Below are 55,552 nucleotides of genomic sequence, written 5' to 3'. Positions count from 1 at the left end.
TGCTGGATTTTGAGCGCATCCAGCAGTAGGGAGGCCAGCCAGTGCAGACGATCAACGGCCCGATCGCTGTTAAGCGCAGGCAGTAAACTTAGCCAGTCCTGACTGTTCAGTGAGACATCCAGGGCCCGGCAGAGCGTTTCTCGCTCTGACCAGACGTCAGGCTGCAGTAGTGCCAGCGCCGCCGCGGGCGCGCCGCTGCTCAGGCGCAAGGCGGACAGCGCGCTTTCAGGTGACGTTGTCACCTCTCGTTCAAGCCAGCTCAGCGCCCACGATTCCTGAGGTACTGCAAGGTGATGAAGACGACAACGGCTGCGCAACGTCGCCAGTAATCGTCCCGGGTCACGACATGAGAGGAAAAACCACGTTTTAACCGGCGGCTCTTCCAGGGTTTTAAGCAGGGCGTTAGCCGCCGCCTCGGTAAGCAGCGTGGCGTCTTTAAGCCAGACCACTTTAGCGCCGCCCAGTCGCGCGTGTTCATACAATTTTTCACTGACTTCACGCACGGCATCGATACCGAGCGCGCTTTTACCCTTCTCAGGCTCAAGGGTGTAGTAGTCAGGATGCGTCCCCGCCTGCATGAGCTGGCAGCCACGGCATTTACCACAGCTCTTGTGCCCTTCCGGCTGCTGACACATCAGAAAACGGGTGATGGCATAAATCAGCGCATCATCACCCATCCCTGGCAATGCCTGAATCAGTAACGCATGATGCCCCCGACCTGCCTGATAGCTGCCGATCAGCTGTTCAAAGTGTGGGCGCAACCATGGATACCATTTCATGCCTGCTGCTCCTGCACCCACTGCGTAATGGTGTGCTGAATGTCGCGCGTGACGTCGTCCAGGGACTGCGTCGCATCGATGGTACAAATTGAGCTGTCCTGTGCGGCCAGCTCAAGATAGCGTGCACGAGTGCGGTTAAAGAAATCAAACGACTCTTGTTCAATGCGGTCCAGCTCGCCACGCGCGCGGGCACGTTTGAGACCCACTTCCGGGGTCACATCCAGATAAAGCGTCAGGTCGGGGCGAAAATCACCCAATACGGCATTACGCAGCGTTGCCAGCATTGTCTGGTCGATGCCGCGTCCTCCGCCCTGATACGCCTGAGTCGACAGATCGTGACGGTCGCCGATCACCCACTTGCCCTCGGCCAGGGCGGGTTTGATCACCGTCTCAACCAGCTGAACGCGCGCCGCGTAGAACATCAGCACTTCGGCTTTGTCAGTGATAACTTCGTCGCCGACGGATTTGATATCCAGTACCAGGCTGCGCAGCTTTTCAGCCAGCTGCGTGCCGCCCGGCTCGCGGGTAAATACCATGTCCGCCACGCCAAGCGCTTTGAGCGTATCCACCACCACGTTGCGGGCGGTGGTTTTACCCGCCCCTTCGAGTCCCTCAATGACAATGTATTTACTGCGCATTTTTTTCCTTAAGTGCCTTCAGATAGTCCTGAACAGAGCGATTGTGGCTGGCAAGGTTGGTGTTAAAGGTATGCCCCCCTTTTCCATCAGCCACAAAATAGAGATACGGTGTTTTAGCCGGATGCGCGGCGGCTTTAAGCGACGCCTCGCTCGGCGTGGCAATCGGGCCCGGCGGTAAACCGCTAATCACGTAGGTATTATACGCCGTTGGCGTCTCCAGATCTTTTCTTGAGATCTTGCCGGTATAGCTCTCACCCATGCCGTAGATTACGGTAGGGTCGGTTTGCAAACGCATGCCGATGCGCAGACGGTTGATAAATACTGACGCCACCCGATCGCGCTCAGCAGCGACGGCCGTCTCTTTCTCGATGATCGAGGCCATGGTGACGAACTGGTTCGGATCGCTGTAAGGCAATCCTTCCATCCGCCCTTCCCAGGCGGCATCTACGGCGGCAACCATTTTTTTGTGCGCCCGCTTCAGGATAGCCACATCGGTCGTGCCTGCCGTGTACATCCAGGTGTCTGGCCAGAACCAGCCTTCCACCCATTCCGGATGTTCAAACTTCAGCGCTTCTGCCACCGTCTGATAGCTATCGTCTTTTAAGGTATGTTTGATATACGGCGCGTCACGCAGCTGTTTAAGGTAATCGCTCAGGCGCATCCCTTCCACAAACCGCAGTGGGAACTGGGCTTCTTTACCGCTTTCCAGCAGCTGCAGCATCTCTCTGACGGTCATTCCCGGCGTAAAGCGATAGGTACCTGCTTTGAAATGTGACAGCTCAGGTTCCACGCGCAATAGCCACTGGAATACGCGTGGACGATTAATAATCTTGTCGCCATAGAGCTGTTCCCCAAGCGCCTGACGGCCGGTTCCCGCTTTCAGGGTAAAGATCGTTTCCTCTTTAACCAGGATCTTGCTGTTCGCCAGCTGGCGAACTTTCCATACGCCTGCTCCGCCGGCGACGCCCAGCGCAACGATGAGGATAAGGACAACGCGCAACATTTTTTTCATGACTATCTGGTTTGCTCACATATCGGGGCTAAAAACTGAAACAGCTCGCGTGAAGACCAGCGTTGTTGGCCATACGCACGGACGGGTACAACAGGCATAAGCGCATTGCAGATGATGACTTCATCGGCGTTCTGTAGCGCTGCTTCTCCTGCGCTAACTTCGACAACGCGAAAGCCAGAGCGTGCCAGCTGTTGCAGACAAAACTGACGCATTAACCCATTTACGCCAGCGTGTTCCAGCGACGGAGTGAACACCTCTTCCCCCTGCCGCCAGAGTAAATTAGCCGCACAGCATTCCGTAATAACCCCTTCGCTGTCAAGAACCAGCGCCTCATCGGCGTCCGTCTGTTCAAGATGAGTACGAATGAGCACCTGCTCGAGGCGATTGAGATGCTTAAGCCCGGCCAGCATCGGGTTTCGTCCCAGTCGTACTGGGCTCAGCGTCAGCGTGATGCCCTCTTCTCGCCAGCGAGTGTAATGCGCGGGATAAGCAGAAACGGAGAGAATACGCGTAGGGTTGATACACGATGCGGCGCTGTAACCCCGGCCACCACTGCCGCGGCTGATGATGACTTTGAGTACGCCGCTGTCCTTCCCATTTGCCAGCTGGCACATTTCCTGGCGCAACGTGTCCCAGTGCGTAAAGGGGATCATGAGCTTTTCGCAGCCATGCTGCAGGCGTCGAATGTGCGCCTCCAGCAGGCAGACATCGCCATCCAGAATGCGCGCCGTCGTAAAGCAACCATCACCGAACTGTATCGCCCTGTCGCTGGCAGGCAGCGTGTCCTGCTCAAGGCCATTGATTAAAAACATGGTGGCTCCTTATGCGTGGGCATTTAGTCTGGCAGGATGTCATGCAGCCGACAAGAAGATTAGGCTTAATAAAAAAGGCCCGGCAAGCGGACCTTTTTAAATGCTATCGGGACGTCAGGATCAGATCTTTTTGAAGATCAGAGAGCCGTTGGTGCCGCCGAAGCCGAAGGAGTTACACAGGGTGTACTCCATACCGCTAACCTGACGCGCTTCGTGAGGAACGAAGTCCAGATCGCAACCTTCATCCGGGTTATCCAGGTTGATGGTTGGCGGAACAGCCTGATCGCGCAGCGCAAGGATGGAGTAGATTGACTCTACTGCACCCGCCGCACCCAACAGGTGACCGGTCATGGACTTGGTGGAGCTCACCATTACGCGGCTGGCAGATTCGCCGAAGATAGACTTAACCGCCTGAGCTTCAGCTTTATCGCCTGCAGGTGTAGAAGTACCGTGCGCGTTCACGTAGCCAATTTGTGCTGGGGTAATACCCGCATCACGAATCGCGTTTTCCATCGCCAGCGCAGCACCCGCGCCGTTCTCAGGAGGAGACGTCATGTGGTAAGCATCGCTGCTCATGCCAAAACCAACGATTTCAGCATAAATTTTCGCGCCGCGTTTTTTCGCGTGTTCGTACTCTTCCAGTACGATCATGCCCGCCCCGTCGCCCAGCACGAAGCCGTCACGGTCTTTATCCCACGGACGGCTCGCCGCCTGCGGGTTATCATTGCGGGTAGACAGCGCACGCGCCGCACCAAAACCGCCGACACCCAGTGGGGTACTGGCTTTTTCAGCACCGCCCGCAACCATAGCATCTGCATCGCCGTACGCAATAATGCGCGCGGCCTGGCCGATGTTATGTACGCCAGACGTACAGGCAGTCGCGATTGAAATGCTTGGCCCACGCAGGCCGAACATGATGGTCAGGTGACCCGCCACCATGTTAACAATCGTGGACGGAACGAAGAACGGGCTGATCTTACGCGGGCCACCATTCATCAGAGATGTATGGTTTTCCTCGATCAGGCCAAGACCGCCAATCCCGGAGCCGATAGCGGCGCCAATACGGGTTGCGTTCTCTTCCGTAATCACAAGGCCAGAATCCTGCATGGCCTGAACGCCAGCGACAATTCCATATTGAATGAAGGCATCCATCTTGCGCTGTTCTTTGCGCGAGATGATCTCTTCACAGTTAAAATCCTTTACTAAGCCAGCAAATTTCGTTGCATAGGCGCTAGTATCGAAATGGTCGATTAGGCTGATGCCGCTCTGACCGGCAAGGAGAGCTTTCCAGGTGGACTCTACGGTATTGCCGACAGGAGACAACATGCCAAGTCCGGTCACAACTACACGACGCTTAGACACGTTTGTCCTCCAGGGAGGGATAAAAAAAGAGATTCGTGGGAATAAAAAAGATAAAACTCAGGCGGTCGAATGACCGCCTGGAGATGTTCACTTACGCCTGGTGACCGTTGATGTAATCAATGGCAGCCTGAACGGTGGTGATCTTCTCAGCTTCTTCGTCCGGAATCTCAGTATCAAACTCTTCTTCCAGAGCCATTACCAGCTCAACGGTGTCAAGAGAATCTGCGCCCAGGTCTTCAACGAAGGAAGCGGAGTTCACAACTTCTTCCTGCTTAACGCCCAGCTGTTCGCCGATAATTTTCTTAACGCGTTCTTCGATAGTGCTCATACTCTTAAATTTCCTATCAAAACTCGCTTTCGCGATGGTTTTCGTAGTGTATAAAATGTTGAAAAATTTGCAACTAAATCCCGGCAGTTCGTACCACGATTTTACGTTATTTTGAGGCCATTTGCCCTAATAACGCAAATATTTTTCTACACGTCATCATCCAGGCTGCCTCTGCGTTGGCTGCGCCCTCTAATCCCGGTCACATAGTAATCTATGCTCCCAGGCTTCTCGGTCTTGCCGCCTTGATCCAACCAGAATGATTTAGTGTATCTCGTGGTTAAACCATATACATCCCGCCGTTGACGTGGAGGGTCTCACCAGTGATGTAACCCGCTTCGTCAGAGGCTAAAAATGCAACCGCACTGGCGATTTCTTTAGGGTCGCCAAGACGACCCGCCGGAACTGCCGCCAGCGTACCCGCACGCTGCTCATCAGTCAGCGCACGCGTCATGTCCGTTTCAATAAAGCCCGGAGCAACAACGTTTACAGTAATACCGCGGGACGCGACTTCACGCGCCAGCGACTTACTGAAACCAATCAGACCTGCTTTCGCCGCAGCGTAGTTGGCCTGACCAGCATTTCCCATGGTACCAACCACAGAACCGACAGTGATAATACGTCCATGACGCTTTTTCATCATAGCGCGCATTACCGCTTTTGACAGACGGAATACAGATGACAGGTTGGTTTCGATGATATCGTTCCACTCGTCGTCTTTCATTCGCATTAACAGGTTATCGCGAGTGATCCCGGCATTGTTTACCAGAATATCCACTTCACCAAACTCTGCGCGAATATTTTCCAGAACAGATTCGATAGATGCAGGTTCGGTCACATTCAGTACCAGACCTTTACCATTTGCACCCAGATACTCGCTGATGGCCTGAGCGCCATTCTCGCTGGTTGCTGTACCAATCACCTTCGCGCCGCGCGCAACCAGTGTTTCAGCAATTGCACGCCCGATACCGCGGCTTGCGCCAGTGACCAGGGCGATTTTTCCTTCAAAACTCATGGTATTCCTCTTTTATTGCGAGAGTGCCGCTGACATCGCTTCCGGCTCGTTAATTGCCGAGGCTGTCAGGGTGTCAACAATACGTTTTGTCAGACCGGTGAGGACTTTACCTGGGCCGACTTCATACAGGTGCTCAACGCCCTGAGCGGCCATAAACTCAACGGTTTTAGTCCACTGTACCGGGCTGTAGAGCTGGCGAACCAGCGCGTCACGGATCGCTTCCGGCGTGGTTTCGCATTTCACATCGACGTTGTTCACAACGGAAATCGTCGGTGCGTTAAACGTAATTTTTTCCAGCTCAACCGCCAGTTTTTCGGCAGCAGGCTTCATCAGCGCACAGTGAGACGGCACGCTGACCGGCAGCGGCAGCGCACGCTTAGCACCCGCTGCTTTACAGGCCGCACCCGCACGTTCAACCGCTTCTTTATGACCGGCAATAACCACCTGGCCCGGCGAGTTGAAGTTTACCGGAGAGACAACCTGGCCTTCAGCAGATTCTTCACACGCTTTTGCAATTGCAGCATCATCCAGACCGATGATGGCAGACATGCCGCCCGTGCCTTCCGGCACCGCTTCCTGCATGAATTTACCGCGCAGTTCAACCAGACGTACCGCGTCAGCAAACGCGATCACGCCGGCACACACCAGCGCAGAGTATTCACCCAGGCTGTGACCCGCGAGCAGCGCTGGCGCTTTACCGCCCTGCTGCTGCCAGACACGCCACAGCGCAACGGACGCGGTCAGCAGCGCTGGCTGGGTCTGCCAGGTTTTGTTCAGTTCTTCGGCCGGACCCTGCTGGGTCAGCGCCCATAAATCATAACCCAGTGCATCAGAAGCTTCACGGAAAGTCTCTTCAATTACCGGATAGCGTGCTGCCATTTCAGACAACATCCCAACGGTTTGAGAGCCCTGTCCCGGGAACACAAAAGCAAATTGCGTCATTTTTTATTCCTTATACTAGAAACGAACCAGCGCGGAACCCCAGGTGAACCCGCCACCGAAGGCTTCAAGCAAGACCAGCTGGCCCCGTTTGATTCGTCCATCGCGTACCGCTTCATCAAATGCGCACGGTACCGACGCCGCAGAGGTGTTGCCGTGACGATCCAGCGTCACTACAACGTTATCCATCGACATGCCCAGCTTTTTCGCGGTCGCGCTGATGATACGCAGGTTCGCCTGATGCGGCACCAGCCAGTCGAGCGCGGTACGCTCAAGGTTATTCGCTTCCAGCGTTTCATCAACGATGTGTGCAAGCTCGGTTACCGCCACCTTGAACACCTCGTTCCCTGCCATAGTCAGGTAAATCGAGTTGTCCGGATTAACGCGATCGGCGTTAGGCAGGGTCAACAGTTCGCCATAGCTGCCATCAGCATGCAGATGCGTAGAGATGATACCTGGCTCTTCGGACTGCCCCAGCAGCACTGCACCCGCACCATCACCAAAAATAATGATCGTTCCACGATCGGTTGGATCGCAGGTACGCGCCAGCACGTCAGCACCGATCACCAGCGCGTATTTAACGGCACCGGATTTCACGTACTGATCGGCAACGCTCAGCGCATAGGTGAAGCCTGCGCACGCGGCAGCGACGTCAAACGCCGGACAGCCTTTAATGCCGAGCATGTTCTGCACCTGGCATGCCGCGCTTGGGAAAGCATGCGTGGCAGACGTCGTGGCGACCACGATCAAACCAATCTGTTCTTTATCAATGCCCGCCATTTCGATAGCACGCTGTGCGGCTTCGTAACCCATGGTCGACACGGTTTCGTCTGGCGCGGCAATACGACGTTCACGGATACCTGTGCGCGTGACAATCCACTCGTCAGAGGTATCTACCATTTTTTCCAGATCGGCGTTGGTACGCACTTGTTTTGGCAGGTAGCTGCCGGTACCTAAAATCTTCGTATACATGTACGCTCAGTCACTTTTAGCTAATACAGATTCCAGGCGAGCGGCAATCCGCTGAGGGACTTGTCGCTGCACCGCCTGCACTGCCTGTTCAATCGCGACAGCAAATGCTCGCTGATTGGCGGCGCCATGACTCTTAATCACGATGCCGCGCAATCCTAACAGACAGGCGCCATTATACTGGTCGGGGTTGAGGTGACTGAATCGCCGCGTCAGGCTCTTTTGTAACCAACGCTTCAATAAAATCAGCCACCAGGCGCTTTTTTTGCCTTCTCCCTGAGATTTCAGCAGAGAAAGAAACATGCGTACGACCCCTTCCATGGTCTTCAACGTGACGTTTCCGGTGAAGCCATCGCACACCAGAACATCCGTTTTACCCGTCAACAACTCATTGGCTTCGAGATAACCAATATAGTTGATGGAGGGAACCTGTTTGAGCAATTCAGCCGCTTCGCGAATGCTGTCCAGGCCTTTGGTCTCTTCTTCACCAATGTTCAGTAACGCAACACGGGGAGTGTTGATCCCGACAACTTCTTCTGCCAGCACCGATCCCATCACGGCAAACTGAGCCAGCATAGTACTATCACAGTCGACGTTAGCGCCCAAATCGAGCACCACCGTCTTGCCCTTCTGCTGATGCGGTAACACCGTTACCAGCGCAGGGCGCTCAATACCTTCAATAGGTTTGAGCAGCAATTTCGACAGCCCCATCAGCGCGCCGGTATTTCCCGCGCTGACGCAAGCCTGAGCTCGCCCTTCTTTCACCAGCTCCAGCGCTATCCGCATAGAGCTGCCACGACTATTGCGAATCGCCTGCGAGGGTCGGGCATCACTGGCAATAACTGACTGCGCAGGAATAATCTGCAGACGCGAACGTTGTTCAAAGTCAGCTTTTGCGAGTAATGGCGTGATTGCGTCGGGATTGCCGACTAAAAGAAGTGTGAGTTGCGAATTAGAATTCAGTGCCTGCAATGCTGCAGGCACTGTCACGGAAGGGCCAAAATCTCCCCCCATGACATCTAACGCCAGGGTTAGACGTGTCAAGGTATCGTCGCAGCCTGGTTCGGTAAATTCCCCGTTTGCACGGGGAAATCCTCACTAAGCCTAATCACGCTTGCGCGTGATTACTTAGTGATAACCTTGCGGCCGCGGTAGAAACCGTCAGCGGTGATGTGGTGACGCAGGTGTTTCTCACCAGAAGTCTTGTCTACAGACAGGCTGGTAACTGCGGTCAGCGCGTCATGGGAACGACGCATGCCACGTTTGGAACGGGTTGGTTTATTCTGTTGTACGGCCATGGACCTTACTCCTCAATTACTTACGCTTTAAGCTGGCTAATACGGCAAATGGGTTTGGTTTTTGCGCTTCATCAGGCAGTTCCCCAAAGACCATGTCCGCCTCGGACACTTCACAGTGTTCAGAATCATGCACCGGAACGACTGGCAAGGTGAGGATGATTTCATCTTCAACCAGAGCCAGAAGATCGATTTCACCGAATTCGTTAACCTCAATCGGCTCATACGCTTCCGGGAGTGCTTCAGCCTGTTCGTCAGAACGAACCGGACTGAAACAATACGTTGTGTGAACATGCTGTACAAACGGTTTCCCGCAACGCTGACACTCGAGCGTTACCGTCACCTTTGCATCACCGGTTAAAACGGCGAGACGCTGGTTGTCGATAGCGAACGACATGGAGCATTCTACATCACTGTCCACACTGACTACGGATTCGGCAATACGCTCAGCCTGATCGGAAGTATAGATACCTTCGTAATCGAGGCGTTTTTGAGCCGTACGAACCGGATCAAGAGTCAGGGGTAATTTTACCTTTTGCATAGGGCGCGCATATTAACTTTGTAACGTCATAGAGTCAAAGAAAAAGGCAACCAGAGCTGCCTTTTGCCAATTATTCGCACACATTGCGGCCTGTAGTTTAAAATGGCTGGCATCGATACGCTATATCTGGTGATAAAAATATGCCAAATCTCGTCCTTGCTTCCACGTCTCCCTACCGCCGAATGCTGCTGGAAAAGCTCGGGATCCCGTTTGAATGCGCCGCGCCAGAGGTTGATGAGACGCCACAGCCGGGCGAATCACCGCGTCATCTGGTGATGCGTCTTGCTAAAGAGAAAGCGCAGTCGCTGGCCGCACGTTACCCCACACATTTGATTATAGGCTCAGACCAGGTTTGCGTGCTGGACGGCGAAATCACCGGCAAGCCCCATACGGAGGAGAACGCCTGCCAGCAGCTTCTGCGCGCGCGAGGCACTATCGTGACCTTTTATACCGGCCTGGCGCTTTATAACTCTGCCACCGGTCATCTGCAAACCGAATGCGAGCCGTTCGACGTACACTTTCGCCATCTCAGCGAGCAAGAGATCGTGGATTATGTGCGCCGGGAACGTCCGCTGAACTGTGCGGGGAGCTTTAAAAGCGAAGGACTGGGGATTGCGCTGTTCGACAAGCTGGACGGACGAGATCCCAACACGCTGGTGGGGTTACCGCTGATTGCCCTGTGTCAGATGTTAAGGCGAGAAGAGTGTAATCCGTTGACCATGTAACTTTTACCCAGCGGCGCTTCGCTTGCATGGGCCTACTAAACTGCGGCCTGATGCCCTCACCCCGGCCCTCTCCCACAGGGAGAGGGAGCAAACATTAAAAACGACAACATTCGTTGCCGTTTTACGTTTACCTTAGCCGCGCAGAACCTTAAGACAGCGTTTCAGCTGCTCGTCCAGCGGCGCTTCAATACGGATGACTTCCCCCGTATTAGGATGGGTAAACTTCAGCGCTGCCGCATGCAGGAACAAACGCGACAGTCCCGTCCCCGCCAGCTGCTTATCAAACTCGCGGTCGCCATAGCGGTCATCAAAGGCGATAGGGTGCCCTGCGAACTGCGTATGCACGCGGATCTGGTGAGTACGACCGGTCACCGGACTGCAGCGCACCAGCGTGGCAAACTCATAGCGCTCTTCAACCTTAAAGCGCGTCTCAGACGGTTTCCCTTCCTGGCTCACGCGGACAATACGTTCGCCGCTTTGCAGAATGTTCTTCAGCAGCGGCGCCTGCACCACTTTTACATGGGACTGCCACTGACCGCGCACCAGCGCCAGGTAGTCTTTCTGCATCCCTTTTTCACGCAGCTGTTCATGCAGCGAACGCAGCGCAGAACGCTTTTTCGCCACCAGCAGTACGCCAGAGGTATCACGGTCAAGACGGTGCACCAGTTCAAGGAAGCGCGCTTCCGGGCGCAGGGCACGCAGCCCTTCAATCACGCCGAAGCTCAGACCGCTGCCGCCATGAACAGCCGTTCCTGACGGTTTATTGAGCACCAGAATGTGGTCATCTTCGTAAAGGATCACATCGCTCAGGGCCGCCACTTTCTGTAGCTTCGGTGAAACGCTCTCTTCTTCACGTTCCGCAACGCGCACCGGCGGAATACGTACTTCATCGCCCGCCTCGAGTTTGTACTCGGGCTTCACGCGTTTTTTGTTCACCCGCACCTCGCCCTTGCGCAGGATGCGGTAAATCATGCTCTTTGGCACACCTTTCAACTGGGTGCGCAAAAAGTTATCGATACGTTGCCCCGCGTCATCTTCGGCGATGGCAACCATTTTTACGGCTGGAGTCTCTGTTTTCATGGTTGGCGATTCTAAATATCGTCAGCCATTAGCGCCACTCATTTTTCTATGCTTATATTTACTTTTATCCGGCCAGCTCCCGGTTTCGCGCAACCGATTTGGTGGTTATTAAACCAATCGCCATGCTGAAGTGAAGAAACTGTGAGTAACCGGGTGATAATTGGTAAAAGTCATCTTGCTATAACCCGGCGAGCAGTGGAATAATGAGGCTGTTTTCCGTGTTAAATCCTGGTTAAGTAAGGATGTTGACGGAATGACCAATTTTGTCTGACCGATCATCCACGCAGCAATGGCGTAAGACGTATTGATCTTTCAGGCAGTTAGCGGGCTGCGGGTTGCAGTACTTCCCGGTATAAGGATTGTTCTCTGGAGAGTTCTACCCAGGCAATTCCCCTGATAATTGCGCTGTGTTTCCGTATGAAATACAGGCAACCGACACTCTGCGCCTCTTAAGCGAGCGACAACCGTGAGGTTGGCGACGTGAACAGACACGAGGCCATCGGTTCATACCCCGGAAAGCGTCACCTTGCCCGCAGCTTTGTCGTCAATGTAAGAATAACGAGTAAGTTACGATGAAAAGAATGTTAATCAACGCAACTCAGCAAGAAGAGTTGCGTGTCGCCCTTGTGGATGGGCAGCGCCTGTACGATCTGGATATCGAAAGTCCTGGACACGAACAGAAAAAAGCGAACATTTACAAAGGTAAAATCACCCGCATTGAACCAAGCCTTGAAGCTGCATTTGTCGATTACGGTGCTGAGCGTCATGGTTTCCTCCCTCTGAAAGAAATCGCCCGCGAATATTTCCCCGCAAACTACAACGCCCATGGCCGCCCAAACATCAAAGATGTTCTCCGTGAAGGTCAGGAAGTTATCGTTCAGATTGATAAAGAAGAGCGTGGCAACAAAGGTGCCGCACTGACCACCTTTATCAGCCTGGCAGGGAGCTATCTGGTTCTGATGCCTAACAACCCGCGTGCGGGTGGCATCTCTCGCCGTATCGAAGGTGATGACCGTACCGAGCTGAAAGAAGCGCTGGCAAGCCTCGAACTGCCTGATGGCATGGGGCTTATCGTGCGTACCGCAGGCGTTGGCAAATCAGCCGAAGCGCTGCAGTGGGACCTGAGCTTCCGTCTGAAGCACTGGGAAGCCATTCAGAAAGCAGCCGAAAGCCGCCCTGCTCCGTTCCTGATCCACCAGGAAAGCAACGTTATTGTGCGTGCCTTCCGTGATTATCTGCGTCAGGACATCGGTGAGATTCTGATCGATAACCCGAAAGTGCTTGAGCTGGCGCGCCAGCACATCGCCGCGCTGGGTCGTCCGGATTTCACCAGCAAAATTAAACTGTACACCGGTGAAATCCCGCTGTTCAGCCACTATCAGATCGAATCCCAGATTGAGTCCGCCTTCCAGCGTGAAGTGCGTCTGCCATCCGGCGGTTCTATCGTTATCGATACCACTGAAGCGCTGACCGCTATCGACATCAACTCCGCGCGTGCAACGCGCGGTGGCGATATCGAAGAGACTGCCTACAACACTAACCTCGAAGCCGCTGATGAAATCGCCCGCCAGCTCCGCCTGCGCGACCTGGGTGGTCTGATTGTTATCGACTTCATCGACATGACCCCGGTACGCCACCAGCGTGCGGTTGAAAACCGTCTGCGCGAAGCGGTGCGTCAGGACAGGGCGCGTATCCAGATTAGCCATATCTCACGCTTTGGCCTGCTGGAGATGTCCCGTCAGCGTCTGAGCCCGTCTCTCGGCGAGTCCAGCCATCACGTTTGTCCGCGCTGCTCCGGCACCGGTACCGTGCGTGATAACGAATCGCTGTCCCTCTCCATTCTGCGTCTGATTGAAGAAGAAGCGCTGAAAGAGAACACCAAAGAGGTTCACGCCATTGTGCCGGTGCCCGTTGCCTCTTACCTGCTTAACGAAAAACGTGCAGCGGTAAGTGCGATTGAAGCGCGTCAGGGTGGCGTTCGCTGCATCATCGTGCCAAACGACCAGATGCAGACCCCACACTATCACGTGCTGCGCGTGCGTAAGGGCGAAGAGACGACCACCCTCAGCTACCTGCTGCCGAAGCTGCATGAAGAAGAGATGTCTCTGCCTTCCGATGAAGAGCCAGCCGAGCGCAAACTGCCAGAGCAGCCTGCGTTAGCGACCTTCATCATGCCTGAAGCACCACCGGAAGCAGCCCTGGAAAAACCTGCGGCCAAACCTGCAGCGCAGAAACCAGAAGCCGCGGTAGCGAAAGCCCAGCCGGCACAGCCGGGTCTGCTGAGCCGCTTCTTTGGCGCGCTGAAGAAGATGTTTGCTGAAGAAGAAGTTCAGCCAGAGCAGCCGAAAGAAGAGCCAAAAGCAGCCAAGCCAGAGCGTCAGCAGGATCGCCGTAAGCGTCAGAACAACCGCCGCGATCGTAATGACCGCAGCGATCGCAATGACCGCAGCGAGCGTCGTGATAACCGTGACAACCGCTCTGAGAATGGCGAAGGCCGTGAGCAACGCGAAGACAACCGTCGCAACCGTCGCGAGAAACAACAGCCGAATGTTGAAGATCGCGAAATTCGCCAGCAGGCGGGCGATGAGTCTGAGAAGAGCAAACAGCGTGACGACCAGCAGCCGCGCCGTGAACGCAGCCGTCGCCGTAACGACGAGAAGCGTCAGGCACAGCAGGAAGTCAAAAACCTGAACCGCGAAGAGCCTGTTGAACAGCAGGACGGCGAGCAGGAAGAACGTACTCAGGTTATGCCGCGTCGTAAGCAGCGCCAGCTTTCTCAGAAAGTTCGCTTCGCCTCTGAAGCAACCGAAGAGTCAGGCGCTATCGCGGTTGAAACCAGCGAGAGCACAACCGGCACACAGCTGGCGAAAGTTGACCTGCCAGCGGTCGTTGAAAACAACGTTGAGCAGGATGATAACGGTGAAAACCGTGATAACGCCGGTATGCCGCGCCGTTCACGTCGTTCTCCACGTCATCTGCGCGTCAGCGGCCAGCGCCGTCGTCGCTATCGTGACGAGCGTTACCCGACTCAGTCGCCAATGCCGCTGACCATTGCCTGTGCTTCACCAGAAATGGCCTCCGGCAAAGTCTGGATCCGCTACCCGGTTGCTCGCCCGGAGCAGGTTGTTGAAGAACAGCCTGTAACCGAAGAGGTGATTGCACCAGCAGCCGCGGTAGAAGCTGTCGTGACTGAAGCGGCAACCGTGGTTGAACCTGAGGTTGTTGAAGCTGAAGCACCTCACGCAGTGGACGTTGAAACCACCCATCCAGAAGTGATTGCCGCGCCGGTTGATGCCGCACCGCAGCTTATCGCCGAAGAAGATGCCGTGGTGGCTGAGGAAGTCGCTGAAGAGGCTGAACCTGTAGCCGCAGTGGAAGACACCGCAGAAACCCTCGTTGAAACCACCACTGAAGAAGTCGTTCAGGACGTTGAGATTCAGGTTGAACCGGTTGTCGAAGAAGCGAAAGCGCCTGAGGTGAAACCTGAGCCGGTTGTTTCTGCACCAGCCGCAGCCCACGTGGCGACAGCACCAATGACGCGCGCCCCGGCACCGGATTACGTGCCTGAAGCCCCGCGTCACAGTGACTGGGTACGCCCGACCTTCAGCTTCGACGGTAAAGGCGCTGCAGGCGGCCACAGTGCAACGCATCAGGCGACTGCACCGGCGACGCGTCCGCAGTCTGTCGAATAACGACGCTGAAAGTAAAAAGCCGACCTTCGGGTCGGCTTTTTTTATGGCTGCTGCACGGGCTTTCTCATTCCGGTCACCTCAGGCATGACCTGCCGCATCAACTCCAGAAAACGCCGCAAGCGTGCCGGATAATAACGGGACCAGGGGTAAACCAGATGCACCGGTAACGCCGCTGGCTGCCAGTCTGGCAGCAAATGCACCAGCCGCCCTTCCCGAATATCATCCTGTACCGTCCAGCTGGATACCACCGCCACGCCAAGCCCGGTGAGCGCCGTATTGCGTGCGACATACAGGCTATCGGTGCTCAGCCGTGGCGTAATAGCAATCCGCGCGGTGGCGGGTGATGCATCGTGGAACAGCTCCACATGGCGCTGGTAGAATGAGCTGATCGCTATCCAGGGAAACTGCTGCAAATCCTCCGGCGTGGTAACCGTCGGGAAACGGGCCAGCAGTGCCGGTGAAGCCACTACCGAGCGCGGCACTTCGGCCAGCAGCACGGACACGGTCGCCGGATCGACTTCCACGCCCACCCGAATCGCACAGTCAAGGTTGTCGCCGAGGAAGTCCGCTGACCGATCGTTGAGCATCCACTCAATCGAAAGCTGGGGATAGCGTTGCAAAAACTCGGTTACGGGTTTCAGAAGCTGATCCTGACCAAACGCGTGCGGAGCGCGCACCCGCAGCACGCCTACCGGCTCATCTTCCGTCTGCCCCACCTCATCTTCCAGCGCCAGCCAGCTGTCAATCACCCGACGGGCGTGCTGATAGCAGCGCTCGCCGTCATCCGTCAGCCGCGTCGTGTGGGTGGTGCGCAATATCAGGCGCACGCCCAGCATGGTCTCAAGCGACTGTAACCGTCTGCTTACCGTGGCCTGGGTAGTAGCCAGCTGCCGTGCCGCCGCAGAGAGGGATCCCGCCTCCACAATACGAACAAACGTCCGCATTAGCTCCACCCTGTCTATACGCTCAGCTCTTTTCATCGCATTTGCACTTATACGTTCAACGTATAAGCGTTTTACCACCGGGCCCGCTACCGTCGCAAGGCGTACTGATAAAAAATAGCCTCACACGACGAATGAGGAACATCTTATGAACACAACAACCGCCGCCCATGCCGTGAGCCGCTGGGTAATCTTAATGCTGGCGATCGGTGCAGGTTTCAGCGTGGCATCTATCTATTATGCCCAGCCTCTGCTGCCATTGATGGGCGCAGACCTTCATCTGAGTATCGAAGGAATGGGGTTGGTCCCAACGCTCACCCAGGCGGGATATGCCCTGGGGATCCTGTTCCTGCTCCCGCTCGGCGATCGCCACGACCGCAGGACGTTAATCCTGATAAAAAGTGCGGCGCTGGCGCTGTTTCTTCTCGGCTGTAGCCTGACCGGGCAGATCCACTCTCTGCTGCTGGCCAGCCTGCTCATCGGCATGGCCGCCACCATGGCACAGGATATCGTCCCTGCCGCAGCCATCCTTGCGCCGGAAGGTAAACAGGGGAAAACCGTGGGTACGGTAATGACCGGGCTGCTGATGGGTATCTTATTATCAAGAACCGTGAGCGGCGTGGTGGGCGAAGCGTTTGGCTGGCGCGTCATGTACCAGCTGGCGGCGGCGAGCATTGCGTTCGTCGGGGTGATGATGTGGTTTGTGCTTCCCCGTTTTGCCATTCACTCCACGCTGAGCTACCCCGCGCTGATGCGCTCAATGGAGCATCTGTGGCGTCGCTATCCGGCGCTGCGCCGTGCGGCGCTGGCTCAGGGCTTCCTGTCGATTGCCTTTAGCGCCTTCTGGTCTACGCTTGCGGTCATGCTGCTGGAACGCTATCACCTGGGTAGCGCTGTAGCGGGAGGATTTGGTATTGCAGGTGCCGCCGGTGCGTTAGCTGCCCCGCTGGCAGGGGGTCTGGCAGACAAACTGGGCGCAGGAAAAGTCACGCAGATTGGTGCCGTTCTTGTGACCGTCTCATTCGCCCTGATGTTCCTGATGCCCGCGCTGGGCGTTCATGGACAGCTGATTCTGATCGCCATCTCCGCCGTCGGGTTCGACCTGGGTCTGCAGTCCAGCCTGGTCGCTCACCAGAACCTGGTATACAGTCTTGAACCGCAGGCGCGCGGTCGTCTCAACGCCCTGCTCTTTACGGTGGTCTTTATCGGGATGGCGCTGGGTTCCGCGTTAGGCAGCAATATCTACTCGCTGGCCGGCTGGACGGGCGTGGTCGCGCTGGCGACGGTCTGTGGCGTCATTGCGCTGGCAATCCGTCTGATAGAAAGCGCACGAGTCACCTCCGCATCAGCAGAAGTTGCATAAAAAAATGCCCAATCCAGACGGATTGGGCAGTAAAACATGCCCAGTTTCAAGACATGTTCCAAGAGGTCAAGATGTTATTTGTTCAGCTGGAACAGAGACATGCCCTGCATATCGCTAAACGCTTTATAAGACGCCTGCAAGGCCGCCTGCTGCATGGTGTAAGAGGAAATCGCTTCGTTCCAGTCAACATCCACCAGGTCACTCATCTGCTTGGTCTGACCCAGCGCGCGGTCATCACCCAGCGTGTCGAGTTTTTCCAGCTCGTTCATCTTGGTTCCCACATCCGCAACGACCGTCAGGATATTGTTCTGGGAGTTTTTGATGCCGATTTGCGCATTGGCAATCACCTGGCTTTGCGCCGTTGCGGCAGCCGGATCGTTCTCAATCGGTGTCTTCAACGAGGCAATAGCAGAATCCAGGATTTTGAACATGTTGGTCTGGCCATATCCACCGCCCGGCAGCTGTTCCGCATTACTGGTAATGCTTTCGAAAATTTGCTGTCCGGTATGGCTGATGGTCATATTTCGCGCCGTATCAACCTGCTGCGTGATGGCCTCAGCGCCGCCGTTGTAATCCCCGGTCGCGGCATCAAACGGTGCGCTCTCGGTTTTGTATCCCGCAAAGATAAAGCGACCATTACCATCCGTCGTGTTAGCCAGGTTCATCAGCTGATCGCGGATCCCCTGAATATCGGTTGCCAGAGAAAGACGGTCGTCATCGCTTAATGTACCGTTCGACGCATAAACGAGCTTCTCGCGCACGCTTGAGATCGCGGTGTTGACCTGGGTTAACACGTTATCTTCCAGCGAGACCTTCTGTGTTGCAAAGGTACGCGCGAGCGCAAACTGGCTGTTTTGCGACTGAGACTGTGACAGAACGATGGCCTGCGACGCGGCGATAGGGTCGTCCGAAGGACGATTGACGCGCTTGCCGGTGGACATCTGCTCACCGTAGCTCAGCCATCTGCTCTGGGAATCGGTGATCCCACGCATGTTCTGCTCGTACATCATCTGGGTGCTAATACGCATTGTTCACCTCAACCTTAACGAATGTTGATAATTGCATCGAAGAGCGTACTGGCAGTTTGTAGCACCTGGGCATTGGCCAGGTAATACTGCTGATAACGCTGCAAATTGCCATACTCTTCGTCGAGGTTTACCCCAGAGATGGTCTGCTGCTGCTTGATTAACTGCGTTTCCACGTTGGCTTTCGTCTGGCTGCTCACCTTCAGTGACGCCGTTGAGCTACCGACGGTACTGACGAGAGAGGCATACGCATCGTTGAAGGTTTTATTTCCACCCACCACTTTGCCGTTTTGCAGATCGAGCAGTTTCTGGCCGTTACGGTTGTCACTTTCGCCGCCGTTCTGCACAGATGCCATCGCCAGTTTGGACTCGTCGCTGATCGCGAGATCCATGTTCATGATGACGTTGGAAACAGGCTTCACGGTAAAGCTGTCTTTGGTATTTGCCGTACCGCTGACGTTGACGTTAAGGCCATCAAACGACAGATTGCCGCTGGCATCCGGGCTCATCGTAAAGCTGGTTTTGTCTGACGTACGGGTGACCGTCCAGTCAGTGCCGTTAAACTGCAGCTTATAGTCTGTCGCCTGGACCTGTTTGCTGTCCGCCACAGAAGCCGTAACCACGGCAGAGCCGCCGTTCTTGCTGTTGGACAGGACCGCCGGAGAACCGAAGTTGAACAGCTTACCGCCCGCATCACCGTTCGCATCAAAACCGGCTTCATGCTGCGTGTTCATCGCGTCGGCAAAGGCCAGCGCCATCTGGTTCAGGCTGTTACGGGCTTTATCCAGATCTTCAGCACGAAATGTCAGTAAACCGCCTAAAGAACCGGTGGTGATAAATTTCTCGGGGATCTCAATATTACCCGCCACGTCATCGACGTAGGCGATAGTCGTACGAGCCGGATCGGCGCTGGACTTCACAGCCGCCAGCTGGCTGGCTTTGCTGCCCTGCACCAGGCTGTAACCGTTGCCGAGAGAGATATTAAACGTGCCGCTATCCTGCACGGAGACTTCCACGCCCACGATTTTGTTCAGTTCAGTCACGAGCTGATCGCGCTGGTCGAGCAGATCGTTAGGCGATGCGCCCGCACCGACGCCGGTCAGACGGGAAATCTGATCGTTCAGGTTCGCAATCTGTTTGGCATAGTTGTTGATCTGAGACACGCTGGTCCCAATCGCGGTATTGACCTGCGTATCCTGGTCACGCAGATACTGATCGTTGGTTTTGAACTGATTGACCAGACCGCCCGCTTTACCCAGCACCGTCTGACGTGCTGCCGGGTCTTCCGCGTTACTCACCAGGGTTTGCAGGCTTTTGAAGAAGTCCTGCAGGGTGGTGGAGAGCGAGTTGGTGGTATCGGAGAGCACATCGTCAATTTTTGACATCTGCTGATAGCGCGTCGTCAGACCGCTGCTCTGCGTCTGCGCGGCGCGCAGCTGGTTGGTGATGAAGGCGTCATACTCACGCTGGACACCGGAGACATAAACCCCGTTACCCACCCAGCCACCGCCGGTCAGCGTGCTGTTAGATGCACCCAGCACCGTGGTCTGGCGGGTGTAACCTGCCACGTTATAGCTTGAAATATTATTACTGACGGTATTGAGTGCCGACTGCGCGGCACTGAGGCCACTCATGGCGCTGTTAATCAAACTGGACATGGGGGTTCCTTTTATACGTTCAGACACGAGTCCTGATGAAGGTTATCGGCAACCTCCACCGGGACTTGAGAACTTTCAGAACAGATTTTCAATATCTGTGCTATAGGCTTTGCTGACCTTCTCGCCCATGGATTTCAGCTGCTGGATCATGCTGGTGAGCTTGCGCGCATAGTTCGGGTCGGTCGCGTAGCCCGCGTTTTGTAAGGCCTGAGCGCCCTGCTCCGCCGTCGCCGCCTGCGTAACGGCGGTATAACGCGGATTGCGGCTCAGCAGGCCAACGTAATCGGACAATGCTTCCAGATAGGAGCTGTAGACGCGGAATTTTGCTTTGACCTTCACCGCCGCACCGTTCTCGTATTCGGTGGTCGTGATCTCCGTTGTTGGCCCCTTCCAGCTGGAGGTGGCCTTCACGCCGAAGATGTTGAAGCTCGGATCGCCGTTTTCCTTGCGGATCTGACGCTGGCCCCAGCCCGACTCCAGCGCGGCCTGAGCCAGAATCAGGTGATGCGGCACGCCGCTCTGTTCGCTGGCAAGGCGCGCGGGCAGAGAAAGCTGCGCCAGGAAGTCTTTGCTGTCACCGGAGAGCGGCTCATCGCCGCTGCCCGTGGCTTTTGGCATCGCTTTACGCACCATTTGCGTCAGAGCCTGGTTCTGATAACTGGTCACCGTTTCCAGGTCGAACTTCATCGGCACCTGCTGCGTCTGATCCTGAGGCTGAATGCCCTGCGCGGCTTCGGTCTGTTTCACAATCATGTCAGCCAGACCGAGGCCTTTACCGGCGATCATCTGCTGCGCAATCTGCTGGTCATACATGCTGGTGTAGAGACGCGTTGAATCACTGCTGAACATCCCGTCTTTCGGCAGGGTTTCGCGCATGCTTTTCAGCATCATCTGTACAAACATCCCTTCCACCTGGCGGGCGACCGGGCGGATGTTCGCCGCCGGGTCTTTGCCTGCTTTGGTTTTCAGTTCGTTGAGCGACTGGGCGTCCCAGGCTGCACTGGTCAACAGTTTGCTATCGGTCAGCATTAGATGATTTCCAGTTTGGCGCGCAGGCAGCCCGCGCTTTGCATGGATTGCAGAATGGACATCAGATCCATCGGCGTTGCGCCCAGGGCGTTCAGGGCGCGCACCACGCTGTTCAGGTTGGCGCTGGAGCGAACGCTCTGCAGCGACCCGCCGCTCTGACGCATATCAATCTGCGTTTGCGGCGTCACCACCGTCTGACCGCCACCAAATGGCGTATTCGGCTGGCTCACGTTCGCGGAACGGTTTACCGTCACGGAAAGGTTACCCTGCGCCACGGCACAGCTGTCCAGCGACACTTCCCGGTTCATCACCACCGAGCCGGTACGGGAGTTGATGATCACTTTCGCATCCTGGACCGGAACGTTCACTTCCATATTCTGGATATCCGCCAGCATGCGCACCTGGTTGCTGCTGCCGGTGGAGGTGCGGATCTGCACGGTGCGCGCGTCGAGTGCCGTTGCATTACCGTAGCCGCGGCTGCGGTTGATGGTATCGGCAATTTGCTGCGCCATGGTGAAGTCTTCATTATTAAGCTGCAGGTTGATGGTGTTGCCCGCGCCAAACTGGGTCGGCAGTTCACGCTCAATGATCGCACCGTTGGTGATACGTCCACCGTTCAGCTGGTTCACCTGCACGCTGCTTCCGCCTGCGGATGCCCCCGCACCGCCAACCAGAATGTTCCCCTGCGCCAGCGCATAGACCTGGCTGTCAACGCCTTTCAGCGGGGTCATCAGCAGCGTACCGCCACGCAGGCTTTTGGCGTTACCCATTGAGGAGACCACTACATCAATGGTCTGCCCCTGACGCGCAAACGCCGGGTAGGATGCGGTGACCATTACCGCGGCCACGTTTTTCAGCTGCATGTTGGTTCCCGCCGGCACGGTAATGCCGAGCTGGGAAAGCATGTTGTTCAGGCTTTGGGTGGTGAACGGCGTCTGGGTCGTCTGGTCACCGGTACCATCCAGACCCACCACCAGGCCATAGCCAATCAGGGAGTTTTCACGAACGCCCTGAACGCTGGTGAGGTCGCGAATACGGTCAGCCTGGGCAAATGTTGCCACCAGCGCGAGCGCCACGGCGAAGATCGATTTAAACATGGGTCACCTCGCTTACATCGGCGATAGATTAAGGAAGAAGCGCTGCAGCCAACCCATATTTTGCGCTTCATTGATATAGCCGTTACCGACGTACTCAATGCGCGCATCCGCCACCTGGGTGGACGGAACGGTGTTGGTGCCGCTGATGGTGCGAGGGTTAACCACGCCCGAGAAGCGAATGAATTCAGTGCCCTGGTTGATGGCGATCTGTTTTTCACCCACAACGTGCAAGTTGCCGTTAACCAGTACCTGGTCAACCGTGACCGTCAGCGTACCGCTGAAGGTGTTGCTGGCGTTCGCGCCGCCTTTGCCGTTAAAGGTATTGCCGCCGGACGCGTTCACATCAGCACGCGCGTTGCCGAACAGCCCTTCGAGATAGCGTGGCACGGTATCGAAGCCAAAATTGGTTTTGCCATCGCGGCTGGCGTTCGCCGACGAGCTCTTGCTCGCGCTGACGTTTTCCTGCAGCACAATGGTCAATGTATCGCCGACGTTACGCGGGCGGCGATCTTCAAACAGCGGCTGATAGCCGTAATTAATCGGCTGCGCGGTCTGGAAAATGGAGCCGTTTACCACTGGCGCGGGGCCAGGAACGGGTTGGGCAGTCGTCGCACCCTGGACCAATGGTTTAGACGGGATCAAAGCACACCCGCTGAGGGTGACAGCCAGAACAGTCAGTATCGGATAACGAAACGCCGCGTTTTTTTGCATTGCCTTCATCTTCGAAAACAGGGAGCCGGTGCGGCGTTTACCGCACCGGGCTACACCTTAGAGTTGCGTCAGTTTCTGCAGCATCTGGTCGGTCGTCGACACTGCTTTACTGTTAATTTCATACGCGCGCTGGACCTGGATCATATTCACCAGCTCTTCCGCCACGTTCACGTTGGACGTTTCAACATAACCCTGGTACAGCAGGCCCGCGCCGTTCAGGCCCGGGGTGCTCTCATTCGGCGTACCGGAGGATTGCGTTTCGGTGTAGAGGTTCTCACCAATGCTTTCCAGACCGGTATCGTTCATGAAGGTGGTCAGGTTGAGCTGCCCGACCTGAACCGGCGCGGCCTGTCCCTGCTGGGTCACGCTGACCACACCGTCGCGTCCGATGGTGATGCTCAGGGCGTTCGCCGGGATGGTAATCGCAGGCTGAACCTGGAAACCGCCCGCCGTCACCAGCTGGCCGTTCTGATCGACCTGGAACGAACCGTCGCGGGTATAGGCAGAGGTCCCGTCAGGCAGCTGCACCTGGAAGAAGCCCTGGCCTTTGATTGCCACGTCTTTACTGTTGTTGGTCTGAGACAGGTTGCCCTGGCTGTGCAGACGCTCGGTGGCCACCGGACGAACACCGGTACCGATCTGCAGACCCGACGGCAGCGTCGTCTGTTCAGAAGACTGCGCGCCCGGCTGACGGATGGTTTGATAAAGCAAATCTTCGAAAACGGCACGCTGACGCTTGAAACCATTGGTGCTCACGTTTGCCAGGTTGTTGGCAATCACGTCCATATTGGTCTGCTGGGCGTCCAGGCCAGTTTTCGCGATCCATAAAGAACTGATCATAAGGAGTCCTGTTAACTCATAGCCAGAAGTTGGTTAGCCTTGCCCGCGTTTTCATCCACGCTGCTGATGATCTTCATCTGCATTTCAAAACGACGGGCGCTGGCAATCATGTCGGTCATGGCTTCGACCGGCTTGACGTTGCTGCCTTCCAGAACGCCGGACATCACGCGGATGCTCGGATCGGCCTGTAACGTGGCACCACGCGTCGCCTGCGCCGCCTGGGTCAGACGGAACATGCCGTCGTCGCCGCGCTGCACGTCTTTGGCTTCCGCTTTCACCAGCTTCAGACGTCCGACGGGTGCAACGGTGTTGGCCGGGTCGCCCGGGTTCAGCGCCGAAATGGTACCGTCCGCGGCGATAGTCAGCTCAGAGCCTTCCGGCACGGTCAGCGGACCCGCTTCCCCCATCACCGGATGGCCCTGAATCGTCAGCTGGCCCGTCGCGCTCACCTGGATATTGCCGTTACGGGTATAGCCTTCGCTGCCGTCCGCAGTTTGCACCGCCAGCCAGCCGTCCTGCTGCAGGGCAACGTCCAGCGGGCGCGAGGTGTAGTCCATCTGCCCTGGCGTCATATCTGCGCCAGGGGTTGATGCCGTCACCAGCGTACGGGTCGGCAGGGACAGCCCTTCAACCGGCACCGCGCGCAGCGCATTAAGCTGCGCACGAAAGCCCGGCGTAGAGGCGTTTGCCAGGTTGCTGGCGGTAACGGCCTGCTGATTGAGCGTCTGACTTGCCGCGCCCATCGCGGTATATATTGCGTGATCCATTGCGCTTTCCTGTTAGCCGCTTAACGCAGGTTAACCAGCGTGTTGAGGATCTGGTCCTGGGTTTTGATGGTCTGCGCGTTCGACTGATAGTTACGCTGCGCGACGATCATGTTCACCAGTTCTTTACTCATATCCACGTTGGAGGCTTCCAGCGCGCCGTTGGTCAGCTTGCCGAAGTTACCGGTGCCTGCAGTACCCAGCAGCGCCACGCCGGAGGACTGAGTGGCAGACCAGACGTTGTCACCTTCCGATTTCAGGCCTTCGTTGTTGGCGAAGTTTGCCAGCACGATCTGGCCCAGAACCTGAGACTGTTCGTTAGAGTAGCTTCCCACCACGGTGCCATCGTCGTTGATCTGGTAGCTCACCAGGTCGCCAGGCTTGTAGCCGTTCTGATTGGTTGCCACAACGCTGTTTGCACCGGTGTTCTGCTGCATGGAGTTCTGGAAGCTCAGGGAGAAGGTCGCCGCCGTCGCACCGCTGACAGAACCCGTGGTGATGTTAATGGCCGGCGTGGCGTTTGGCGTTGCGCTCAGTACACCCGCAGCGTCGTAGTTGTAGACACCCGCCAGGTTACCGTTCGCATCAAAGTTCATCTGCGCCGCTTTCGCTGCTGTAGAACCCGCAACGCTGCCGTCCTGAGTGTAAAGATCCCATTTATTGTTGGCCGTCTTCACGTAGTAGACGTACATGTTGTGGGCGTTACCCTGGCTGTCGAATACGGTCACGGTCCCTTTTTTGTTATAGGTATCCGGGTTGGTCGCATCGAACGGGGCAGTTTGAACAGGATCGGTTGAGTTCAGGTTGATCTGCTGCGTCGCGGTGGTGGTTGATTTCGCCGCCATCAGGGTATTCGGGATAGTAATCGCCTGAGGGTTCGCACCGGTCTGAACGGTTGGAGGCGTTCCAGCTACCGGGTAGCCCGTCAGCTGCATGCCCTGCATGTTAACCAGCGTACGGTTTTCGTCCAGCTTGAACTGGCCGTTACGGCTGTAGAACACAGAACCGTTGGAATCGACCATACGGAAGAAACCGTTCTGGCTGATAGCAACGTCCAGACCACGACCAGTGTTGGTGGTGGTACCGTCGGTAAAGTCCTGAGTGATGCCCGCAACTTTCACGCCCAGGCCGACTTTGGAACCGGCAAACATGTCCGCAAATGAAGCAGAACCGGATTTAAAACCATAGGTCGCGGAGTTGGCGATGTTGTTGCCAATGACGTCCAGGTTGGTGGCCGCAGCATTCAGGCCGCTGACCGCTTGAGAAAAGGCCATGACTTACTCCTGATAAGTGTTAAGGCTTAGATAATCTGCCGAACTTCGTCGAGTGTGGTGGAACCAGAGGTTCCCAAATCCAGTTTGTTGCCGTCGCTTCCTTTAATCACGCCCTGGACCAGCGCGAACTGCAGCGGCTGCGCCACCAGCTGGGTCGTCCCGTTGCTGGCGCTGATCGCTACTTTGTAAGAACCGTTTGGTGCTTTAGTGCCGTCGGTCAGGCTGCCATCCCACGTAAAGGTGTGAACGCCCGCCTTCAGCTCACCGATATCAATGGTGCGAACTACCACGTTATTGGCATCCATGATCGTTGCAGTGACCTTCTCTGCCGCCTGCTGGAGCTCAACGCCAAACGGCGTGGTGGTCGTTGTGGTGTTGCCTTCAGTGGTGCTGGTGCCCGCCAGAATCGTGGTTCCCGGGATCATCACCCCGTGGCCAATCAGGCTTGCCGCCTGCAGAGACTGGGCGCTGTTAATCTGCCCGGAGACGGAGCCAAGGGTGGTGTTAAGTTTCTCAATGCCGCTCACGGTGCTGATCTGCGCAAGCTGCGTGGTCAGTTCGTTGTTCTGCATTGGGTTGGTGGGATCCTGGTTCTTAAGCTGCGCCACCAGCAGCGTCAGAAAGCTGCCCTGAAGATCGGAGGCATTGCTCCCGGTGAGGGAGTTAGAACCTGTCGTACTCTTCGTGTTATTAACACCCGAGTTCGTAGGATCATTCACATTTACGGCGATGGACATGCATGTCTCCTTTACTGGCCGAGAGTGAGCGTTTTGAGCATCATGCTCTTCACGGTATTCAGCACTTCAACGTTGGCCTGGTAGCTGCGGGAAGCCGACATGGAGTTCACCATCTCACCCACCACATCCACGTTTGGCATTTTCACGTATCCGCTGGCATCCGCGAGCGGGTTACCCGGCTCATACACCAGTCTGTCCGGCGCCTGGCTCTCTACCACATCAGACACCTTCACGCCGCCCGTCGCCGCGCCCGGCGCAGCATCGACCTGAAAGACAACCTGTTTGGCACGATAAGGCTGGCCGTCTGGTCCGGTTACGCTGTCGGCGTTCGCCAGGTTGCTGGCAGCCACGTTCAGGCGTTTGGACTGCGCGGTTAACGCCGAACCGGCAATATCAAAAATATTCAACAAGGCCATCTATCAGTTCCCCCCCTGCAGGACGTTCATCATGCCTTTGATTTGTCCGCCGAGTACGGTCAGGCCCGTCTGGTATTTCAGACTGTTATCGGCAAACTGGGTACGCTCCCGGTCCATATCCACGGTGTTACCGTCGAGTGAGGGCTGATCGGGAATGCGGTAAAGTAAATCGGTCGCTGGCGCGGTCATCGCCTGAGCAGGAATATGGCGAGAGGATGTCATGGCAAGTGCAACACCCGTTCCTTCGGCACGTCCACGCTCCATCACCTTTTTGAGTTCACTGGAAAAATCAATATCGCGCGCCTGAAACCCTGGGGTATCGGCGTTAGCGATGTTGGCGGCTAAAATCTCCTGCCGCTGGGCGCGTAAATTGAGCGCTTCCTGCTGAAAACGTAACGCGGCGTCGAGTTTATCGAGCATGTCTCCTCCGCTGATGGCAAAATTTCAGTTCACAGCTTAAATCTCACCCGGTCTCCCCTATCGACGGAATAAGCGCAAAATGCGTCGCTATTTATTGCGTTGATGCAAAACCACTGCAGGTAGAATTCATTCAACTCTGGAAACGGTGGAACTTGCGATGCAAACGTTAAAACGTGGCCTGGTGGCAACTTTCTTGCTGTTTAGCCCTCTGGTGCAGGCTGAAGGCTTACAGGATCGGCTTACGGCTTTTTTTGCTGAAAAGCTGGCGGGCTTTAGCGATGAGGTTAACGTTACCGTGCGCACCCCACCGAATCTGTACCCGACCTGTGACCAACCGTCATTCAGCGTGACGGGAACCACCCGGCTGTGGGGAAATGTGAACGTGCTGGCACGCTGCGCGAACGAAAAACGCTATTTACAGGTTGCAGTTCAGGCGACGGGCAATTATGTTGTCGCCGCCGTGCCCATTGCGCGCGGCAGCGTGCTGCAGACGAACAGCGTGACGTTAAAGCGCGGCCGTCTGGATCAGCTGCCTCCACGCACCATGCTGGAAATGAACCAGGCACAGGACGCCGTCAGCCTGCGCGATGTCGCACCCGGCCAGCCGATACAGCTCTCAATGCTGCGTCAGTCATGGCGGGTAAAAGCGGGTCAACAGGTGATGGTGGTGGCCAACGGAGATGGCTTTAGCATCAACAGTGAAGGGAAAGCGTTAAACAATGCCGCGGTGGCGCAAAACGCCCGCGTCAGAATGTCCTCAGGCCAGGTGGTGAGCGGAACCGTCGATTCTGATGGGAATATTCTGATTAACCTATAATCTTTTTAAAGATTTCGCGGCGCGTGCCGATAAATATTCCACTAATGATGATGTCAGGCGCAAACGCCGCGAACCCTCGATGAGGACAACACTATGAGCATTGATCGTACATCAGCCCTGAAGCCGGTAAGCGCTGTACAACCTCGCGAAACGAATGACGCTCCTGCGCAGAAAACGCGTCTGGAAAAACCGTCAACGTCCAACAGCACCAGCGTGACCCTGAGCGACGCACAGGCAAAACTGATGCAGCCAGGCAGCAACGATATCAATATGGAACGTGTTGAAGCGCTGAAAACGGCTATTCGTAACGGTGAGCTGAAAATGGACACCAGCAAAATCGCTGACGCCCTGATTCAGGAAGCACAGAGTTTCTTACAGAGTAACTAACCGTATGAGTCGACTGTCAGAAATACTGGATCAAATGACGGTTGTTCTTAACGACCTGAAAACGGTAATGGACGCTGAACAGCAGCATCTCTCTTCCGGTCACATCAACGGCAGCGCGCTGCAGCGTATTACTGAAGATAAGAGTTCGCTACTGGCGACGCTGGATTATCTGGAGCAGCAGCGCCGCGCTGAGCAGGATCCTAAGCGTAGCGCCAATGACGATATTATTGAGCGCTGGCAAACCATTACCGAAAAAACCCAGCACCTGCGCGACCTTAACCAGCACAACGGCTGGCTACTGGAAGGTCAGATTGAGCGTAATCAGCAGGCGCTTGAGGTATTGAAACCGCATAAAGAAACCGGACTGTACGGTGCGGATGGTCAAACAGCGACTGCGCGTATTGCGGGAGTTAAAAAGATTTCGATTTGACGCCTGAGCGACAAATCATGCAGCGGGGAGCACCATAAGGTGAACTCCCCTTTTGGCGTTTATGCCGTACGGCGGGCAAACTCTTTCACTTTGAACCCCAGCACCGCGAGCGTGGCAAAGTAAGCCACCACCCCGACGCCTACCACGGCCATCAGCCGCATCAGACGATAAGGCATGGTGCCGAGGGACCACTCCGGCATCACGTACATCATGCCGAGCAGCGCGGCTGACATCACCAGTACCGCAACGATCAGACGTGCCAGGAAACTTCCCCACCCCGGCTGCGGCGTGAAAATATCCTGCTTGCGCAGCTGCCAGTACAACAGCCCGGCATTCAGACAGGCCGCCAGACCAATAGACAGCGACAGGCCGGCATGCTTCAGCGGACCAATAAACGCCAGGTTCATCAGCTGGGTTATAATCAGCGTCACGATGGCAATTTTCACCGGCGTTTTGATGTCCTGACGCGAGTAGAACCCGGGCGCCAGCACCTTGACGACGATCAGCCCCATCAAACCGACCGAGTAGGCAATCAGCGCGCGCTGGGTCATAGCGGCATCAAAGGCGGTGAATTTCCCGTACTGGAAGAGCGACACCGTCAGTGGTTTGGCCAGAATGCCCAGCGCCACCGCGCTTGGCAGGGCCAGCAGGAAGCAGAGACGTAACCCCCAGTCCATCAGGCGGCAATATTCATCATGGTTGCCGCTGGCAAAACTTTTCGACAGCGACGGCAGCAGGATGGTCCCCAGCGCGACGCCCAGCACCCCGGACGGGAACTCCATCAGACGGTCGGCGTAGTACATCCAGGAAACCGAGCCGGACACGAGGAAAGAGGCAAAGATGGTGTTGATGATAAGCGAGATCTGGCTGACGGAGACGCCGAGAATGGCGGGCCCCATCTGCTTGATCACGCGCATCGCCCCGGCATCTTTGAGATTGATGCGCGGCAGCACCAGCATGCCGATTTTTTTCAGATGCGGCAGCTGGTACGCCAGCTGCAGCACGCCGCCGACGGTAACCGCCCAGGCCAGCGCCAGCACCGGCGGGTTGAAGTGCGGCGCGGCGAACAGGGCAAAACCGATCATGCTGACGTTGAGAAACGTCGGCGCAAACGCCGGAACAGAGAAGCGGTTCCAGGTGTTCAGGATCGCCCCCACCAGCGAGGCCAGCGAGATGAGCAGAATATAGGGGAAAGTAATGCGCAGCAGCTGCGAGGTCAGCGCAAATTTGTCAGCCGTATCGGCAAAACCGGGCGCGGTCACCATAATCACCCACGGCGCGGCCAGCATCCCGAGAACGGTCACCACCGCTAAAGCCAACGTCAGCAGCCCGGAGACATAAGAAACAAAGACGCGCGTCGCGTCTTCACCCTGCTTGCTTTTATATTCCGCCAGAATAGGCACGAATGCCTGGGAAAACGCCCCTTCAGCAAAAATACGACGCAGCAGGTTCGGCAATTTGAACGCGACGAAAAAGGCGTCCGTGGCCATCCCTGCACCAAATACCCTTGCCACAATGGCGTCGCGTGCAAAACCCAGCACGCGGGAAAACATGGTCATCGAGCTGACGGCCGCCAGCGATTTTAATAAGTTCATTAACGTGAATTTCCAGAACCATACGGATTTGTAGACCGGGTTAGCGTAAGCGCCACCCGGCAAAGCCAACAAGCGGCGCTTAGTCTAACCGGATTTCAACGAATTACTATCCGCAGATGTTACAGCGAGTTATTCGCTCATGGCATCGCGCCAGAGCCTTTCCACAATGCGCTGCGCCATAATGGCCTGCTCGCCGGAAGTTTCAGGAACCGTCTGATTTTGCACGCAGGTGATAAAGTGACGGGCGCATCCTGCGAAACCGCGCTGCTCTAGGGTGCTCTGCCAGCCTGGCGCCGGGAGCGTCACCACGCCGTTGCCCTTCTCTTCCCGCCACTCGCGCATGTCCGTAATGTCGTACAGCGCGCCCTCGGTCACCGCCTGCACGGATTCACGCTGACTTCCCGCACGACGGTGCATGCTGGTGGTAATCTGAAGATGCTCAACGGCGAAGTGGTGTTCCGCGTAGACCATCTGCCCCTGGTCATTCGTTAACAGGGTACCGCTCTTCAGCTGCGCATTACCGTTGCTCAGCCACAGCGCCGTATCCACAACGTGCAGATAATCATCCAGAAGGGTGAAGCGCAGATCGTTTGGCCCAATGCTGTCGGTGCGGTGCTTATCCATCCGCAGCGAGGCGAGCGTGTCCGACTGCGCCTTAAGCTGCTGGTAAAGCGGCGCGAAGCGGCGGTTGAAGCCCACCATCAGCGTCAGTTTTTTGCGCGCGGCCAGCTCAATCAGACGTTCGGCATCCTGAACATTTTCCGCCAGCGGCTTATCCACGCAGACGTGAACCCCTAAATTGAGCAGCTCGCTTACCACCTGATAGTGGGTTGCCGTTGAGGTATGCACAAAGACCGCATCACACTCGCGGGCCAGATCCTGCAGGGAGGCAGCATACGGAATGCGCCAGGTTTCGCAGATACGTTCTGCCTTTTCTCGAGTGGGTGACCATGCCCCTTGCAGGGTCCAGTCCGTTGCTGCACCTAAAACAGGCAGCCAGGCCTTTTGCGCGATGCCGCCGAGCCCCACCACGCCTACGCGTAATTTTTTCACCGTCAGTCTCCCAGATGTGCCAGCAACGCATCCAGGCGCTGTTTCAGCCCGGCGACCTCGTCTTCCAGCGCTTCTACGCGCGCGGCAAGAGTGTCATTGCTTGCTGAGGATCCCGCGTCGCTCTCCACGGTAGCGACATCAACGTCGCCGCTGAACAGATGCATATAGCGGCTTTCACGTTTGCCCGGCTCGCGCGCCAGACGCACCACGTACGGGCCGTCTTCACGTGAGGCCAGTCCTTCCAGGGTCTGCTCAACTTCCTGCATATCGCTGAACTCATGCATACGGGAAGCGCGCGTGCGCAACTCTCCCGGCGTCTGCGCCCCGCGCAGCAACAGCGTGGTGATGACCGCCACTTCCGCACTGCTCAGCTTCAGGTCGCCAAATTCGGAGTTACAGAAGCGCTGTTCGTATTTGGTCACGCGGTTGCCGAAGCCGCTGACGGTGCGCAGGTAGTGGCGTTTTACCAGCGCATCCAGCACGTCCTGAACCTCATGCTCGCTGAGGTTCATCACCGGCTCGCGGTTGGTCTTCTGGTTGCAGGCCATGGTTACGGCGTTGACGGAGAGCGGATACTGCTCCGGCGTGGTAACCTGTTTTTCGAGTAAGCACCCAATCACGCGCGCTTCTGTACCGTTTAGCTGATACTTCATCTTTTCTCCTTAACGACCTGCGGTCCAGTCCCGGGTGGTTAACGCCGTCAGAACGTGGTCGCGCCACTCTCCGTCTATCAGCAGATAGTCTTTGGCGTAACCCTCTTTCTCGAACCCTAAACGCGCCAGCAAATTGCCGCTGCGCTGATTATGCGGCATATAGTTCGCCATGATGCGATGGATATGCTGCGTGCGTTGCATATAGCGGATCGCCACCGTTAACGCCTCGTACATCAGCCCCTGCCCCTGCCATTTCTGGCCGATGGAGTAGCCAAGGTAGCAGGCGTGAAACGACCCGCGCACCACGTTTGAAAAATTAGCGATCCCGATAATCTCTTTCTCTTCGGGATCCAGCAGCGCAAAATAGAACGCGCTGCCCTGCTTGTGAAATTCCGTAATCATGCTGAGGCGCGCCTGCCAGCCGGAAGGGTAACAATGGCTCTCATCCCGAACGGGTTCCCAGGGTTTTAAAAACTGGCGATTCTCGGCGTAATAATCCGCCAGACGCCAGGCATCACGCTCATGCACCAGACGAACGACCATCCGGTCCGTTGTCAGACGCACTTTTGGCACATTGCTGCGATAGCCAAACATCGATACCACTCCTTCCCGTCACTTCTGCTGACCCATTAGCTTTACTATACCTGCGCCTGTGCCGTCTGTGAAAACAGTGACATACCATTTTCACCTCTTTTCACATTTTTCGATGAGAACTCTCTATCAAAGCACCCTTTTGATAAAAAAATATTGTCACCCGCGGGGGTGGGAAAAAACGCGGCGACACCGCAGAATGTTAGCGTGCTCACCTTCTTATTTTCCCTGGAGGGAAAATGTCCCGCGTATCACAGGCCAGGAGCCTGGGTAAATATTTCCTGCTCGTCGATAACATGCTGGTCGTGCTCGGCTTTTTTGTCGTTTTTCCGCTGATATCGATCCGCTTTGTCGATCAGATGGGCTGGGCGGCATTAATGGTTGGCATTGCCCTGGGGCTACGCCAGTTTGTCCAGCAGGGCCTGGGCGTCTTTGGCGGGGCCATTGCCGACCGCTTTGGCGCTAAACCGATGATCGTTACCGGTATGCTGCTGCGCGCGGCAGGTTTTGCCACGATGGCGGTCGCCCAGGAGCCCTGGCTGCTCTGGTTCTCCTGTTTCCTCTCCGGTATCGGCGGCACGCTGTTCGATCCGCCACGCACCGCGCTAGTGGTAAAGCTTATTCGCCCCCAGCACCGCGGCCGTTTCTTCTCGATTCTGATGATGCAGGACAGTGCCGGGGCGGTTATCGGCGCCCTGCTGGGAAGCTGGCTGCTGCAGTATGACTTCCGTCTGGTCTGCGCCGCTGGGGCGGTGCTCTTTATTCTGTGCGCGCTGTTCAATGGCCTGTTCCTGCCCGCCTGGAAACTGTCGACGGTCAAAGCGCCGGTCCGGGAAGGGCTTGGCCGCGTCCTGCGCGACAGGCGTTTTGTCACCTATGTGTTGACCCTGACGGGATACTACATGCTGGCTGTACAGGTCATGCTGATGCTGCCGATCATGGTTAACGACATCGCGGGGACCCCTGCAGCCGTTAAATGGATGTACGCCATCGAAGCCTGCCTGTCGTTAACGCTGCTTTATCCGATTGCCCGCTGGAGCGAACGGCGTTTTCGTCTGGAGCATCGCCTGATGGCCGGGCTGTTCCTGATGACGCTGAGCATGATGCCGATCGGCCTGGTGAACTCTCTCCAGCAGCTGTTTACGCTGATTTGCACGTTCTATATTGGCTCGATCATCGCCGAGCCTGCCCGTGAAACGCTGAGCGCCTCGCTTGCGGATGCGCGTGCGCGCGGCAGCTATATGGGTTTCAGCCGGCTGGGGCTGGCGCTTGGCGGCGCATTAGGTTACGCGGGTGGCGGCTGGTTGTTTGATGCCGGCAAAGCGTTAAGCCAGCCCGAACTCCCGTGGATGATGCTCGGCGCGGTGGGCTTTATGACGCTCCTTGCCCTGTGGTGGCAGTTCAGCCCGAAACGCAGCGCGAGCGGGATGCTCGAGCCTGGCGCGTAGCCTTTCCCTCGGGCGGGAGCCCCTCCCGCCCCACTTCTCAGTTTTTTCTGCTGGTTTCTGCCAATTCACACTGACATACTGGCGCAACAGGACAGAAGCGCCGATTTTTCGTTGAGGAACACTATGAAGAAAATTGTCTTTGCCGCGGCATTAGTAGTCAGCGGCCTGCTGGTTGGCTGTAACCAGCTCACGCAATATACCGTCAGTGAACAGGAAATTAATCAGGCGCTGGAAAAACATAACAATTTCTCTAAAGACATTGGCGTGCCGGGACTGGCGGACGCGCACATCGTCCTGACGAACCTGACCAGCCAGATCGGACGTGAAGAGCCAAACAAAGTCACCCTGGCCGGTGATGCGGATCTCGATATGTCATCCCTCTTTGGCAATCAGAAGGCCAACATCAAGCTCAAGCTGAAGGCCCTGCCCGTTTTCAACAAAGAGAAAGGGGCGATTTTCCTGCAGGAGATGGAAGTCGTCGATGCGCAGGTGTCGCCGGACAAGATGGCACCGGTTCTGCAAACCCTGATGCCCTATCTGAACCAGTCGCTGCGAAATTACTTTAACCAGGAGCCCGCGTACGTCTTAAGCGAAGACAAAAGCAAGGGTGAAGCTCTGGCGAAAAAATATGCAAAAGGTATAGAGGTGAAACCGGGAGAAATTATCATTCCTTTCACCGATTAACCTGAATGGCGCTGCGGCGCCCTTTTTTTTACGGAAAAGTGTGCAAACGAAAACGTTTCCGCTTATGATTTGTGTCCGGCAAAAACAGCCATCCTTATGACTGATTCCTGACAAGCCGGAGCTTCCATGACTGCACAACCCCAGGTTCTTAAAATCCGCCGCCCTGACGACTGGCATATCCATCTGCGTGATGGCGATATGCTGAAAACCGTCGTGCCTTATACCAGCGAAATTTATGGCCGCGCGATTGTCATGCCTAACCTGGTTCCACCAGTCACCACCGTCGATGCCGCGATGGCCTATCGCCAGCGCATCCTGGATGCCGTTCCTGCGGGACACGATTTTACCCCGTTGATGACCTGCTATCTTACCGACTCGCTGGATCCGAACGAAGTGGAGCGCGGGTTTAACGAAGGCGTATTTACGGCGGCGAAACTCTACCCGGCAAATGCCACCACCAACTCCAGCCACGGCGTCACCAGCATTGATGCCATCATGCCGGTTCTGGAACGCATGCAGAAACTGGGCATGCCGCTGCTGGTCCATGGTGAAGTCACGCATGCCGAGATTGACATCTTCGACCGTGAAGCCCGCTTTATCGAGACCGTGATGGAGCCTCTGCGCCAGCGCCTGCCCGCGCTTAAAGTGGTCTTTGAGCATATCACCACCAAAGACGCGGCAGAGTATGTACGCGACGGCAACGATCTTATCGCCGCGACCATTACGCCACAGCACCTGATGTTTAACCGTAACCACATGCTGGTGGGCGGGGTGCGTCCTCACCTGTACTGTCTGCCTATTCTCAAGCGCAACATCCACCAGCAGGCGCTGCGCGAGCTGGTTGCCAGCGGGTTCTCCCGCGCGTTCCTCGGCACCGATTCCGCACCTCACGCCCGCCACCGCAAAGAGGCGAGCTGCGGCTGTGCAGGCTGCTTCAACGCCCCAACGGCACTGGCCAGCTACGCGACCGTCTTTGAAGAGATGAACGCGCTCGAACATTTTGAAGCGTTCTGCTCCCTTAACGGCCCGCGCTTCTACGGCCTGCCGGTCAACGACACCTTTATCGAACTGGAGCGTAAAGCGAGCCACGTTGAGGAGTCCATTGCGCTGACGGATGACACGCTGATCCCATTCCTGGCGGGCGAAACAGTTAACTGGACGGTAAAACGTTAAAAAATCAATGCCCCTTGTTGTCAAATCGATAATATACCTGTATAAATAAACAGTATATTACACAGGGGGCATTTATGCGTATTGAAGTCACCATAGCCAAAACAACCGTTCTGCCTGCCGGCGCGCTTGATGCACTGGCAGGCGAATTATCCCGCCGTATTAACAACACCTTTCCCGACAACGCGGGTGCCGTAACGGTGCGTTACGCCGCGGCGAACAACCTCTCCGTCATTGGTGCTGCGAAAGAAGATAAAGATCGCATCAGCGAAATCCTGCAGGAAACGTGGGAAAGCGCAGACGACTGGTTTATCACAGATTAACACTGCTCCCTCATTGTGTTTTTTTGCCGGGTCGCCCCGGCTTTTTTTTGTCTAAAAATCCTGCAAGTTCAAATTAATTCGGCATCTTCTTTAAAAATCGTGAACGAGATGGTGTTTTATTGTTCGAACAATCCTAAAAAGCAGAAAAATGTGTTGCCACCTGTTTATTTTTCCCGTTGGAACCCTTATTACTTGGTATACTGAAGATGCTTTCAGAAAAACATGCATTGAACCTCAGAGCCGTTGTCTTCTAACACGCATTAAGGGGGTTATAATGGAAAAGAATAGTGAAGTGATCCAGACCCATCCACTGGTTGGCTGGGATATCAGTACCGTAGATAGCTACGATGCGCTGATGCTGCGTTTGCACTACCAGACCCCGAATCAACTCAACCGTGAAGAAGCGGAAGTTGGACAGACGCTGTGGCTAACAACAGACGTCGCCCGTCAGTTTATTTCTATTTTAGAGGCAGGTATTGCAAAAATAGAATCTGGCGACTATCAGGAAAATGAGTATAAACGGCACTAAGCTTATGCCCACTTTTCTCTCTACAGGCACCCTCGCGGTGCCTTATTTATTTCTCCCTTGTCTAACCCCGCGTTGTTAATTACTCTGCTAACAAAACATCAGTTTATGAGATGCATATGAGATACGACTTAATCATTATTGGTAGCGGCTCCGTGGGTTCCGCCGCCGGTTATTACGCAACACAGGCAGGTCTGAAGGTCCTGATGATCGATGCCCACCTTCCTCCTCATTCGGAGGGCAGCCATCATGGCGATACCCGTCTCATGCGCCATGCGTATGGAGAAGGCGAGCGCTATGTGCCGCTGGTGCTTCGCGCCCAGACGCTGTGGGATGAACTGGCGACACAGACCGAAGAGCGTATTTTCGAGCGTACCGGCGTCGTCAACCTTGGCCCTGCTCATTCTGATTTTCTCGCCGGCGTCGAGCGCAGCGCAAAAGCCTTTAATCTGGATGTCGAGAAGCTGGACGCAACGGGCATTACCGCGCGCTGGCCTGAAATTACCGTCCCGGACGATTACATCGGCCTCTTTGAAGCCCACTCCGGCGTGCTGCATTGTGAAACGGCAATCAAAACCTGGATCGATCTTGCCGCGAAGGCCGGCTGTGCGCAGCTGTTTAACTGTCCGGTGGAGGCCATCACCCATGGCGAGAATGGCGTCACGGTAACAACTCTTGACGGCGACTATTCAGCGTCCCACCTGCTCGTCAGCGCAGGAACCTGGGTCACTCGCCTGCTGCCGGAACTGCCAATCCAGCCGGTGCGCAAGGTCTTCTCCTGGTTCCAGTCGGATGGTCGCTACAGCGCGCAGAATAAATTCCCGGCCTTCACCGGCGAATTGCCGAATGGCGATCAGTTCTACGGTTTCCCTTCCGAGAAAGACGCGCTGAAAATCGGTAAACACAACGGTGGCCAGGCTATCGCCTCTCCTGACGAACGCAAGCCTTTTGGCGCTTTCCCACAGGATGGTTCGGAAGCCTTCTCGTTCCTGCGCACTATTCTTCCGGGCGTCGGTGGCTTGCTGTATGGCGCGGCCTGTACCTACGACAACACGCCGGATGAAGACTTCATCATTGATACCCTGCCAGGGCATGACAACGTCCTGCTGATTACCGGGCTGAGCGGCCACGGCTTTAAATTCGCTTCCGTGCTGGGCGAGATCGCCGCGCAGTTCGCCCAGGGTATCAAACCGCAGTTTGATCTGACGCCCTTCTCGCTCTCGCGTTTTAACGGATAATCCGCACGGGCTCTGGAGGTACCGGGGCCCGTTTTATTCACACTGCATTACGGGGCATTATGCGCAGGATCGTTAGCTTTCTGATGAGTAATATTCGCGAGCATTTCATGCTCTATATCTTATTGTGGGCGCTGCTGGCTATTATTGATTTTGTTTATATTGTATTTTATTGAAAACCCTGACTGACAATAATTGACATTAATTTAGCTTTATTGAAACTCTCAATTCCTCTTGCACGAAGACATTGAATTACCTTCGCCCTTTCCTTTCAAAATTGCTGAAATAAATAAAATACAAATCAATAGACAATTATTTCAGTTGCAATGTCACATCTTCCCGTTCATTTTTACTCTTCGGTTAATACGAAAATGGACATTCTGATGCAACTGCGTAACACCTCCCGGCGCTACGGAATAATATCCATAGGTTTGCACTGGATATTTGCTATTGCCGTCTACGGTATGTTTGGCCTTGGACTCTGGATGGTCACGCTCAGCTATTACGACGGCTGGTATCACCAGGCACCGGAGTTACATAAAAGCATTGGCGTTCTCCTGATGCTGGGTCTGGTTTTTCGCGTGATCTGGCGACATATTTCCCCGCCGCCCGCGGCGCCGAAGACCCACGGAAAAATGACCCGCCTGAGTGCCGTTGCCGCGCATATCGCGCTCTATGCGCTGCTCTTCGCCATTCTGATCAGCGGCTATCTTATCTCAACGGCGGACGGTAAGCCGATTAGCGTCTTTGGCCTTTTTGACGTCCCGGCAACGCTCAGCGATGCGGGCGCTCAGGCTGACACCGCCGGGGTCGTTCACCTCTGGCTTGCGTGGAGCGTCGTAATCCTGTCCGTGCTGCACGGGCTTGCCGCCCTCAAACACCATTTTATTGATAAAGACGATACGCTAAAGCGCATGCTTGGCCGCTCGTCAGTTGACTCTGGAGCATGAAATGAAAAAACACCTGCTGGGTATCGCCCTGGGTTCTCTGTTATTCACCGCCGGTTCCGCCGTGGCGGCTGATTATAAAATTGATAAGGAGGGCCAGCACGCTTTCGTCAATTTCCGTATTCAGCACCTGGGATACAGCTGGCTGTACGGTACCTTTAAAGATTTTGACGGCACATTCACCTTTGACGAGAAGAATCCTGCCGCCGATAAGGTCAACGTAACCATTAATACCAACAGCGTGGATACCAATCATGCTGAACGTGATAAACATCTGCGCAGTGGGGAATTCCTCAATGTCGGGAAATACCCACAGGCGACCTTCACCTCCACGGAAGTGAAAAAAGAGGGTGATAAGCTGAATATTACCGGCAACCTGACGCTTAACGGCGTAACAAAACCGGTCACGCTGGATGCTAAATTACTGGGTCAGGGTGACGATCCGTGGGGCGGTAAACGCGCAGGTTTTGAAGCGGCAGGTAAAATTCACCTGAAAGATTTTAATATCACAACGGATTTAGGCCCGGCGTCTCAGGACGTTGAGCTGATTATTTCCGTTGAAGGCGTACAGCAGAAATCATAATAGATGCGCCCGGCAGGCTTTCGCCGTGCCGGGCATTATTATCATTCCGGGTCAGGGATACCCAGTTTGGTATTCAGACGGCCGCGTGATTTATTAAAAATCTTGTTGCCGTTTTCACGTCCTGCGCGACGGCGACGCTGCTCTTCTTCCGGCAGGATGCTCTCTTCGCTGCACAGTTCGCTACAGCAGCCGTTAAACTTCTCGGCACAGGCCGGGCACTGAATGAACAGCAGATGACACCCGTCGTTTTTGCAGTTGGTGTGGGTATCGCACGGTGCGCCGCACTGATGGCACTGGGCAATAACGTCTTCAGAAATACGCTCACCCATACGCTCGTCAAAGACAAAGTTTTTCCCGATAAAGCGTACCGGTAAACCCTGCTCGCGGGCGCGGCGGGCGTACTCGATAATGCCGCCTTCAATATGCCAGACCTTATTAAAGCCGTTGTGCTTCATCCACGCGCTGGCTTTCTCACAGCGGATACCGCCGGTGCAGTACATAACGATCTTTTTATCTTTATGTTCCTGCATCATCTCAACCGCTTTGGGCAGCTGCTCGCGGAAGGTATCGGCCGGGATTTCCATCGCGTTCTCGAAATGCCCCACTTCGTATTCATAGTGGTTACGCATATCAATGAACACGGCATCCGGATCGTCAAGCATCGCATTCACTTCCGCAGCCTTAAGATATTCACCGACATCCGCCGCGTTAAACTCAGGATCGTCGATACCGTCCGCCACGATGCGTTCACGCACCTTCATGCGCAGCACCCAGAAGGATTTCCCGTCATCGTCCAGGGCAATGTTCAGGCGTAAGCCGTCGAGGGCCGGATCGAACTGATAAAGAAACTCGCGGAAGGCGCTGACTTTGCTTTCCGGTACGCTAATTTGCGCGTTGATGCCTTCACGGGCAAGGTAGACGCGGCCGAAGACGTTCAGGGCCGTGAACGCCTGATAAAGCGCATCGCGGGTCGCCTGCGGATCGTCGATCGTGAAGTATTTATAGAAAGAGATGGTTGTGCGCGGTTCGGTTTCAGCCAACATACGCGCTTTCAACATCTCATTCGACACGCGGTTGTGTAACACTGGCATGGTGTACAGTCCTGGAATCGTTAGAGAGAATGAAAAATCGGTCGGCATCATATAGCAAACAAAACCAATTTACATCCCCACAATTTACGCTACATTTCACACACCCTGATTAATCAGGCTTAACAATTGCTGTATTCGTGCACGCTTCGAAAGCAGATATTTTGGCTATGTCTCAAAAAATGAGACACTAGCAAAACAGGACGTTTGAACACAGGAAAGACATGACCCAGTTACCAAAATTTACTGCCGCCCTTTTGCATCCCCGCTATTGGTTGACCTGGCTTGGCATCGGCTTTTTATGGCTTCTGGTACAGCTTCCCTACCCTGTTATTTTTCGGTTGGGTAAATTTCTGGGCCGCTTCGCGCAACTTTTTATGAAGCGTCGCGCCAGAATCGCGTACCGCAATCTTGAGCTGTGTTTTCCCCAGATGAGCGAGCCAGAGCGTCACGATATGGTCGCGAAGAATTTCGAATCCGTCGGGATGGGGCTCATGGAAACCGGTATGGCGTGGTTCTGGCCGGACAAACGCATGGCCCGCTGGAGCGAGGTGACGGGAACCGGCATGGAGCCTGTGCATACGCTTCAGGCCAACCAGACGGGCGTTTTGCTGATCGGCGTTCATTTCCTGACGCTGGAAATCGGGGCGCGCATGTTCGGCATGCAGGCGCCGGGCATTGGCGTTTATCGTCCTAACGATAACCCGGTCATCGATTTAATCCAGACCAACGGCCGCATGCGCTCCAACAAAAGCATGATCGACCGTAAGGATCTGAAGGGGATGATCCGCGCGCTGAAATCCGGTGAAGTGGTCTGGTATGCCCCCGACCACGACTATGGCCCACAGGCCAGCGTATTTGTCCCCTTCTTCGCCGTTGAAGAGGCCGCCACAACGACCGGTACCTGGATGCTGGCGCGGATGTCTAAAGCTGCCATCGTGCCTTTCGTCCCTCGTCGTAAGCCGGATGGTTCAGGCTACGAGCTAATGATGCTGGAACCGGAGCTTGCGCCACCGCTTGACGATGCGGAAACCACCGCGCGCTGGATGAACAGCGTTGTGGAGAAGTGCATCATGCTGGCGCCCGAGCAGTATATGTGGCTGCACCGCCGTTTTAAAACGCGTCCACAAGGCACGCCTTCCCGCTATTAATCCTCATGCGGTCCTCAGGGCCGCATGCCGTTTTAGCTTTAAAAGCTCCTCGTCATTGCGGCAATCATAACCCAGGCGCATAATTAGCAGGCTTATTACTTTATGCTTCAGGTGCTCTGCACCTCATTATGCGGATAGTTATGTCACCCTCAGATGCCCCCATAAACTGGAAGCGTAACCTCGCGGTTGCGTGGCTTGGCTGTTTTCTTACCGGCGCGGCCTTTAGCCTGGTCATGCCCTTCCTGCCGCTCTACGTCGAACAGCTTGGCGTAACGGGCCACAGCGCGCTCAATATGTGGTCCGGTCTGGTATTCAGCATCACGTTTCTCTTTTCCGCGATGGCCTCGCCCTTCTGGGGCGGCCTTGCCGACCGCAAGGGACGTAAAATCATGCTGCTGCGTTCGGCGCTGGGGATGGCCATTATCATGGCGCTTATGGGCGTGGCGCAGAACGTCTGGCAGTTTCTGATCCTGCGCGCGCTGCTGGGCCTGCTGGGGGGATTTATTCCCAACGCGAATGCCCTGATAGCCACGCAAATCCCCCGCCATAAGAGCGGCTGGGCGCTAGGAACACTCTCCACCGGCGGCGTGAGCGGTGCTCTGCTGGGACCGCTGGCCGGCGGATTACTGGCGGATAACTACGGCCTGCGGCCGGTCTTCTTTATCACCGCCAGCGTGTTGTTCCTGTGCTTTATCGTCACCCTGCTCTGTATCCGGGAAAACTTCACGCCTGTCGCCAAAAAAGAGATGCTCCACGCCAGAGAGGTGCTGACCTCGCTCAAAAATCCCAGACTGGTGCTGAGCCTGTTCGTGACGACAATGATTATCCAGGTGGCTACCGGGTCGATTGCCCCTATTCTGACGCTGTACGTTCGCGACCTGGCGGGTAACGTTAGCAATATTGCGTTCATCAGCGGGCTGATTGCCTCCGTGCCCGGCGTGGCGGCGCTGCTGAGCGCCCCGAGGCTGGGTAAACTGGGAGACCGCGTTGGTCCCGAGAAAATCCTGATCTGCGCGCTGGTCATTTCCGTCCTGCTGCTTATCCCGATGTCGATGGTGCAAACGCCATGGCAGCTGGGCGTCCTGCGCTTTTTACTGGGTGCCGCTGACGGCGCGTTGCTGCCCGCCGTACAGACCCTGCTGGTCTACAACTCCACGAACCAGATCGCCGGGCGTATTTTCAGCTATAACCAGTCATTCCGCGATATCGGTAACGTCACCGGACCGCTGCTCGGAGCCGGGATCTCCGCCAGCTTCGGTTTTCGCGCCGTCTTTATCGTGACGGCGGGCGTCGTATTGTTCAATGCCATTTATTCATGGTTCAGTTTATCCCGCGCGCTGCGGCCCGTGACGGAATAAGACGAACGCCTGATAGCTTATTTTCGCATTCATACTTGCAGAATCTTATATTCAGCTATTCTTTCCCTGAAACCTTCTGGAAAACAGGGAGACACCAATGACCATGTACGCCACGCTGGAAGAAGCTATTGATGCCGCTCGTGAAGAGTTCCTCGCCGACAACCCCGGCGTTGAAGAAGAAGATGCTGACGTGCAACAGCTTAATATCCAAAAATACGTTCTGCAGGATGGGGATATTATGTGGCAGGCCGAATTCTTTGCCGATGAAGGTGAAGAAGGGGAATGTTTGCCGATATTAAGTGGTGAAGGTGCGCAGGCCGTCTTTGATGGCGACTATGACGAAATCGAACTTCGGCAGGAATGGCTGGAAGAGAATACCCTGCACGAGTGGGATGAGGGTGAGTTTCAGCTCGAGCCGCCGCTGGATACGGAAGAAGGTCAAACCGCAGCCGACGAGTGGGACGAGCGTTAATTTACGCTATTCGTAAGGGCCGTGGCTGGCATCGATCGGCAGCAACAGCGTGTCGAAAATCAGCGAGAACGGCAGATCGAGCACGGTCAGGTAACGCCACGCGGAATCACGAAGATCCCATTTCACGCCCGGGTAATACTGATTTCCGTGACCTTGCCCTGGAATGGTGCGACTGATGATACTGCCGCAGCCGCTGAGCAGGCATGCCACCATAACGACGATGATTATTCTCATCTTTAACCTCTAAAAAAATACCGGCGATTAAGCCGGTATTTTATCTGGCGGGTGGCGCTTCGCTAACCCGCCTTACTTAACTGCTTACTTCGCCTTCAGAGCGAGCGGATTCAGCTTCACGTCCTTATAGTAGTTCACCCACGAAGAGTATTTCTCCGGAGCGGACCACACGCGGTAGTGAAGACGCGCCATTGTCACCGGGTCGCTCAACAGCACCAGACGACGGTCGCGGTTGAGTTTTTCCGGGGTCTCGTTAAGCGCCTGCTCAACGTGACGATCGCGGGCAATCTCCAGCACCTGGCTGGCGCGGTGACGCGCGGTCGCCATTGCCGTCGCCAGGGCGTTGAATGACGGGTTAAACACGGCGTGCATGAAGCCGTCATCCAGCGAGCGACTGCGGTTCTGTTCCAGGTAACGATCGGTATCCACCAGCACCTGCGGCGGGGAATACTCTTCCGGGATCAGGAACAGCTTCCAGCGTTTGGTTCGCAACCCCACCGTTGAACGGCTGGAAATCACGGACACAAACGGCGACAGGATCAGCGAGAATACAATCGGCGCCAGCCAGAACAGGAAGCGCAGATCCAGCCACGCCATCCCGGCAGCCCACACCAGACCCAGCAGAAGCTGAGAACCGTGGCGCATAAAGGCTTCACCCCACGGCGTGGAGTCGTCGTCACGCTGCGGTGAGTTCCAGACCACTTCCCAGCCCAGGAACGCACTGACCACAAACACGGTGTGGAACAGCATACGTACCGGCGCCAACAGGACGGAGAACAGCACTTCCAGCAGCAGCGAAAGGGTCACGCGGAAGAAACCGCCGTACTCTTTCGAGCCTTTGCACCAGATCAGGATGATGCTGAGCAGCTTAGGCAGGAACAGCAGCACCATGGTGGAGGCAAACAGCGCAATCGCCAGCTCCGGACGCCACTGCGGCCACACCGGGAACAGCTGCCGCGGTTGCAGGAAGTATTGCGGCTCCGTCAGGGCATGGACAACCTGCAGCGCAGTGGAGAGCGCGAGGAACATAAACCACAGCGGTGCAGAGAGATAGGACATCACGCCCGTCAGGAACACCGCGCGGTGAACCGGGTGCATCCCTTTTACCAGGAACAGGCGGAAGTTCATCAGGTTACCGTGACACCAGCGGCGGTCACGCTTGAGCTCGTCCAGCAGGTTCGGCGGCAGCTCTTCGTACGATCCCGGCAGGTCGTAGGCAATCCAGACGCCCCAGCCAGCACGACGCATCAGCGCCGCTTCTACGAAGTCATGCGACAGAATAGAACCGGCAAACGAACCCTCACCCGGCAGCGGCGCCAGCGCACAGTGTTCAATGAACGGCTTCACGCGGATAATGGCGTTGTGACCCCAGTAGTGCGACTCACCCAGCTGCCAGAAGTGCAGACCGGCCGTAAACAGCGGCCCGTAAACACGGGTGGCGAACTGCTGGCAGCGCGCATAAAGGGTGTCCATTCCGGACGCTTTTGGCGAGGACTGAATGATACCGGCGTTAGGGTTGGCCTCCATCAGACGCACCAGACCGCTCAGGCAGTCTCCGCTCATGACGGAGTCAGCATCCAGCACCACCATGTAGCTGTACTGGTTACCCCAGCGACGGCAGAAGTCATCGATGTTGCCGCTTTTACGCTTCACGCGACGACGGCGGCGACGGTAGAAGATCTGGCCTTCGCCCTGCACTTCTGCAATCAGCTCCATCCACGCTTTTTGTTCCGCCACGCAGATATCCGGGTTGTAGCTGTCGCTCAGGATGTAAACGTCGAAATGCTCCGCGTTGCCTGTCGCCTTCACGGACTCCCAGGTCGCACGCAGGCCCGCAAATACGCGGTCAACGTCCTCGTTACAGATAGGCATAATCAGCGCGGTACGGTGCTCGGGATTAAGGGGTTCATCCCCGACCGTTGACGCCGAAATGCTGTATTTGTCACGCCCCATGAGCAATTGCAGGAAGCCCATCAGCGCGGTCCAGAAACCGGCCGAGACCCAGCAGAAGAGGACCGCGAACAGCAGGAGAATGCCGCTCTGCAGGATATACGGCAGCAGCTGCATGAAGGAGACCCAGAGATCCTGGCCCATCATGTCCGTTGGGTTGATAAACGCCCAGCCCTGGTAAGGCAGGATAGTTTTCATGTACCAGGTCGCGACGACCGTCTGCGCCAGCGTCAGAAGCAGCAGGATATAGCGACGGATTGTCCCGACGGTACGCCATTTCTGTTCGGACGCCTGCTCTTCTTTCGTCAGGCGCGACAGATAGCGCGGCGTCACATCACGCCCGCGCAGGCGATCCCAGAAGCGACCCACCGGGTTGGTGCGCCATGGATCGGGGAACATAGAGGAACGCGTAGCCTTCGGCATCGCCTGAAGCTGATCGCGTCCTTCATCGTCTTTAATCAACTGCCCTTCCGCCAGCGAGTCCGGCCAGGCCTGCTCCAGACGCGCCTTGACTGACCCGAGCGGCGTATCATCATCACGGGAAAACGTATGATGTTCACCATCCAGCGCGGTGTGAACCGCGCGGATGTCGCTCTTTGGCAGTGCCGCTTTTTCGATATCCGTCAGCGGCATGGCATCAATATATTCAGATGTATTATTCATTGGCAGGTAGCTGATAGCTCCAGGTTTCACTCAGCGGCTGATCGTTACTGACCAGCGCAGCACGCATTTCAGTGGTCTGTTTCGGATCTTTCACTTTCACGCGCAGGGTCAGACGCCAGCCTTTGGTTACCGGGTTGTAACGCACGGTATTCTCAACGATCTCACCGTTATCACCGATGCTGGCCTGAGCGGCAACGGCGGTGTCCGGCGACAGTTTCTTCATATCCTGGCCTGTGAAGTCCACGACAAACGCCACGGTACCGTCAGGCTGACGGATAAGATTAGACTGCTTCACATCACCCGTTGAGCGGCGAGTCTGCATTACATACGCGTTATCCGGCGCATGCAGCTTATCTTCGTCGCGGCTGAAGGTAATGGTGTACTTGAAGTTCATCTCTTTACCGGCTTCCGGCAGTTGATCCGGCGTCCAGTAAGCGACGATGTTATCGTTGGTTTCGTCGTTGGTTGGAATTTCTACCAGCTCGACCTTGCCTTTACCCCAGTCACCGTTTGGCGTGACCCAGGCGCTTGGACGCTGGTCATAGCGATCGTCCAAATCTTCAAAGCGGGAGAACTGACGACCACGCTGCAGCAGGCCAAAACCTTGCGGGTTTTCCATTGCGAAGCTGCTAACCGCGAGATGTTTCGGGTTATTCAGCGGACGCCAGATCCACTCGCCGTTGCCGGCATGAATAGACAGACCGTTGGAGTCGTGCAGTTCCGGACGGAAGTTGGTAGCCGGTGACGGCTGGTTCGGCCCAAACAGGAACATACTGGTCAGTGGCGCAACGCCCAGTTTGCCCACTTTATCACGCAGGTAAACCTTGGACTGCACGTCAACTACCGTGTCACGACCCGGCATAATTACAAAGCGATAGGCACCGGTTGCACGCGGGGAATCCAGCAGCGCATAAATGGTCAGACGCTTATCCGTTGGCTTTGGACGTTCAATCCAGAACTCACGGAAACGCGGGAACTCTTCACCTGATGGCAGCGCGGTATCAATAGCCAGACCACGCGCAGAAAGCCCGTAAACCTGCCCCGCGCCGATAACGCGGAAATAGCTGGCTCCAAGCATGCTGACGATTTCGTCGTTTTTATCTTTGCTGTTGATCGGGTAAAGCACCTTAAAGCCTGCGAAGCCCAGGTCTTTCACCGTATCTTTGTCGTGTTGCACATTGCCAAAATTGAAGTAATCCGGGCTGTACTTGATCTTACGTACCGCGGTTGCCGTCACTTCATTGATGGCAACAGGCGTGTCGAAGTACATACCCTGATGATAAAATTCAAGCTTGAACGGGGTTTTAATATTGCTCCAGTACGCTTTGTCGTGATTGAACTGGATCTGCTGATAGTCCGCATACTTCATGTCGCGGAAAACGGAGGGCAAGTTACTTTTCGGCGCTTCGTAGCTCTTGCCTGCCATCGATTTTGCCTGTTTTGCGACATCGTCGATGTTAAAGGCCAGTGCCGATGAGGTATACAGTGATAACACCACTGCAGCACCCAACCAACGCATTTTCATCATCTGTGGTTTATGTTTCATAATAAGTAAGCACTTCCCCCTTTGTGTGCTTATATCGATCCGATCCATTTTAATGGAAACTCAGGCAATCCGACAACATTATCACTGCTTTGTTCAGCTGCTGGCTCATGGAATAAGCAAATGAAAGAACCCGCTATTCACTTTGCGTGCTTATCCTGGAGACAGGGTGTCGGTCTTGGTGTAGGGTTGGCTTCGAATGTAACCATTATGAGTCTTAGGGATAAGACGAAAAGTCTGAGAATGCACAACGTTATATGAGCACAACACCAACAGAACGTGAATATTTCCTCGACTCGATCAGGGCCTGGCTGATGCTATTGGGGATCCCCTTTCACATTTCACTGATTTACTCCAGCCACACCTGGCATGTGAATAGCCAGATGCCCTCCTGGTGGCTGACGCTGTTTAATGACTTTATTCACGCCTTCCGTATGCAGGTGTTCTTCGTCATATCCGGCTATTTTTCTTACATGCTGTTTCTGCGATACCCGCTCAAGCGCTGGTGGAAAGTGCGCGTAGAGCGCGTGGGGATCCCCATGCTGACCGCAATACCACTGCTGACGCTGCCTCAGTTCATTATGTTGCAATATGTCAAAGGCAAAGCGGAGAACTGGCCGAACCTTACGCTGTATGAAAAGTACAATACGCTGGTCTGGGAGCTGGTGTCTCACCTGTGGTTCCTGCTGGTGCTGGTGGTGCTCACAACGGTGAGCCTGTTGATTTTCAGCCGCCTGCGCCACCGTCTGAGTACAAAAGCCGACACCTTCTTCGCCAACGTTACGATGGGCAAACTGTCTGTGCTCTTCTTGCTGTTGGGGATTGCCTATGCCGCCGTGCGACGGACGCTGCTTATCGTCTATCCGCCGATTTTGAGCGACGGGTTATTTAATTTTGTGGTGATGCAGTCCCTGTTCTACATTCCGTTCTTTTTAATCGGCGCGCTGGCCTTTATTCATCCGAAGCTTAAATCGCTGTTTGTCACCCCGTCACCGTGGTGCGCGCTGGGGGCAAGCCTCGCGTTCGCGGCCTATCTGCTGAATCAGCGCTACGGCAGCGGCGACGCCTGGATGTATGAAACGGAAAGCGTGATCACTATGCTGCTGGGGCTGTGGATGGTGAACGTCGTATTCGCGCTGGGCCACCGCTTGCTGAACTTTAAGTCCAGCCGCGTGACCTACTTCGTTAATGCGTCACTGTTTATCTATCTGGTGCATCACCCGTTGACGCTTTTCTTCGGGGCTTACATCACACCGCACATCGCCTCCAACACGCTGGGCTTCTTTACCGGGCTGGTGTTTGTTGTAGGGGTTGCAATCGTACTCTACGAAATCCATCTGCGGATCCCGCTCCTGCGCTTCCTCTTTTCAGGAAAACCACAGGCAAAAGCCTCATAAATCACGCGGCGCATCAGATGCGCCGCGTTTGCATCAGCTCTCCAGTTCTTGTCTGCGCTGAGTCAGAAGCCGCTGATAAAGATGCGTGGTGTCGTCGTCGAAACAGACAAAAATCACCTTCTCTGGCAGCGGTTTTAGCGACAAATAGCGGTAAACCGTTTCAACGGCGATCGTTGCGGCAGCGGCCTTAGGGTAACCATACACGCCGGTGCTGATAGCCGGAAATGCCATCGTTTTATAACCGTTGTCGGCGGCCAGTCGCAGACAGTTCCGGTAAGCCTCTTCCAGAATACTCGCTTCGTGCTGATCACCGCCATGCCAGACCGGCCCTACCGCGTGAATTACCGCTCTCGCAGGCAGATTGCCCGCCAGCGTAATCACCGCGTGACCGGGAGGACATTCGCCCTGCTGTTGCCGCACGGTTTTACAGGCTTCCAGCAGCTGCGGTCCGGCAGCCCGGTGGATAGCCCCGTCCACGCCGCCTCCCCCCATCAGGGAGGGATTGGCCGCATTGACGATAACGTCGACGTGCACTGTCGTAATATCGCCATGAATAATTTCAATTTGCGGTTTCATAAAGCCCCTCTGCAACCCGCCATTTTCTTAAGTGTATCGCAGAGGAGACCGGGAGAAAAAACTATCAGAAAAAATCCTCATCCACCGCAGGGCGGGAGAGCGCGCATTAGCGATACTGGATTTCAACAACCGCGAGCGTTTTTTCAGGATTAAGGTATTTCATATTGAGCGTTGCCACGTTTGAGTCGCTCACTTTCCCGTTAAGCGCCTCTTCATAGCTGACCATACGCGTTTGCATACGGTTATTATCTGGACATGACATGGCAAACTGTTGCTTCTGGGGAGTGACTTCACAGGGGTCGGCGACAATGGCACCGCGAAAATGAATGACACCGCCGTCAACAACCGTGGCCGAATAAGCCGGGATACTCAAAGCAGAAACGACCAGACCCAGACCTGCCACGAGTCGAGCAAAATAGTTGTTCATTATAGGTACTCCTCAATGAAAATCGTCCATGAGGGGTAAACGCGCTTCATTTATTATTGCAAACGAAGTTTCACGTTACGGAACATAACGACCTGGTCCCTGATATCAGCATAGCTCAACGGCACAGACCCGCCACATTCTCAACCTATTGATTTTATGAACGTTTAGAGCGAGCGCTCCGCTGGCGACCACTGTTGTGATAAATGCAGCGATTTACCGTCTGAAACGGTGACAACGATTTTTACCGTGTCTCCCGCATTAATATTTAAACTCAGGCGCATTAAATCAATCGTCTGATTAGCGGGTATAAAAAGTGTGTTTTGCTGCCGGGAAGAACTTTGTCCCCCCTGCCCTTCTCGCACAGAAACAATCTGAACCTGACAATCACACGACTGCGCCAGAGTGACCTGAGGAACAATGGTGGTCATATTTTCCTGCTGTGACGTTTTGAAGGTTATCTGGCTGGAAAGCGCGGCGAGTAGAATTAAGGTATTCATGATGAACTCCCGAAAAAAAACAGGGCTGATGCCCTGTTTTTTTGTAGCACAGATTTCAGTATCAGTACTGATGAGCTGACGCGTGGTTACCAAAACCGATCTGGGTAACGTTAACAGTCGAGTTGGACGCAGTCTGGTCTACGAGTGCACCGTTAAAGCCGCCGGACTGGCTAACGTTCATAACGGATTTTTTACTGTTCCACTGATCAAGTGTCGCACTGTTGCCAAAACCTTTCTGGGTCAGGTTGATTTTACTGTCATCAGAGCCCTGACCAACGTCAGCACCGTTAAAGCCGCCGGTCTGGCTAATATTCAGGACGGAATTTCTGGCGTCTGTCTGCAGGGCAACCGCGGAGTTACCGCCACCGTTCTGATAAATATTCAGAGTTGAATTTGGGCCACTGTTTCCACCATGACCATGTCCATGACCCCATCCGCCCTGATTAATAGAACCCGCCATAGCACTACCAGAAACTACGATTGCTGCAAGTGCTGCCACTTTGATAAATTTCATGGTAAACCCCCATCGGATTGATTAAAGTCGTCGCGAACGCGCTAATGTTGAATAACGTTAATCGCCATTTGCGACTGTTTCTGCACTACAACTGCGGTTTTCTGCGTACCGTACTGCGTAATATTTGCTCTATTACCCGACCCTTTCTGGATAATTTTCGCGCTATTACCGTATCCATCTTGCGTAATACCTGCATTATTCCCGTTACCGCTCTGATCGATCCAGGCTAAATTGTAACTCCCTGATTGATCAACTCTCGCTCTGTTACCCGCCCCATCCTGAGATACAATGGATAAGAGTCTTGAACCGTCCTGGCTAACCTCAGCGTTATTGAAAACGCCCCGTTGACCAATAATGGCTGCCTGATTGAGTGATGAAAGACTTAATTCGTTAACCGCAAAGTTATATTCAGCATTTGCCAAATCTGAATTCGCTGCGGTTACAAATCCAGGCGCACCCAGTAATGTAAACATCATAATTAACGATGTGTTTTTCATGTTGTCACCCTGGACCTGGCTATTTAATCATGCCATAACCCTATAACAATGCTACTTGTTAAAACGACTCGTATTGTGTTAACGCGTCGTTACGGTGAAGAGTATGTCCGCTGAAACATTTTAAATATCTCACCCGCGCGGCTTATTTTTATTTATCGGCTCACCACAAAGTCGTAATTTACATCAAAAATCACTTTAATCAGGTCAGCTTATATTTTTTATTAAGCAGGTCTTGCGATCGGGTTGTACAACGGGATGAAGGCTGTCCAGGCGTCATCCCGCGTTGTTTAAACGTAACGGCTGGAGATCATTTTTCTCAGTGCGTGACACGACGCCTGTTTTCTTAAGCCAGGCAGTAGCCCATTCATGGGCTTAGAAATAATCTGAAACTCATACTTAATTACTGCTGCGTAAAAATAAGAAATAACCTCAAAAATCAATCATATAAAAATATTTGTATGATTTTTAAAATCTGTGCACATCTATTTATATGTACAACTTTTTCATCAATTATTACCATTAACAACAAGCAGTTTTCACAAATTAATATTGATTTTTACATTCTGTTACACGTTTAACACTTGCTTTAAACTTCGTAAAAGCTAGATTGAAATTAGATGTACGAAATTGGTTTTATATTTACCTCCCTGTGGAGGTTATGGTCTGATTCTACACACAGCAGTGCAACATCTGTCAGTACTTCTGGTGTCCTCTAATAAACAGGAGGACAGCTGCCAGGTGCCAGGTGCCAAAAAAAAGTGGGGTTTCATCATGTATAATGAAGTCCATAGTTTACATGGTCATACATTACTGTTGATCACAAAACCTTCTTTGCAAGCGACAGCGTTATTACAACATTTAAAGCAATCTTTATCACTGAACGGGAAATTGCATAATATTCAACGTTCTTTTGATGATATTGCACCTGGCAGCATCATTCTTTTCGATATGATGGAAGCTGATAAAAAGCTTATCCATTACTGGCAAGATATTTTAAGCAGGAAAAACAATAATATCCGCGTGCTATTGTTGAATACGCCTGATGAATATCCTTTCAGAGATATTGAAAGCTGGCCGCATATCAATGGCGTATTCTACGTCACGGAAGAAGAAGACCGGGTGGTAGAGGGGCTGCAAGGTATATTGCGCGGAGAGTGTTATTTTTCGCAAAAGCTTGCCAGCTATCTCATCACGCACTCCGGAAATTATCGCTATAACAGTTCAGAGTCCGCGCTGCTCACGCACCGTGAGAAAGAGATCCTGAACAAGTTACGCATTGGTGCTTCAAATATTGAAATCGCCCGTTCGTTATTTATCAGCGAAAATACGGTAAAGACGCACCTTTATAATCTTTTCAAGAAGATAGCTGTTAAAAACCGAACTCAGGCTGTTTCGTGGGCAAACGATAACCTCAGGCGTTAATCACATGAAGCGCACGTTGAGTTGGATCGCCGCAGCGAGTTTCCTGCTCGCTGCCGGGAATCTGAAGGCCGTCGAGGTCGAAGTTCCCGGATTGTTAACAGACCACACTGTCTCATCGGTCGGGCACAGTTTTTACCGCGCCTTCAGTGACAAATGGGACAGTACCTACACCGGAAATATAACAATCAACGAGCGGCCCAGTGCACGATGGGGAAGTTGGATAACAATAACGGCTAATCAGTACGTTATTTATCAAACGTTTTTATTCCCGACCAAAATAGACTTCGATAAAAACGTAGCCTTAGCACTGGCACAATCAGAAGACGCTATTAATCGCCTGCAAATAGATAAAGCCCTATTAAGCACCAGCGATTTAGCAAAAGACGAGTTCTAGCGAACCGATATGCGGAGGCTGTCATGCGTATTGCATATGCAGTTGTTTCGATAATGCTGATAACACCCATAAGCTGGGCCGGAAACATGACGTTTCAGTTCCGTAACCCTAACTTTGGCGGTAACCCTAATAACGGCGCGTTCCTGTTGAACGAAGCCCAGGCGCAAAACTCCTATAAGGATCCCAGCTTAAAGGATTTTAGCGTTGATACCCCGTCCGCACTGGACAACTTCACTCAAGCTATTCAGTCGCAGATTTTAGGGGGGTTACTGACCAACATTAATACCGGTAAACCCGGCCGCATGGTGACCAACGACTTTATCGTTGATATCGCCAATACTGACGGACAGCTTCAGTTGAACGTGACCGATCGTAAAACCGGAAGAATCTCCACTATTCAGGTTTCCGGTCTACAAAGTAATTCAACTGACTTTTAAACAATAGCTAAATAAGGACAACGATCATGCAGCGCTTCCTGATATTTGTTGCAGTGTGCTTATTGAGCGGTTGTTTAACTGCTCCACCTAAAGAAGCTGCAAAACCGACATTAATGCCTCGGGCCCAGAGTTATCGCGATTTAACGCATTTACCTTCACCTACGGGGAAAATATTTGTCTCCGTATACAACATTCAGGATGAAACCGGGCAATTTAAACCTTACCCGGCAAGTAACTTCTCCACGGCTGTGCCGCAAAGCGCCACCGCCATGCTGGTTACCGCGCTCAAGGATTCGCACTGGTTTATTCCGCTGGAACGTCAGGGGCTCCAGAACCTGTTGAATGAACGCAAAATCATTCGTGCCGCTCAGGAAAATGGCACCGTCGCGGACAATAACCGCATGCCTCTGCAATCTCTGGCGGCAGCGAACGTGATGATCGAAGGATCGATTATTGGCTACGAAAGTAACGTTAAGTCGGGTGGTGCAGGAGCTCGTTACTTCGGTATCGGTGCGGATACCCAGTACCAGCTTGACCAAATCGCCGTCAACCTGCGTGTGGTTAACGTCAGTACAGGCGAAGTGCTCTCTTCGGTGAACACCAGCAAAACCATTCTGTCTTATGAAGTGCAGGCTGGGGTATTCCGCTTCATCGATTACCAGCGTTTGCTGGAAGGTGAAATTGGCTACACCTCTAACGAGCCGGTCATGATGTGCCTGATGTCAGCCATTGAAACCGGCGTGATCTTCTTAATCAACGACGGTATTGACCGCGGGCTGTGGGATCTGCAAAACAAAGCAGACGTGCAGAACCCGATACTGGTGAAATACCGCGATATGTCAGTCCCTCCGGAATCCTGACAGGAAGCGCATAAAAAAGGCGAGATGATTATCTCGCCTTTTTTTATTCGCTCACCGCAGTGATGTTTTGCGCTTTTCCCCGTCGCGACGCCAGCCAAAGACCGCTGTTTTTCATGGCATAGCCAAACAGCAACCCCAGCGCCAGGGAGGGAACCACCAGCTTCCAGTCAC

General features: G+C 54.7%; 62 protein-coding genes (2 of these 62 only partly in view). 23 read left to right on the top strand and 39 right to left on the bottom strand.

Annotated features, from left to right (window positions below; translation table 11 throughout):
- The 12 genes from holB to yceD all read right to left on the bottom strand — a co-directional run.
- A protein-coding gene (gene holB / locus NWV12_RS08130) for a DNA polymerase III subunit delta' (RefSeq protein WP_048979224.1) crosses the window boundary here: on the bottom strand, positions 1–779 show its 5' portion. It extends 226 nt beyond the left edge of the window; 779 of the gene's 1,005 nt are visible here — the first part of the coding sequence; its start codon is at positions 777–779; the stop codon falls past the left edge of the window.
- Entirely contained in the window at positions 776–1,417 is a 642-nt protein-coding gene (tmk, locus tag NWV12_RS08125; protein WP_023311155.1) for a dTMP kinase, read from the bottom strand. Before tmk ends, holB begins: the two co-directional genes overlap by 4 nt.
- Positions 1,407–2,429, bottom strand: coding sequence for a cell division protein YceG (gene yceG, locus NWV12_RS08120; protein WP_048979223.1), 1,023 nt, complete (start codon positions 2,427–2,429; stop codon positions 1,407–1,409). The genes tmk and yceG overlap by 11 nt, the downstream gene beginning before the upstream one ends.
- Before the next feature lie 2 nt (positions 2,430–2,431).
- Positions 2,432–3,241 carry an aminodeoxychorismate lyase gene (pabC, locus tag NWV12_RS08115; protein ID WP_048979222.1) on the bottom strand — a complete coding sequence of 270 codons (810 nt, stop codon included), beginning with the start codon at positions 3,239–3,241 and terminating at the stop codon, positions 2,432–2,434.
- Between the two features lie 120 nt (positions 3,242–3,361).
- On the bottom strand, positions 3,362–4,603 hold the full coding sequence (gene fabF, locus NWV12_RS08110; protein ID WP_024909028.1) for a beta-ketoacyl-ACP synthase II: 1,242 nt from the start codon (positions 4,601–4,603) through the stop codon (positions 3,362–3,364).
- Between the two features lie 91 nt (positions 4,604–4,694).
- Positions 4,695–4,931: an acyl carrier protein gene (gene acpP / locus NWV12_RS08105; protein ID WP_003857954.1), complete on the bottom strand. Its 237-nt coding sequence runs from the start codon at positions 4,929–4,931 to the stop codon at positions 4,695–4,697.
- A gap of 277 nt (positions 4,932–5,208) precedes the next feature.
- Positions 5,209–5,943 (bottom strand): 3-oxoacyl-ACP reductase FabG, encoded by a 735-nt coding sequence (fabG, locus tag NWV12_RS08100; protein WP_008500795.1) that lies wholly within the window; start codon positions 5,941–5,943, stop codon positions 5,209–5,211.
- Between the two features lie 12 nt (positions 5,944–5,955).
- Complete coding sequence (gene fabD, locus NWV12_RS08095) at positions 5,956–6,885, bottom strand: ACP S-malonyltransferase (protein ID WP_033145214.1); 930 nt, start codon at positions 6,883–6,885, stop codon at positions 5,956–5,958.
- A 15-nt stretch (positions 6,886–6,900) separates the two neighbouring features.
- The gene (locus tag NWV12_RS08090) at positions 6,901–7,854 is read right to left on the bottom strand and encodes a beta-ketoacyl-ACP synthase III (protein ID WP_023311150.1); all 954 of its coding nucleotides are present in this window, start codon (positions 7,852–7,854) and stop codon (positions 6,901–6,903) included.
- A 6-nt stretch (positions 7,855–7,860) separates the two neighbouring features.
- On the bottom strand, positions 7,861–8,895 hold the full coding sequence (plsX, locus tag NWV12_RS08085) for a phosphate acyltransferase PlsX (protein WP_060568787.1): 1,035 nt from the start codon (positions 8,893–8,895) through the stop codon (positions 7,861–7,863).
- Positions 8,896–8,975: 80 nt separating this feature from the next.
- Positions 8,976–9,149 (bottom strand): 50S ribosomal protein L32, encoded by a 174-nt coding sequence (gene rpmF / locus NWV12_RS08080; RefSeq protein WP_003857964.1) that lies wholly within the window; start codon positions 9,147–9,149, stop codon positions 8,976–8,978.
- Between the two features lie 16 nt (positions 9,150–9,165).
- Positions 9,166–9,687 (bottom strand): 23S rRNA accumulation protein YceD, encoded by a 522-nt coding sequence (gene yceD, locus NWV12_RS08075; RefSeq protein WP_014883375.1) that lies wholly within the window; start codon positions 9,685–9,687, stop codon positions 9,166–9,168.
- 140 nt (positions 9,688–9,827) lie between these two features.
- Between yceD and NWV12_RS08070 the strand changes: the two genes are divergently transcribed.
- Positions 9,828–10,412, top strand: coding sequence for a nucleoside triphosphate pyrophosphatase (locus NWV12_RS08070; protein WP_039261893.1), 585 nt, complete (start codon positions 9,828–9,830; stop codon positions 10,410–10,412).
- A 132-nt stretch (positions 10,413–10,544) separates the two neighbouring features.
- On the opposite strand, the gene rluC is transcribed toward NWV12_RS08070, so the two are convergent.
- Complete coding sequence (gene rluC, locus NWV12_RS08065; RefSeq protein ID WP_048979221.1) at positions 10,545–11,492, bottom strand: 23S rRNA pseudouridine(955/2504/2580) synthase RluC; 948 nt, start codon at positions 11,490–11,492, stop codon at positions 10,545–10,547.
- A 572-nt stretch (positions 11,493–12,064) separates the two neighbouring features.
- Here rluC and rne point away from each other — a divergent pair.
- Positions 12,065–15,184, top strand: coding sequence for a ribonuclease E (gene rne, locus NWV12_RS08060; RefSeq protein WP_048979220.1), 3,120 nt, complete (start codon positions 12,065–12,067; stop codon positions 15,182–15,184).
- A gap of 41 nt (positions 15,185–15,225) precedes the next feature.
- On the opposite strand, the gene NWV12_RS08055 is transcribed toward rne, so the two are convergent.
- Positions 15,226–16,128, bottom strand: a complete 903-nt coding sequence (locus NWV12_RS08055; RefSeq protein ID WP_075204843.1) for a LysR family transcriptional regulator — start codon at positions 16,126–16,128, stop codon at positions 15,226–15,228.
- A gap of 145 nt (positions 16,129–16,273) precedes the next feature.
- Between NWV12_RS08055 and NWV12_RS08050 the strand changes: the two genes are divergently transcribed.
- Positions 16,274–17,488 carry an MFS transporter gene (locus NWV12_RS08050; RefSeq protein ID WP_048979219.1) on the top strand — a complete coding sequence of 405 codons (1,215 nt, stop codon included), beginning with the start codon at positions 16,274–16,276 and terminating at the stop codon, positions 17,486–17,488.
- A gap of 74 nt (positions 17,489–17,562) precedes the next feature.
- On the opposite strand, the gene flgL is transcribed toward NWV12_RS08050, so the two are convergent.
- The 11 genes from flgL to flgB form a co-directional block, all read right to left on the bottom strand.
- Positions 17,563–18,516, bottom strand: a complete 954-nt coding sequence (gene flgL / locus NWV12_RS08045; RefSeq protein WP_023311143.1) for a flagellar hook-associated protein FlgL — start codon at positions 18,514–18,516, stop codon at positions 17,563–17,565.
- 14 nt (positions 18,517–18,530) lie between these two features.
- Positions 18,531–20,171 carry a flagellar hook-associated protein FlgK gene (flgK, locus tag NWV12_RS08040; RefSeq protein WP_033145207.1) on the bottom strand — a complete coding sequence of 547 codons (1,641 nt, stop codon included), beginning with the start codon at positions 20,169–20,171 and terminating at the stop codon, positions 18,531–18,533.
- Between the two features lie 75 nt (positions 20,172–20,246).
- A complete protein-coding gene (flgJ, locus tag NWV12_RS08035; RefSeq protein ID WP_101744471.1) occupies positions 20,247–21,200 on the bottom strand; it encodes a flagellar assembly peptidoglycan hydrolase FlgJ in 954 nt (317 codons plus the stop codon).
- On the bottom strand, positions 21,200–22,297 hold the full coding sequence (locus NWV12_RS08030) for a flagellar basal body P-ring protein FlgI (RefSeq protein WP_029740346.1): 1,098 nt from the start codon (positions 22,295–22,297) through the stop codon (positions 21,200–21,202). The genes flgJ and NWV12_RS08030 overlap by 1 nt, the downstream gene beginning before the upstream one ends.
- Before the next feature lie 12 nt (positions 22,298–22,309).
- The gene (gene flgH, locus NWV12_RS08025) at positions 22,310–23,008 is read right to left on the bottom strand and encodes a flagellar basal body L-ring protein FlgH (RefSeq protein ID WP_024909015.1); all 699 of its coding nucleotides are present in this window, start codon (positions 23,006–23,008) and stop codon (positions 22,310–22,312) included.
- 57 nt (positions 23,009–23,065) lie between these two features.
- Positions 23,066–23,848, bottom strand: a complete 783-nt coding sequence (gene flgG / locus NWV12_RS08020) for a flagellar basal-body rod protein FlgG (protein WP_008500810.1) — start codon at positions 23,846–23,848, stop codon at positions 23,066–23,068.
- Positions 23,849–23,859: 11 nt separating this feature from the next.
- On the bottom strand, positions 23,860–24,615 hold the full coding sequence (locus NWV12_RS08015) for a flagellar basal body rod protein FlgF (protein WP_033145205.1): 756 nt from the start codon (positions 24,613–24,615) through the stop codon (positions 23,860–23,862).
- A 20-nt stretch (positions 24,616–24,635) separates the two neighbouring features.
- A complete protein-coding gene (flgE, locus tag NWV12_RS08010) occupies positions 24,636–25,886 on the bottom strand; it encodes a flagellar hook protein FlgE (protein ID WP_039261882.1) in 1,251 nt (416 codons plus the stop codon).
- 26 nt (positions 25,887–25,912) lie between these two features.
- Complete coding sequence (flgD, locus tag NWV12_RS08005) at positions 25,913–26,623, bottom strand: flagellar hook assembly protein FlgD (protein ID WP_029740349.1); 711 nt, start codon at positions 26,621–26,623, stop codon at positions 25,913–25,915.
- An 11-nt stretch (positions 26,624–26,634) separates the two neighbouring features.
- Positions 26,635–27,039 (bottom strand): flagellar basal body rod protein FlgC, encoded by a 405-nt coding sequence (flgC, locus tag NWV12_RS08000; protein ID WP_008500814.1) that lies wholly within the window; start codon positions 27,037–27,039, stop codon positions 26,635–26,637.
- A 3-nt stretch (positions 27,040–27,042) separates the two neighbouring features.
- Positions 27,043–27,459, bottom strand: a complete 417-nt coding sequence (gene flgB, locus NWV12_RS07995; protein ID WP_023311135.1) for a flagellar basal body rod protein FlgB — start codon at positions 27,457–27,459, stop codon at positions 27,043–27,045.
- A gap of 157 nt (positions 27,460–27,616) precedes the next feature.
- Between flgB and flgA the strand changes: the two genes are divergently transcribed.
- From flgA to flgN, 3 genes are all read left to right on the top strand, one after another.
- Positions 27,617–28,276, top strand: coding sequence for a flagellar basal body P-ring formation chaperone FlgA (gene flgA / locus NWV12_RS07990; protein WP_023311134.1), 660 nt, complete (start codon positions 27,617–27,619; stop codon positions 28,274–28,276).
- A 93-nt stretch (positions 28,277–28,369) separates the two neighbouring features.
- Positions 28,370–28,663: a flagellar biosynthesis anti-sigma factor FlgM gene (gene flgM, locus NWV12_RS07985; RefSeq protein ID WP_023311133.1), complete on the top strand. Its 294-nt coding sequence runs from the start codon at positions 28,370–28,372 to the stop codon at positions 28,661–28,663.
- Positions 28,664–28,667: 4 nt separating this feature from the next.
- The gene (gene flgN / locus NWV12_RS07980) at positions 28,668–29,093 is read left to right on the top strand and encodes a flagella biosynthesis chaperone FlgN (RefSeq protein ID WP_008500818.1); all 426 of its coding nucleotides are present in this window, start codon (positions 28,668–28,670) and stop codon (positions 29,091–29,093) included.
- A gap of 59 nt (positions 29,094–29,152) precedes the next feature.
- Here the strand turns inward: flgN and murJ are convergent, their stop codons facing one another.
- The 4 genes from murJ to rimJ all read right to left on the bottom strand — a co-directional run bounded on the left by murJ (position 29,153) and on the right by rimJ (position 32,988).
- On the bottom strand, positions 29,153–30,688 hold the full coding sequence (gene murJ, locus NWV12_RS07975) for a murein biosynthesis integral membrane protein MurJ (RefSeq protein ID WP_048979216.1): 1,536 nt from the start codon (positions 30,686–30,688) through the stop codon (positions 29,153–29,155).
- Positions 30,689–30,817: 129 nt separating this feature from the next.
- Positions 30,818–31,741, bottom strand: coding sequence for a Gfo/Idh/MocA family protein (locus tag NWV12_RS07970; protein WP_039261875.1), 924 nt, complete (start codon positions 31,739–31,741; stop codon positions 30,818–30,820).
- Positions 31,742–31,743: 2 nt separating this feature from the next.
- Entirely contained in the window at positions 31,744–32,394 is a 651-nt protein-coding gene (locus NWV12_RS07965) for a YceH family protein (RefSeq protein ID WP_045888676.1), read from the bottom strand.
- 9 nt (positions 32,395–32,403) lie between these two features.
- Positions 32,404–32,988, bottom strand: a complete 585-nt coding sequence (gene rimJ, locus NWV12_RS07960; RefSeq protein WP_048979215.1) for a ribosomal protein S5-alanine N-acetyltransferase — start codon at positions 32,986–32,988, stop codon at positions 32,404–32,406.
- A gap of 236 nt (positions 32,989–33,224) precedes the next feature.
- Here rimJ and mdtH point away from each other — a divergent pair, with 236 nt between their 5' ends.
- The 9 genes from mdtH (at position 33,225) to NWV12_RS07915 (ending at position 39,901) form a co-directional block, all read left to right on the top strand.
- Positions 33,225–34,433: a multidrug efflux MFS transporter MdtH gene (gene mdtH, locus NWV12_RS07955; RefSeq protein WP_039261870.1), complete on the top strand. Its 1,209-nt coding sequence runs from the start codon at positions 33,225–33,227 to the stop codon at positions 34,431–34,433.
- A gap of 123 nt (positions 34,434–34,556) precedes the next feature.
- Entirely contained in the window at positions 34,557–35,117 is a 561-nt protein-coding gene (locus NWV12_RS07950; protein WP_048979214.1) for a lipoprotein, read from the top strand.
- A 126-nt stretch (positions 35,118–35,243) separates the two neighbouring features.
- Entirely contained in the window at positions 35,244–36,290 is a 1,047-nt protein-coding gene (pyrC, locus tag NWV12_RS07945; RefSeq protein WP_033145198.1) for a dihydroorotase, read from the top strand.
- Positions 36,291–36,364: 74 nt separating this feature from the next.
- On the top strand, positions 36,365–36,610 hold the full coding sequence (gene dinI / locus NWV12_RS07940; RefSeq protein WP_008500826.1) for a DNA damage-inducible protein I: 246 nt from the start codon (positions 36,365–36,367) through the stop codon (positions 36,608–36,610).
- Between the two features lie 274 nt (positions 36,611–36,884).
- The gene (gene bssS, locus NWV12_RS07935; protein ID WP_008500827.1) at positions 36,885–37,139 is read left to right on the top strand and encodes a biofilm formation regulator BssS; all 255 of its coding nucleotides are present in this window, start codon (positions 36,885–36,887) and stop codon (positions 37,137–37,139) included.
- 116 nt (positions 37,140–37,255) lie between these two features.
- Positions 37,256–38,374: an N-methyl-L-tryptophan oxidase gene (gene solA, locus NWV12_RS07930; RefSeq protein WP_048979213.1), complete on the top strand. Its 1,119-nt coding sequence runs from the start codon at positions 37,256–37,258 to the stop codon at positions 38,372–38,374.
- Between the two features lie 59 nt (positions 38,375–38,433).
- Entirely contained in the window at positions 38,434–38,547 is a 114-nt protein-coding gene (locus tag NWV12_RS07925; protein WP_048979212.1) for a YceO family protein, read from the top strand.
- Between the two features lie 207 nt (positions 38,548–38,754).
- A complete protein-coding gene (locus tag NWV12_RS07920; RefSeq protein ID WP_033145194.1) occupies positions 38,755–39,321 on the top strand; it encodes a cytochrome b in 567 nt (188 codons plus the stop codon).
- Position 39,322: 1 nt separating this feature from the next.
- Positions 39,323–39,901, top strand: coding sequence for a YceI family protein (locus NWV12_RS07915; RefSeq protein ID WP_033145193.1), 579 nt, complete (start codon positions 39,323–39,325; stop codon positions 39,899–39,901).
- A gap of 41 nt (positions 39,902–39,942) precedes the next feature.
- Here the strand turns inward: NWV12_RS07915 and NWV12_RS07910 are convergent, their stop codons facing one another.
- The gene (locus NWV12_RS07910) at positions 39,943–40,992 is read right to left on the bottom strand and encodes a rhodanese-related sulfurtransferase (protein ID WP_048979210.1); all 1,050 of its coding nucleotides are present in this window, start codon (positions 40,990–40,992) and stop codon (positions 39,943–39,945) included.
- Positions 40,993–41,213: 221 nt separating this feature from the next.
- Here NWV12_RS07910 and NWV12_RS07905 point away from each other — a divergent pair, with 221 nt between their 5' ends.
- The 3 genes from NWV12_RS07905 (at position 41,214) to NWV12_RS07895 (ending at position 43,970) form a co-directional block, all read left to right on the top strand.
- On the top strand, positions 41,214–42,140 hold the full coding sequence (locus NWV12_RS07905; RefSeq protein ID WP_023311120.1) for a Kdo(2)-lipid IV(A) acyltransferase: 927 nt from the start codon (positions 41,214–41,216) through the stop codon (positions 42,138–42,140).
- Positions 42,141–42,280: 140 nt separating this feature from the next.
- Complete coding sequence (gene mdtG / locus NWV12_RS07900; protein ID WP_048979209.1) at positions 42,281–43,498, top strand: multidrug efflux MFS transporter MdtG; 1,218 nt, start codon at positions 42,281–42,283, stop codon at positions 43,496–43,498.
- A gap of 97 nt (positions 43,499–43,595) precedes the next feature.
- Positions 43,596–43,970: a MysB family protein gene (locus tag NWV12_RS07895; protein ID WP_023311118.1), complete on the top strand. Its 375-nt coding sequence runs from the start codon at positions 43,596–43,598 to the stop codon at positions 43,968–43,970.
- 6 nt (positions 43,971–43,976) lie between these two features.
- Here NWV12_RS07895 and NWV12_RS07890 read toward each other — a convergent pair whose 3' ends face one another.
- The 3 genes from NWV12_RS07890 to mdoG form a co-directional block, all read right to left on the bottom strand.
- A complete protein-coding gene (locus tag NWV12_RS07890) occupies positions 43,977–44,204 on the bottom strand; it encodes a YceK/YidQ family lipoprotein (RefSeq protein WP_033145189.1) in 228 nt (75 codons plus the stop codon).
- 84 nt (positions 44,205–44,288) lie between these two features.
- A complete protein-coding gene (gene mdoH / locus NWV12_RS07885; protein WP_023311116.1) occupies positions 44,289–46,817 on the bottom strand; it encodes a glucans biosynthesis glucosyltransferase MdoH in 2,529 nt (842 codons plus the stop codon).
- The gene (gene mdoG / locus NWV12_RS07880) at positions 46,810–48,363 is read right to left on the bottom strand and encodes a glucans biosynthesis protein MdoG (RefSeq protein WP_021240787.1); all 1,554 of its coding nucleotides are present in this window, start codon (positions 48,361–48,363) and stop codon (positions 46,810–46,812) included. Before mdoG ends, mdoH begins: the two co-directional genes overlap by 8 nt.
- A 254-nt stretch (positions 48,364–48,617) precedes the next feature.
- Between mdoG and mdoC the strand changes: the two genes are divergently transcribed.
- Positions 48,618–49,757 carry a glucans biosynthesis protein MdoC gene (gene mdoC / locus NWV12_RS07875; protein ID WP_039261736.1) on the top strand — a complete coding sequence of 380 codons (1,140 nt, stop codon included), beginning with the start codon at positions 48,618–48,620 and terminating at the stop codon, positions 49,755–49,757.
- 33 nt (positions 49,758–49,790) lie between these two features.
- Here mdoC and ymdB read toward each other — a convergent pair whose 3' ends face one another.
- From ymdB to csgB, 5 genes are all read right to left on the bottom strand, one after another.
- Positions 49,791–50,333, bottom strand: a complete 543-nt coding sequence (gene ymdB / locus NWV12_RS07870; RefSeq protein WP_023311113.1) for an O-acetyl-ADP-ribose deacetylase — start codon at positions 50,331–50,333, stop codon at positions 49,791–49,793.
- Between the two features lie 106 nt (positions 50,334–50,439).
- Positions 50,440–50,760: a type 1 fimbrial protein gene (locus tag NWV12_RS07865; protein ID WP_047648111.1), complete on the bottom strand. Its 321-nt coding sequence runs from the start codon at positions 50,758–50,760 to the stop codon at positions 50,440–50,442.
- Between the two features lie 164 nt (positions 50,761–50,924).
- The gene (gene csgC / locus NWV12_RS07860) at positions 50,925–51,257 is read right to left on the bottom strand and encodes a curli assembly chaperone CsgC (RefSeq protein ID WP_033145185.1); all 333 of its coding nucleotides are present in this window, start codon (positions 51,255–51,257) and stop codon (positions 50,925–50,927) included.
- 61 nt (positions 51,258–51,318) lie between these two features.
- On the bottom strand, positions 51,319–51,771 hold the full coding sequence (gene csgA, locus NWV12_RS07855) for a curli major subunit CsgA (protein ID WP_033145184.1): 453 nt from the start codon (positions 51,769–51,771) through the stop codon (positions 51,319–51,321).
- A gap of 41 nt (positions 51,772–51,812) precedes the next feature.
- Positions 51,813–52,268, bottom strand: coding sequence for a curli minor subunit CsgB (gene csgB, locus NWV12_RS07850; RefSeq protein ID WP_048979207.1), 456 nt, complete (start codon positions 52,266–52,268; stop codon positions 51,813–51,815).
- A gap of 771 nt (positions 52,269–53,039) precedes the next feature.
- On the opposite strand from csgB, the gene csgD reads away from it, so the two are divergent.
- From csgD to csgG, 4 genes are read left to right on the top strand one after another with little or no spacing between them, the layout of a single operon-like run.
- Positions 53,040–53,690, top strand: a complete 651-nt coding sequence (csgD, locus tag NWV12_RS07845; RefSeq protein ID WP_021240790.1) for a biofilm master transcriptional regulator CsgD — start codon at positions 53,040–53,042, stop codon at positions 53,688–53,690.
- A 4-nt stretch (positions 53,691–53,694) separates the two neighbouring features.
- Positions 53,695–54,084, top strand: a complete 390-nt coding sequence (csgE, locus tag NWV12_RS07840) for a curli production assembly/transport protein CsgE (RefSeq protein WP_033145182.1) — start codon at positions 53,695–53,697, stop codon at positions 54,082–54,084.
- Between the two features lie 23 nt (positions 54,085–54,107).
- Positions 54,108–54,521: a curli production assembly/transport protein CsgF gene (csgF, locus tag NWV12_RS07835; protein ID WP_008500846.1), complete on the top strand. Its 414-nt coding sequence runs from the start codon at positions 54,108–54,110 to the stop codon at positions 54,519–54,521.
- 26 nt (positions 54,522–54,547) lie between these two features.
- Positions 54,548–55,381, top strand: coding sequence for a curli production assembly/transport protein CsgG (gene csgG / locus NWV12_RS07830; RefSeq protein ID WP_025755858.1), 834 nt, complete (start codon positions 54,548–54,550; stop codon positions 55,379–55,381).
- Between the two features lie 43 nt (positions 55,382–55,424).
- Here csgG and NWV12_RS07825 read toward each other — a convergent pair whose 3' ends face one another.
- Positions 55,425–55,552: the 3' portion of a DUF1097 domain-containing protein gene (locus NWV12_RS07825; protein WP_074399111.1), read on the bottom strand. 355 nt of this gene lie beyond the right edge of the window; the window shows 128 of its 483 coding nt (coding positions 356–483); its start codon lies off the right edge, out of view; the stop codon is at positions 55,425–55,427.

It is taken from the genome of Enterobacter sp. Crenshaw (assembly GCF_024734705.1).
In the GTDB taxonomy this organism is placed as follows: Bacteria; Pseudomonadota; Gammaproteobacteria; order Enterobacterales; family Enterobacteriaceae; genus Enterobacter; species Enterobacter asburiae_B.
Note: the sequence above shows the minus strand (reverse complement) of the source record. Positions and strands in the feature narration are given on the sequence as shown.

Excerpts from the sequence above, each read along its gene's own strand:
- tmk (WP_023311155.1), bottom strand. The coding sequence starts at position 1,417 with ATGCGCAGTAAATACATTGTCATTGAGGGACTCGAAGGGGCGGGTAAA.
- NWV12_RS07950 (WP_048979214.1), top strand. The coding sequence starts at position 34,557 with ATGAAGAAAATTGTCTTTGCCGCGGCATTAGTAGTCAGCGGCCTGCTG.
- pyrC (WP_033145198.1), top strand. The coding sequence starts at position 35,244 with ATGACTGCACAACCCCAGGTTCTTAAAATCCGCCGCCCTGACGACTGG.
- flgN (WP_008500818.1), top strand. The coding sequence starts at position 28,668 with ATGAGTCGACTGTCAGAAATACTGGATCAAATGACGGTTGTTCTTAAC.
- mdoG (WP_021240787.1), bottom strand. The coding sequence starts at position 48,363 with ATGAAACATAAACCACAGATGATGAAAATGCGTTGGTTGGGTGCTGCA.
- bssS (WP_008500827.1), top strand. The coding sequence starts at position 36,885 with ATGGAAAAGAATAGTGAAGTGATCCAGACCCATCCACTGGTTGGCTGG.
- NWV12_RS07910 (WP_048979210.1), bottom strand. The coding sequence starts at position 40,992 with ATGCCAGTGTTACACAACCGCGTGTCGAATGAGATGTTGAAAGCGCGT.
- rluC (WP_048979221.1), bottom strand. The coding sequence starts at position 11,492 with ATGAAAACAGAGACTCCAGCCGTAAAAATGGTTGCCATCGCCGAAGAT.
- NWV12_RS07895 (WP_023311118.1), top strand. The coding sequence starts at position 43,596 with ATGACCATGTACGCCACGCTGGAAGAAGCTATTGATGCCGCTCGTGAA.
- NWV12_RS08055 (WP_075204843.1), bottom strand. The coding sequence starts at position 16,128 with ATGCGGACGTTTGTTCGTATTGTGGAGGCGGGATCCCTCTCTGCGGCG.
- flgB (WP_023311135.1), bottom strand. The coding sequence starts at position 27,459 with ATGCTCGATAAACTCGACGCCGCGTTACGTTTTCAGCAGGAAGCGCTC.
- rpmF (WP_003857964.1), bottom strand. The coding sequence starts at position 9,149 with ATGGCCGTACAACAGAATAAACCAACCCGTTCCAAACGTGGCATGCGT.
- flgK (WP_033145207.1), bottom strand. The coding sequence starts at position 20,171 with ATGTCCAGTTTGATTAACAGCGCCATGAGTGGCCTCAGTGCCGCGCAG.
- mdoC (WP_039261736.1), top strand. The coding sequence starts at position 48,618 with ATGAGCACAACACCAACAGAACGTGAATATTTCCTCGACTCGATCAGG.
- flgA (WP_023311134.1), top strand. The coding sequence starts at position 27,617 with ATGCAAACGTTAAAACGTGGCCTGGTGGCAACTTTCTTGCTGTTTAGC.
- mdtG (WP_048979209.1), top strand. The coding sequence starts at position 42,281 with ATGTCACCCTCAGATGCCCCCATAAACTGGAAGCGTAACCTCGCGGTT.
- solA (WP_048979213.1), top strand. The coding sequence starts at position 37,256 with ATGAGATACGACTTAATCATTATTGGTAGCGGCTCCGTGGGTTCCGCC.
- ymdB (WP_023311113.1), bottom strand. The coding sequence starts at position 50,333 with ATGAAACCGCAAATTGAAATTATTCATGGCGATATTACGACAGTGCAC.
- csgB (WP_048979207.1), bottom strand. The coding sequence starts at position 52,268 with ATGAAAAACACATCGTTAATTATGATGTTTACATTACTGGGTGCGCCT.
- flgJ (WP_101744471.1), bottom strand. The coding sequence starts at position 21,200 with ATGCTGACCGATAGCAAACTGTTGACCAGTGCAGCCTGGGACGCCCAG.
- mdtH (WP_039261870.1), top strand. The coding sequence starts at position 33,225 with ATGTCCCGCGTATCACAGGCCAGGAGCCTGGGTAAATATTTCCTGCTC.
- NWV12_RS08015 (WP_033145205.1), bottom strand. The coding sequence starts at position 24,615 with ATGGATCACGCAATATATACCGCGATGGGCGCGGCAAGTCAGACGCTC.
- NWV12_RS08050 (WP_048979219.1), top strand. The coding sequence starts at position 16,274 with ATGAACACAACAACCGCCGCCCATGCCGTGAGCCGCTGGGTAATCTTA.
- flgD (WP_029740349.1), bottom strand. The coding sequence starts at position 26,623 with ATGTCCATCGCCGTAAATGTGAATGATCCTACGAACTCGGGTGTTAAT.
- csgF (WP_008500846.1), top strand. The coding sequence starts at position 54,108 with ATGCGTATTGCATATGCAGTTGTTTCGATAATGCTGATAACACCCATA.
- NWV12_RS07890 (WP_033145189.1), bottom strand. The coding sequence starts at position 44,204 with ATGAGAATAATCATCGTCGTTATGGTGGCATGCCTGCTCAGCGGCTGC.
- csgA (WP_033145184.1), bottom strand. The coding sequence starts at position 51,771 with ATGAAATTTATCAAAGTGGCAGCACTTGCAGCAATCGTAGTTTCTGGT.
- NWV12_RS07915 (WP_033145193.1), top strand. The coding sequence starts at position 39,323 with ATGAAAAAACACCTGCTGGGTATCGCCCTGGGTTCTCTGTTATTCACC.
- NWV12_RS07905 (WP_023311120.1), top strand. The coding sequence starts at position 41,214 with ATGACCCAGTTACCAAAATTTACTGCCGCCCTTTTGCATCCCCGCTAT.
- NWV12_RS07920 (WP_033145194.1), top strand. The coding sequence starts at position 38,755 with ATGCAACTGCGTAACACCTCCCGGCGCTACGGAATAATATCCATAGGT.
- csgG (WP_025755858.1), top strand. The coding sequence starts at position 54,548 with ATGCAGCGCTTCCTGATATTTGTTGCAGTGTGCTTATTGAGCGGTTGT.
- yceD (WP_014883375.1), bottom strand. The coding sequence starts at position 9,687 with ATGCAAAAGGTAAAATTACCCCTGACTCTTGATCCGGTTCGTACGGCT.
- fabG (WP_008500795.1), bottom strand. The coding sequence starts at position 5,943 with ATGAGTTTTGAAGGAAAAATCGCCCTGGTCACTGGCGCAAGCCGCGGT.
- murJ (WP_048979216.1), bottom strand. The coding sequence starts at position 30,688 with ATGAACTTATTAAAATCGCTGGCGGCCGTCAGCTCGATGACCATGTTT.
- pabC (WP_048979222.1), bottom strand. The coding sequence starts at position 3,241 with ATGTTTTTAATCAATGGCCTTGAGCAGGACACGCTGCCTGCCAGCGAC.
- NWV12_RS08030 (WP_029740346.1), bottom strand. The coding sequence starts at position 22,297 with ATGTTTAAATCGATCTTCGCCGTGGCGCTCGCGCTGGTGGCAACATTT.
- fabD (WP_033145214.1), bottom strand. The coding sequence starts at position 6,885 with ATGACGCAATTTGCTTTTGTGTTCCCGGGACAGGGCTCTCAAACCGTT.
- acpP (WP_003857954.1), bottom strand. The coding sequence starts at position 4,931 with ATGAGCACTATCGAAGAACGCGTTAAGAAAATTATCGGCGAACAGCTG.
- flgL (WP_023311143.1), bottom strand. The coding sequence starts at position 18,516 with ATGCGTATTAGCACCCAGATGATGTACGAGCAGAACATGCGTGGGATC.
- rne (WP_048979220.1), top strand. The coding sequence starts at position 12,065 with ATGAAAAGAATGTTAATCAACGCAACTCAGCAAGAAGAGTTGCGTGTC.
- csgD (WP_021240790.1), top strand. The coding sequence starts at position 53,040 with ATGTATAATGAAGTCCATAGTTTACATGGTCATACATTACTGTTGATC.
- NWV12_RS07925 (WP_048979212.1), top strand. The coding sequence starts at position 38,434 with ATGCGCAGGATCGTTAGCTTTCTGATGAGTAATATTCGCGAGCATTTC.
- csgC (WP_033145185.1), bottom strand. The coding sequence starts at position 51,257 with ATGAATACCTTAATTCTACTCGCCGCGCTTTCCAGCCAGATAACCTTC.
- flgH (WP_024909015.1), bottom strand. The coding sequence starts at position 23,008 with ATGCAAAAAAACGCGGCGTTTCGTTATCCGATACTGACTGTTCTGGCT.
- NWV12_RS07965 (WP_045888676.1), bottom strand. The coding sequence starts at position 32,394 with ATGAAGTATCAGCTAAACGGTACAGAAGCGCGCGTGATTGGGTGCTTA.
- rimJ (WP_048979215.1), bottom strand. The coding sequence starts at position 32,988 with ATGTTTGGCTATCGCAGCAATGTGCCAAAAGTGCGTCTGACAACGGAC.
- yceG (WP_048979223.1), bottom strand. The coding sequence starts at position 2,429 with ATGAAAAAAATGTTGCGCGTTGTCCTTATCCTCATCGTTGCGCTGGGC.
- NWV12_RS08090 (WP_023311150.1), bottom strand. The coding sequence starts at position 7,854 with ATGTATACGAAGATTTTAGGTACCGGCAGCTACCTGCCAAAACAAGTG.
- flgG (WP_008500810.1), bottom strand. The coding sequence starts at position 23,848 with ATGATCAGTTCTTTATGGATCGCGAAAACTGGCCTGGACGCCCAGCAG.
- mdoH (WP_023311116.1), bottom strand. The coding sequence starts at position 46,817 with ATGAATAATACATCTGAATATATTGATGCCATGCCGCTGACGGATATC.
- csgE (WP_033145182.1), top strand. The coding sequence starts at position 53,695 with ATGAAGCGCACGTTGAGTTGGATCGCCGCAGCGAGTTTCCTGCTCGCT.
- dinI (WP_008500826.1), top strand. The coding sequence starts at position 36,365 with ATGCGTATTGAAGTCACCATAGCCAAAACAACCGTTCTGCCTGCCGGC.
- NWV12_RS08070 (WP_039261893.1), top strand. The coding sequence starts at position 9,828 with ATGCCAAATCTCGTCCTTGCTTCCACGTCTCCCTACCGCCGAATGCTG.
- flgE (WP_039261882.1), bottom strand. The coding sequence starts at position 25,886 with ATGGCCTTTTCTCAAGCGGTCAGCGGCCTGAATGCTGCGGCCACCAAC.
- flgC (WP_008500814.1), bottom strand. The coding sequence starts at position 27,039 with ATGGCCTTGTTGAATATTTTTGATATTGCCGGTTCGGCGTTAACCGCG.
- flgM (WP_023311133.1), top strand. The coding sequence starts at position 28,370 with ATGAGCATTGATCGTACATCAGCCCTGAAGCCGGTAAGCGCTGTACAA.
- NWV12_RS07865 (WP_047648111.1), bottom strand. The coding sequence starts at position 50,760 with ATGAACAACTATTTTGCTCGACTCGTGGCAGGTCTGGGTCTGGTCGTT.